Below are 56,807 nucleotides of genomic sequence, written 5' to 3'. Positions count from 1 at the left end.
AGCGGGGGTTGAGCGCGAAGCCGCCGGGCACGTGATCCATCATCTCGGCCTGACGGGCGTAATCCAGGAACGTGCGCCAGTGACGGAGCAGGGCTCTGCGGTGGCTGGTGGAGTAGTCGTGACCGTCCTCGGGCCGCTTGGTGATCCGGAACAGGTCCACTACGGCGTTCATGTCAGTCATGGCGAGGCGCTCCGGCTCATCCCCGTGGGGGCGGCCTGCCAGCGCAGAGGACGCGATGGTCGCGGCGTAGACGGTCTGCCGCAGGTTCATGACGTTGGGGCGTGCCGTGCGGCCGTACTCCTTGACCAGTTCCCGCAGCCAACGCTGCCGTACCGGACGGAAGTCGATCTTGCCGTGGACGGCGGCGTACTTGCGACCGCGTCCGGCCGTCAGCCCGATGAGAGCGCACTCCCAGATGTCGCCCGAGGTCGGATCGGTGCCCTCGAACTCGACGCGTGCGCGTCGGAGGTGCAGGAGAACACCGTTCAGGACGCCGGAGGCCGCAGCCGGAAGCCCGGAGGAGAAGGAGGCGTCCAGGTCAAGGAGCGAGCCGAGTTCGGAGGGGAGTCCGGCCACAATGCGGCGCACTCGCTGGGGGACCAGGCTGATCCCGGCGTCGTCGCGCTGCTGGAGCCCGTAGAGGAGCTCCTGGCGGACCGCTGGGCTCACATCGGCGAGCGAGAACTGGGAGACGCCGGGCATCGCCCCGTTCGCGGAGGTGTTGGGCCTACGGCGGGACGGATCCGGAATGTGCGTGGTGTCGAAGTCCGTGGGGTTCCCCAGGAGGTATCGGGCTTTCCGGCAGGCGTCGCACCGGGAACCGTTGCTCGCCACATGGGTGGTACAGGAGGCCACGGAGCAGACGAACACGCTGGTCATCGGGTTACCGGGATCGGCAGTGAACAGTGCCTGAACGGGGTCCCACTCATCTGCCCGCCAACTCGACGGAATGCGCGCCGCGAGCCATGACGGCCAATCCGGTTCAGCGGAGACGGAGGCGACGCCAGCCGAGCGGAGAGGTGCAACGGTCATCGCAGCAGCTCCGAGGCGAGACTGTCGACGGCCGCGACGGCTGCGCGGAGATCCTCGTCCTGGGCGTGCAGGTACACGGCGGTGCTAGCCGAGGAGGCGTGGCCCAGGAGCGTCTGTACGACGTCCGGAGCGACCCCTTTACGGATCCAGCGGGTGGCGGCAGTGTGCCGCATCATGTGCGGCCGGGCGGTCAGACCGCAGCGCCTCCCGATCCGTTCGACCACTTGCTTGGCGTTGGAATACGACAGGGGGCGTCCCGCGTGGACGCCGACGAGGTTGACGAAGACGTAGTCACAGTCGGCGGAGCCGACTGCCTGTTCACGCTCGGCGAGGTGATCGCGATACCGATGCACCACCTCTGGCGTCAGCGGAACCATGCGAGGGCGCCCGGCTTTGGCCCGTGCCCCGTTGACGTTGTCCTGTCGTGGCCTGACGTGCAGGTGCGCGCCACCGGTCCGGCAGCCGAGGTGGGTGGAGTCCGGGAGCAGGTGCATGTCCTCACGCCGCAGCCCGAGGGCTTCGCCGATGCGGAGGCCCGCCTCCACCAGGACGGTCAGCAGCAGCCGGTCACGCGCGGTGCGAGCGGCGTCGAGGACCTGATCCATCTGGGCGCTGGTGAGGGTCTGCGGCGTCCGCTCGATCTCCGGCGCCTTCAGGACGCGGGCTTTGATCATCAGGTGCTGGCCGCCCTCGCCGGGATCGAAGCCGGCCGGGGCGTGGGCGAGGAAGCGCGGCTCGCTGAGACGCGCGGCGACTTCGTGGGTCACGTGTCCCTGGACGGCGCAGAAGCGGAGGAACTCGCAGACCGCGGTGAGCGTGGCGTTGACCGTTTTGGCGGACGGAGGCCGCCCGTACCGGGTCGGTGTCCGCTCGACGTGGAACTTGAACAGACTCATGTCCCCGAGCCGGAGGGTCCTCCAGTCGGTACCCCGCTCTACGCACCAATTGAGGAAGCGGCCGATTCTGGGGATGTACGCGCGCTGTGTCTGCGGTGACCGCCCGGCTCCGCGCAGGTACAGGGAGAACGCACGGGCTTCGGGGTGGGGCGCGTACGTCTCCCCGTCGACCAGGAGCCAGGTGGTCTCGCCGGTGGTGGGCGAGACGGCCTTCTCCGTGCGTAACGTCATGGATCTGCTTCCTGTCTCCGTCGTCACTCATGTGCCTCACGGCATGACTGATAACGGTGAGGGACAGGAGTGGGTTACGGCTGTGCCTCATGTGCATCGCGATCGGGAGAGGGATAGAGATAACCCGCGACGACATACTCCGCCGCGACCTCACCGGCACCTCCTTCCGCGCCGACCGGGGCGGGGACTGCGTCGTCGCCTCGGGCACCCTCGACGACCCGTACACCGGCAGGCGGATCGACTTCATACGCGGCCGCAGCACGGTCGACATCGACCACGTCGTGGCGCTCAGCGACGCCTGGCAGAAGGGCGCCAAGTACTGGTCCCGCGACAAGCGCACGCAGCTCGCCAGCGACCCGCTGAACCTCCTCGCCGTCGACGGCCCGACCAACCGCGGCAAGGGCGACGGCGACGCCGCGACCTGGCTGCCGCCGGACAAGGCCTTCCGCTGCCCGTACGTGGCCCGGCAGGTGGCGGTGAAGAAGAAGTACGGGCTGTGGGTCACCGGGGCCGAGAAGGCCGCCATGGTGAACGTGCTGGACACCTGCCCCGACGAGCCCCTGCCCGACGCCGGCAGGCCGGTGACGTCCGGCGGCGGCGGCTCCGGTTCCGGCGAGGGGAAGGAGGGCACCGCCCCCTTGCCGGATGCCTCGTACGCGAACTGCGCCGCCGCCCGCGAGGCCGGCGCCGCCCCGCTGCACCGCGGCGACCCCGGCTACTCCCGGTCGCTGGACCGGGACGGCGACGGGACCGCCTGCGACACCTGAGGTGTCGCGGATCGTTTGTGCAGTGTGTTGTGCAGAGTGCTGGATATCCCGGCGCCCCGCTCAATATCCTCGATCACTGCATCACTGCCAGGTCGTGCACCGTCGCTCGATCCCTTGCCGGGAGGCAAAAATGCTCCGCCGCAGGACTGCTCTCTCCGCCACCGCCGCCGCAGCCGTGCTGCTCGCGGCACCACTGCTGACCTCCTGCGGCACACCGCACGCGGGTGCCGCGGCCGTCGTGGGCGGCGAGCAGATCACCGTGGAGGCGGTGCAGGCGAAGGTCGCCGCCGTGCGCGCCGCGCAGGAGAGGACCCCGCAGGCCGCCCAGCTCATCGAGGCCAGCAGCGATCTCCAGCGCAACGTCGTGCACCGGCTCGTGCAGAACGAGGTCATCGAGCAGGCGGCCGACGACATCGGCGTGTCCGTCACCCGGCGCGAAGTCCAGGCCGCCCGGACGGCCAGCGAGCAGCAGGCCGGCGGCAAGGCGGCCCTGGAGGCCCAGCTGCTGCAGACCTACGCGATGGTGCCCGCCGACATCGAGGAGAGCATCCGCACCGACCTGCTGATGCAGAAGGTCGCCGCCCACTACGGCGCCGACGTGCAGACCCCCGAGGGCCAGACGGCGCTGATCAAGGTGCTGCGCGACACGTCGAGGAAGCTGAGGATCGACGTCAACCCGCGCTACGGGATGTGGAACTCCGACAAGCTCGACCTGGACGCCACCAAGGACCCCTGGCTGTCCGAGGTGACCCGCCGCAGCGCCCAGGCCTGACGCACCGCGGAGGTGGGGCGGGGGCCGAACGCGGGTCCGGCCCCCGCCCCGGCGCCGTGGCGCGGCGAGGTAGTTTCGTCGGGTGGACCACTCCGATGACTCCGCCCGCCCGGGCCGCCTGGTACTGCTGACCACCACCCACCGGGTCGCCCCCGGCCTGCTCTCCTGGCCCGCCTGGGAGCTGCTGCGCGCCGCCGACCTGGTCGTCTGCCCCGACCCGGGGCACCCGCAGCTGCCGTACCTGCGCGAGGCCGGGGTCGCCGTCGAGACGTCCGCGCCGACCGGGCGGGAGCTGACCGACCTCACCGGGGGCGGCCGCACCGTGGTCTACCTGGCCGGCGGCGAGGGCGACCGCGCCGTCACCGACGAGCTCGCCCGGCTCGGGGGTTCCGGCCGGGTCCGTATGCCGGATCTGGAACTGCTGCCCGGCTCCTACGACCTGCCGGGCGCGCGGCTGCTCGACCTGGTGCAGGTGATGGACCGGATCCGCCGCGAGTGCCCCTGGAGCAGCGTCCGTACCACCGAGGAGCTGGTGAAGTACGGCATCGAGGAGATCTACGAGCTCGCCGAGGCCGCCGAGGAAGGCGACCGGGACGCCCTGCGCGAGGAGCTCGGCGACGTGCTGCTGCAGGTCGTCTTCCACGCGCGGATCGCGCAGGACGACCCGGAGGAGCCGTTCTCGATCGACGACGTCGCCGCCACGATCGTGGACAAGCTGATCCACCGGCACCCGCACGTCTTCGGCGACGAGGTCGCCGAGACGGCGGACGACGTCCGGGAGCACTGGCTGCGCACCAAGGCGGAGGAGAAGCGGCGCGGCTCGGTCACCGAGGGCATCCCGCTCGGCCAGCCCGCACTCGCCCTCGCCGCCAAGCTCGGCTCGCGGGCCCGCCAGGCGGGCCTGTCGGTGCCGGTCCCGGACCAGGACGCCGCCGAGACCGGGGACCGCCTGCTGGCGCTCGCGCTCGCCGCCCAGGCGGCCGGCATCGACCCTGAGTCCGCCCTGCGTGCCGCCGCGCGCCGCTACCGGGACGCGATTCTGGAGGCCGAGAAGACCGGCTGACCCGCCGCGGAGGATCTCCTTCCGCTGGTGTGCGTCAGCATGGGGCAAAGCGGGTAAAAGGGATATATGCGAGCACTGGAACAGATCCAGCTGGCCGTGCCGCACGACTACATCGTCGGCATCGCGCCGTTGATAGTGGGCATCTTCCTGGTCGGGATCCTGGTCGGCGCCGTGTCGATCGGGATGTGGGCCCGGAGCAAGGAACCGCCTCCCGAGCAGAAACCGCAGCCCCGTGGCGGGGCGTGGCACACCCGCGAGGAGTACGGGCGGGAGACCGCGGCCGACCACGGGCCCGGCCACCAGGACGGCGAGCGGCACACGCTCACCGAATGGCGGGAGCCGGACGAATGGCCGCAGGATGGCATCCGGCGCCTCCCGCACTCCCTGAAGGGCTTCGGCAACTGGGGCTCCCACGGTGTGAGCGGCCCCGAGGGCACCCGCAGCCCGGCGGGCACCCGCAGTGCCGAGGGCACCCCCGGCCCCGGGGGCACCCGCGGCTTCGAGGGCGGCACCCGCAGCCCCGCGGGGACCGCGGGCGGGTTCCAGGGCGGCGTCCCCAGAGGCGCGCCGACCCGCTCCGGGCCGGGACAGGAGGAGAGCGGCAAGGAAGAGCACTGAGCCGCGGCCGCCGGGCCCGGCCGCGAGCGGCCCCGGGCGCCGTGTCGTCAACCGCCCTCCCCCGGCCTTCGGCCGGGGGATCACTCACCCGGCGACGTCCGGCGCGGCACCCCCAGCCCTCGGCCGGGGGTGCCGCGCTACGTCGTCGAATCATCCGAGTAGCCCACGACGAGGCCGGCTCTCCGCCTTGCGATGCACCGCACCTGGGGGCACCTCCCAGCGGCGGCCTAGGCTGGCGGCCATGCGCATCGACGTACCGCACGCGTGGCCGCGCGGCGAGGCGGAGGCCCTGGCCCTGCAGGACCGGCTCCGCCCCCTGGCGGACCACCACGGCCCCGGCCCGCAGCGGCCGCGGTACGTGGCGGGGCTGGACGTGGCCTACGGCGGCGGTCACGGTGTCGAGGGCGACACCGTCGCCGCCGCCGTGGTCGTGCTCGACACCGCGACGCTGGCCCCGGTCGAGCAGGTCACCGCGACCGCCCGGGCGGGTTTCCCGTACGTTCCCGGGCTTTTCGCCTTCCGTGAGCTGCCCGTGCTGATCGACGCGCTGGAGAAGCTCTCCGTCACGCCCGACCTGCTGCTCTGCGACGGCCAGGGGCTGGCGCACCCGCGCCGCTTCGGGCTCGCCTGCCACCTGGGGGTCGTCACGGGCCTGCCGGCCGCCGGGGTGGCGAAGACGCCTTTCGTCGGCACCTGGGACCCGGCCTCGCTCGGCGACGCCCGGGGATCGGGTACGCCGCTGGTGGACGCGGGGGAGACGGTGGGCCGGGTGCTGCGGACGCAGACCGGGGTGAAGCCGGTCTACGTCTCCACCGGCCACGGCGTCGACCTGGACACCGCCTGCCGTCACGTGCTGGCCCTGGCCCCCTCCTACCGCCTCCCGGAGACGACCAGGCTCGCCGACCGGCTCAGCCGCGACCGGCTAACGTCATGGGATGCATGACAGCGTGACCCCCGACCCCGGTATCCCGGCCGCCCCCGAGCTGTTCACCTGGCAGTTCGCGAGCGATCCGTACCCCGCGTACGCCTGGCTGCGCGAGCACTCCCCGGTGCACCGCACGACCCTGCCCAGCGGGGTGGAGGCCTGGCTGGTCACCCGGTACGCGGACGCCAAGCGGGCGCTCGCCGACGCACGGCTGAGCAAGAACCCCGTCCACCACTCCGAACGCGCCCACGCCAAGGGCAAGGTGGGCATCCCGGGTGAGCGCAGCGCCGACCTGATGACGCACCTGCTCAACATCGACCCGCCCGACCACACCCGACTGCGGAGGCTGGTCTCCAAGGCTTTCACCCCGCGCCGGGTGGCCGCGTTCGCGCCGCGGGTACAGGAGCTCACCGAACGCCTGATCGACGGTTTCGCGGCCAAGGGCGAGGCGGATCTCATCCATGAGTTCGCCTTCCCGCTGCCGATCTACGCCATCTGCGACCTGCTGGGCGTCCCCGCCGAGGACCAGGACGACTTCCGCGACTGGGCCGGCATGATGATCCGGCACGGCGGCGGGCCGCGCGGGGGAGTGGCGCGCTCGGTGAAGAAGATGCGCGCCTACCTGCTGGAACTGATCCACCGCAAGCGCTCGGAACTCGGCGACGACCTGATATCCGGGCTGATCCGGGCCAGTGACCACGGTGAGCACCTCACCGAGAACGAGGCCGCCGCGATGGCCTTCATCCTGCTCTTCGCCGGCTTCGAGACGACCGTCAACCTCATCGGCAACGGCACCTGGACACTGCTGCGCCACCCGGAGCAGCGGCGGCTGCTCCAGGACTCCCTCGCCCGCGGCGAGCGCGGACTGCTGGCCACCGCCGTCGAGGAACTACTGCGCTACGACGGCCCGGTGGAACTGGCGACCTGGCGCTTCGCCACCGAACCGCTCACCGTGGGCGGGCAGTCCGTCGCCGCCGGAGACCCGGTGCTCGTCGTCCTGGCGGCGGCCGACCGCGATCCTGCGCGCTTCGCCGACCCGGACGCCCTGGACCTGTCGCGCCGTGACAACCAGCACCTCGGGTACGGTCACGGCATCCACTACTGCCTCGGCGCGCCGCTCGCCCGGCTCGAGGCGCAGTCCGCGCTGGCGACGCTGCTGACCCGGTTGCCGGACCTGCGACTGGCCGCCGATCCGGCCGACCTGAGGTGGCGAGGCGGCCTGATCATGCGCGGTCTGCGGACACTGCCGGTCTCCTTCACACCGGAAAGTGACTGACATGGCGTCAGAACGTGATCTTGGCGTGATCCTTGAGACATCGACTTGTGATGCATGGGCCAAGACCACTACGGTCTGGCGCCATCGCAGTATTCGAATGTGAAAGGCGATGGCGCATGCTGAAGTCCGGGAACGGCCGACACCGCAAGCCGCGTCAGGCCCCGACCGCAGTGGTCGCGGTCGCGGCGACCGGGGCGGGCCTCACGCTCCCCCTCTTCGCAGCGAGCGGCGCCAGCGCCGCCGACGCCAACAGCACCTGGAACGCGGTCGCCATGTGCGAGAGCGGCGGTCTGTGGAGCTCGAACACCGGCAACGGGTTCTTCGGCGGCCTGCAGATCACCGAGGAGACCTGGCAGCAGTACGGCGGCGGCCAGTACGCCGAGCGCCCTGACCTCGCCAGCCGCAACGAGCAGATATCCGTGGCCGAGAAGATCCTCGCGGAGCTCGGCCCGGACGCGTGGTCCGGCTGCGCCGACTCCTCCGGCCTCACCGACGCCCTCGACAGCCTGCTGCACGGCGGCCACGGCCCCGACGGGCAGGGCTCCGGCGACACCACCGGTTCCGGCGGCGACACCACCGGCACCACCTCCCCGGGCGCCGGCGACGACACCGCCGGCACGACGTCCCCGGGCACCGGTGACGACACGACCGCCACCCCGGACGCCGACGCGACCGAGAGTCCCGACGCCTCCGCGACCTCCTCCGCGGACGGCGAGGGTCAGGGCAAGCACCGCAAGCCGGACGGCGGCACCGCCACCGACGGCACGGCCACCGGGGACTCCAGGGGATCCACCGGGACCCAGGGGCACGGCCCCAGCGGCCTGCCGGCCCACTTCGTCGAGGGGGAGGCCGCCTGGGGCGTCATCCCGCTCACCCCCGACACGCGCGCCGAGACCAAGAAGGCCGACACCGGCCGGGACAGCGGCACGAGCGCCAAGAACACCACCGCCGGCCGTTACCTGGTGCAGGAGGGCGACTCGCTCTGCGAGATCGCGATGGAGCAGCACGTGCCGGGCGGCTGGCGCGGCCTGTACGACGCGAACCGCGACGTCATCGGCGAGGACCCGAACGTGATCACCGCAGGCTCGTACCTGAACCTCGGCCGCTGAGCCCCGCGCGCCGCCGGGCCGGGAGTCCACCTCCGCCCGGCGGACGCCGGCCGACATCGGGCTGAACTTTCTCCTCCGTTCCGAGCACGGGCATGTCCATCCCCTGAGCGTGCCCGGCCGGGGCTTTTCGGGTCGGTTAGGCTCATGCCGAAACGAAGAGACATCCAGAAGGAGACTCACGTGCCGTCCATCGACGTCGTCGTAGCCCGGGAAATCCTCGACTCGCGAGGCAACCCCACCGTCGAGGTCGAGGTCGGCCTCGACGACGGCAGCACGGGCCGTGCAGCCGTCCCCTCCGGTGCGTCCACCGGTGCGTTCGAGGCCCTCGAGCTCCGCGACGGCGACAAGAGCCGTTACCTGGGCAAGGGCGTGGAGAAGGCCGTCCTGGCCGTCATCGAGCAGATCGGCCCGGAGCTGGTCGGCTACGACGCGACGGAGCAGCGCCTGATCGACCAGGCGATGTTCGACCTGGACGCCACCCCGGACAAGTCCTCGCTCGGCGCCAACGCCATCCTCGGTGTCTCGCTGGCCGTGGCCCACGCCGCCTCCGAGGCCTCCGACCTGCCGCTCTTCCGCTACCTGGGCGGCCCGAACGCCCACGTGCTGCCGGTCCCGATGATGAACATCCTGAACGGCGGCTCGCACGCCGACTCCAACGTGGACATCCAGGAGTTCATGATCGCACCCGTAGGCGCGGAGTCCTTCTCCGAGGCCCTGCGCTGGGGCGCCGAGGTGTACCACACCCTCAAGGCGGTCCTGAAGGAGCGCGGCCTGTCCACGGGCCTCGGCGACGAGGGCGGCTTCGCCCCGAACCTGCCGAGCAACCGCGACGCCCTCGACCTGATCGTCGAGGCCATCAAGAAGGCCGGCTACCAGCCCGGCCAGGACATCGCGCTCGCGCTCGACGTGGCCGCCTCCGAGTTCTACAAGGACGGCGGCTACTCCTTCGAGGGCAAGTCCCTGTCGGCGGCCGAGATGACCGCGTACTACGCCGAGCTGGTCGAGGCGTACCCGCTGGTCTCCATCGAGGACCCGCTGAACGAGGAGGACTGGGACGGCTGGAAGACCATCACCGAGCAGCTCGGTGACAAGGTCCAGCTGGTCGGCGACGACCTGTTCGTCACCAACCCCGAGCGTCTGCAGCGCGGCATCGACAGCGGCACCGCCAACGCGCTCCTGGTCAAGGTCAACCAGATCGGCTCGCTGACCGAGACCCTCGACGCGGTCGAGCTCGCCCAGCGCAACGGCTACAAGTGCATGATGTCGCACCGCTCCGGCGAGACCGAGGACGTCACCATCGCCGACCTCGCCGTCGCCACCAACTGCGGCCAGATCAAGACCGGCGCCCCCGCGCGCAGCGAGCGCGTCGCCAAGTACAACCAGCTGCTGCGCATCGAGGAGATCCTCGATGACGCGGCGGTGTACGCCGGCCGCTCCGCGTTCCCCCGCTTCAAGGGCTGACGTCGTCCGGTGCCGCCCGCCGCGCCCGCGGCGGGCGGCACCGTGCGCCAGCAAGGGCCACCCGAACCCCCACCGGAGGTGCACGTGCCGGATCGCTTCTCCACCGCGACGCGCATCCGTGCCCTCGGGGCACAGGCGCAGGCCCGCGTCTACCGCGCGGCCGGCCGCCCGCGGCCCTCGCTGCCCCGCGGCCGCAACCGGCTGACCGGACGGGCCGCGCTGCTGGCGCTGGTCGTCTGCGCCCTGGTCGTGGCCCTGGCCTACCCCATGCGCCAGTACGTGGCGCAGCGCTCGCAGATCGCCGACCAGCGCAAGCAGGCCGAGCAGGCGCGCAAGCGGGTGGACGAGCTGCGCGAGGAGAAGGCCCGCTGGCAGGACCCGGAGTACGTCAAGGCGCAGGCCCGGGCCCGGCTTCACTACGTACTGCCGGGCGAGACGGCGTATACGGTGGTCAAGCCCAGTGGGGCCGCGGCCTCCGAGGACGCAGGCGCCCGCCACAGCGACAGCGCGGCCCGCCGCCCCTGGTACGCCAACCTGTGGGACGGCGTCGACCACGCGGACGCCGCCACCGCAGCACACCGTTGACGCACGCCCCGAAAGAGACACGCCCAGGCATGGAAAAGCCCCCGCCGCAGACCGAGCACGCCCCGCCCACCGAGGCGGACATCGCCGCCTTCAAGGAGCAGCTCGGCCGCCCGCCGCGCGGCCTGCGGGCCATCGCGCACCGCTGCCCCTGCGGCAACCCCGACGTGGTGGAGACGGCGCCGCGCCTGGAGGACGGGACGCCGTTCCCGACGCTGTACTACCTGACCTGTCCGCGCGCGGCCTCGGCGATCGGCACCCTGGAGGCCGAGGGCGTCATGAAGGAGATGACGGCCCGCCTCGCCGAGGACGAGGAACTGGCCGCCGCCTACCGCGCCGCGCACGAGGACTACATCGCCCGCCGGGACGCCATCGAGGTCCTGGAGGGCTTCCCCAGCGCCGGCGGCATGCCGGACCGGGTGAAGTGCCTGCACGTCCTGGTGGGCCACTCCCTCGCGGCCGGCCCCGGGGTGAACCCGCTGGGCGACGAGACGATCGCGATGCTGCCCGAGTGGTGGCGCAAGGGCCCGTGCGTGAGCCCGTGCGGCGGCGCCGGGCAGGACGAGGGGGAGAGCCGGTGACCCGGGTCGCCGCCATCGACTGCGGTACGAACTCCATCCGCCTGCTCGTCGCGGACGCGGATCCCGCGACCGGCGAGATCAAGGACCTGGACCGCCGGATGACCATCGTCCGGCTCGGGCAGGACGTGGACCGCACCGGCCGGCTCGCTCCCGAGGCGCTGGAGCGCACCTTCGCGGCCTGCCGCGAGTACGCGGGCGTGATAGCGGAACTGGGGGCCCGGACGGTCCGTTTCGTGGCCACCTCCGCCTCCCGTGACGCCTCCAACCGGGACGACTTCGTGCGCGGGGTGGTGGACATCCTCGGCGTCGAGCCGGAGGTGATCACCGGCGACCAGGAGGCGGAGTTCTCCTTCACCGGCGCCACCAAGGAGCTGGCCGGACGGGCGGACCTGGAGCGTCCCTTTCTGGTCGTGGACATCGGCGGCGGCTCCACCGAGTTCGTCGTCGGCGACCGCCATGTGACGGCCGCGCGCTCAGTCGACGTCGGCTGCGTGCGGATGACCGAGCGCCACCTGGTCCGCGACGGCGTGGTCACCGACCCGCCCACCGCCGGGCAGGTCGCCGCCATGACGCGGGACATCGACGCCGCCCTCGACCTCGCCGAGCGGACCGTCCCGCTGCGCGAGGCACGCACGCTCGTCGGGCTGGCCGGGTCCGTCACCACGGTCGCCGCGATCGCGCTGGACCTGCCCGAGTACGACTGGGCCGCCATCCACCACTCCCGCATCCCGGTCGGGACGGTGCGTGAGATCAGCGCGCGCCTGCTGGCCGCCACGCACGCCGAGCGCGCCGCGATCCCGGTGATGCACCCGGGGCGGGTCGACGTGATCGGCGCCGGGGCCCTGGTGCTGCTGCGGATCATGGAGCGCACGGGCGCCCGCGAGGTCGTGGTCTCGGAGCACGACATCCTCGACGGCATCGCGTGGAGCATCGCCTGAGCAGGGACTTTGCCATCTGAGCGGGTCTGGGGGGCGGGTGTGACACGCCCGCCGGGAAAACTTCGTGAATTTCTTCACATGAAAGTTCCCGCCGGACGGCCCAACTTTTCGAGGCCGGGGTCTCCCTTGACCCCCAAAGCCCTTGGTGCACACGTGGTTCGCCTGCCCTGCCGGAAGGTGGCGGGGTGTCCCCGGATGCCGATCACCGCTGGTCGGAGGGGGCGCTCAACGCCCGCGCGACCTTCCGGGTTCCCCCTGGGCGCTGTGGCCCTGGTCACGAAGCGGCGCAGTGTAGCAGAGGGCAGCAGAAACCTTGTGAAGGGGCTCACGAGGTACCCCCTGGGGCGTGGTGAATACTCGAAGCATGAGCACCACGGAGCGTCCCAGGATCCTCGTAGTAGGCGGAGGGTACGTCGGCCTGTACGCGGCGCGGCGCATCCTCAAGAAGATGCGTTACGCGGAAGCGACGGTCACCGTCGTAGACCCGCGCTCGTACATGACGTACCAGCCCTTCCTGCCGGAAGCCGCCGCCGGCAGCATCTCCCCCCGCCACGTCGTGGTGCCGCTGCGCCGCGTGCTCCCCAAGGCGGAGGTCCTCACCGGCCGGGTCACCACCATCGACCAGGACCGCAAGGTCGCGGTCGTCGAGCCGCTCGTGGGCGAGACCTACGAGCTGCCCTTCGACTACCTGGTGATCGCGCTCGGCGCCGTCTCCCGCACCTTCCCGATCCCCGGCCTCGCCGAGCACGGCATCGGCATGAAGGGCGTCGAGGAGGCCATCGGCCTGCGCAACCACGTGCTGGAGCAGCTCGACAAGGCCGACTCCACCACCGACGAGGACGTCCGACGCAAGGCGCTCACCTTCGTCTTCGTCGGCGGCGGCTTCGCCGGCGCCGAGACGGTCGGCGAGGTCGAGGACATGGCCCGTGACGCGGCCAAGTACTACACCAACGTCAAGCGCGAGGACATGCGCTTCATCCTCGTCGACGCCGCCGACAAGATCCTCCCCGAGGTCGGCCCGGAGCTGGGCACCTGGGGTCTTGAGCACCTGCGCGAGCGCGGCATCGAGGTCTACCTCGGCACCTCCATGACCTCCTGCGTCGACAAGCACGTGGTGCTCGCCAACGGCCTGGAGGTCGACGCCTCCACCATCGTGTGGACCGCGGGCGTCAAGCCCAACCCCACGCTGGCCAAGTACGGCCTGCCGCTCGGCCCGCGCGGCCACGTGGACACCGCCGCCACGCTCCAGGTCCAGGGCACCGACTACATCTGGTCCGCCGGCGACAACGCCCAGGTCCCCGACCTGGCTTCCGGTCCCGGTGCCTGGTGCCCGCCGAACGCCCAGCACGCGCTGCGCCAGGCCAAGGTGCTCGGCGACAACGTGGTGTCCGGCATGCGCGGCTTCCCGCAGAAGGAGTACAAGCACGCCAACCTGGGTGCTGTGGCCGGCCTCGGCCTGCACAAGGGTGTGGCCCTGATCCGCTTCGGCAAGCTCAAGCTGAAGTTCAAGGGCCGCCTGGCCTGGTACTTCCACCGCGGTTACCACGGCATGGCGGTGCCGACCTTCAACCGCAAGATCCGGGTCATCGCCGACTGGACGCTGGCGATGTTCCTCAAGCGCGAGGTCGTCTCGCTCGGTGCCATCGAGAACCCGCGCGAGGAGTTCTACGAGGCCGCCAAGCCGGTCCCGGCCGCGGCGGTCACCGCCGAGGCCGCCAAGGTCAAGGCCTGAGCAGGCACCTGCGCAGGTAACAGTCCGGCCGAAGGGCGTCCGCCATCCGTGGGGCGGGCGCCCTTCGTCGTGCCCGTGTCCCTGGCCCCGCGGCACAGGACATGAGATGGGTAGAGGTAAAGAAGCGGTAGTGCGGGAATGTCGGTGTATCCCGCATCCGTTTCTCAGCCCAGTGGACCCGTCTTCATGGAGGCACGGAGGTACGCGCCATGGCCGATGCGGCCGGACGACTGACCGCCCTCGCCGAGCAGGCGCTCGGCGTCCCGCTCCCACTGCGCATCCGCGCGTGGGACGGCAGCGAGACCGGACCGCCCGATGCCCCGGCCCTGGTCGTACGGCACCGCCGGGCGTTGCGCCGGCTGCTGTTCAAGCCCGGCGAACTCGGCCTGGCCCGTGCCTGGGTGTCCGGTGAACTCGACGTCGACGGCGACCTGTACGAGGCACTGGACCGGCTCTCCGGGCTCGTCTGGGAGCGCCCCGCCGAGGGGGGCGGGGCGTCACCGCGCCGCCTGCTCGGCCTCGCGCGCGACCCCGGGACCTACCGGCTGGCCCGCGAGGCCCTCGCCCTCGCCGGCCCCGGCCTGCCGCCGCCCCCGCCGCCGGAGGAGGTCCGCAGGCGCTCCGGGATGCTGCACAGCCCCATCCGGGACCGGCAGGCGATCAGTCACCACTACAACGTCGGCAACGACTTCTACGAGCTGGTGCTCGGCCCGTCCATGGTCTACTCGTGCGCCTACTGGGAGGGGCCCGACGCGACCCTGGAGGACGCCCAGCGGGCCAAGCTGGACCTCATCTGCCGCAAGCTGGAACTGCGGCCGGGGCAGCGGCTGCTGGACGTCGGCTGCGGCTGGGGCTCGATGGTGATGCACGCCGCCGAGCACTACGGCGTCCACGCCACCGGTGTCACGCTCTCCACCGAGCAGGCCTCCTACGCGCGCAAGCGGGTCGCCGACGCCGGGCTCGCCGACCGGATCGAGATCCGCGTGCAGGACTACCGGGCGGTCGCCGACGGGCCGTACGACGCCATCTCCTCGATCGGCATGGCCGAGCACGTGGGCCGTGAGCGCTACCGGCAGTACGCCGGGGTGCTGTACGGACTGCTGCGGCCCGGCGGGCGGCTGCTCAACCACCAGATCGGCCGCCGCCCCTGGGAGGACGAGGAGGCCTACCACGTCGACGAGTTCATCGACCGGTACGTCTTCCCCGACGGCGAGCTGGCCCCGCTCGGCTCCACCGTCTCCCGGCTGGAGGAGGCCGGGCTCGAGGTACGGGACGTGGAGGCGATCCGCGAGCACTACGCGCTGACGCTGCGGCAGTGGGTCGCCAACCTGGAGGCCCACTGGGCCGACGCCGTGCGTCTCGCCGGGGCCGGCCGCGCCCGTGTCTGGCGGCTCTACATGGCGGCGTCCGCGCTCTCCTTCGAGCAGAACCGCATCGGTGTCAACCAGGTCCTCGCCGTCCGCCCGGCCAAGGACGGCGGCTCCGGGATGCCCCGGACCCGGGCCGACTGGCTGGGCCGGGACCGGCAGGCCTGACCCGCCGCGGGGCGGGGGCCGTCGAGGACCCCCGCCCCGCGGGCGCTCGCCGCCGTCGTGCTACTCGGCCTTGATGGCCTCCAGCATGTTCAGCCGGGCCGCCCGGCGGGCCGGCCACAACGCGGCCAGGACGCCCACCAGGGCGGCCATCGCCAGGAACACCCCGATCCGGTCCCAGGGCAGGGCCAACGCGTAGCTCGGCAGGTCCCGCCGGATCAGCCCCCCGACGGCCCAGGCGAGGAACACCCCGAGGCCGAGGCCCAGCACCGCGCCGAACAGCGAGATCACCAGGGACTCCAGCCGGATCATCCGCTTGACCGCGGCACGGTCCAGACCGATCGCCCGCAGCATGCCGATCTCGTGCTTGCGCTCGAAGACCGACATCGCCAGCGTGTTGATCACACCCAGCACCGCGACCAGCACGGCCATCGCGAGCAGCCCGTAGAGGATGTTCAGGATCAGGTCGATCGTGGAGCTGATATCGCGGGAGATGTCAGCCTTGTCCTGCACCTTGATGACGGGGTTCTCGCCGAGCGCCCTCACCAGCGCGTCCTGGTTGGCCTCGTCGGCGCCGCCGGCCATCCGCACCAGCACCCGCATGTCCCCGGCCTTGGGGGTGTGCGGGGTGACCGTGGCGTTGTCCATGATCACGCCGTTGATGAGGTCGCCGCCCTCGAAGACGCCGCCGATCGTCAACCGCCCCTTGGTGCCGTCGTCGTAGCGCACCGGCAGGCTCTGCCCGGCGTGCCAGCCGCGCCGCTTCGCGGTGTCGGAGTCCACGACCATGGAGTCGCCGTGCACCGCGGCCAGGGAGCCCTGTCTGAAGTCCAGGGCGAGCAGGCGCCCGATCTGCGGGGCGTCGACGCCGGTGACCCACTCGTCCTCGCCGTCCAGCTCGGTGTGCGCGTCGCGCACCGCGCTGGAGTCGCTGACGCCTTCGGTGCCGGCGACCCGCTCGGCCACCTCGGGGGAGAGGTTCTGGCCGGTGGCCATGGTGATCTGGTAGTCGGCCTTCAGATGGGCGGCCGCCAGCTCGTCCACCGTCGTCCTCACCGAGATGGCCACCACCGTGAGGGCGGTGATCAGGGTGAGACCGATCATCAGGGCGGAGGCGGTGGCGGCGGTGCGCCGCGGGTTGCGCACCGAGTTCTGCCGGGCGAGCTTGCCCGTGACCCCGAAGGGCCGCAGCAGGGGCGCGGCCGCGGCGACCACCGGCCGGGACAGCAGCGGGGTGAGGACGAAGACGCCGACCAGCAGCAGTCCTGCGCCGCCGCCCAGGACCATGTTGCCGTTGTCCTTCATCCCCGAGCCGGCCACCACCAGGACGGCACCCGCCGCCGACAGCAGCGCGCCGAGCGTGTTGCGCAGGACCAGGCCCTTGACCGTGGCCGGGGCGTGCACGCTGCTCATCGCTGCGACCGGCGGGATCTTGGCGGCCCGGCGGGCCGGCAGCCATGCGGCGAGCACGGTGACGCCGACGCCCACCGCGAGCGCCGCCCCCGCCGTGCCGGGCTGCACGGTCAGGGTGCCGTCGGGCAGCAGCGCGCCGGCCGAGGCGAGCACCGCCCGCATCACGGCCGCGATGCCGATGCCGAGCAGGAACCCGGTGGCACCGGCCACCATGCCCACGACGAGGGCCTCGACCAGCACCGACCGGGTCACCTGCCGGCGGCTGGCGCCCACCGCGCGCAGCAGCGCCAGCTCCTTGGTGCGCTGTGCGACCAGCATCGTGAAGGTGTTGGCGATGATGAAGATCCCCACGAAGAGCGCGATGCCGGCGAAGCTGAGCAGGGTGGTGTTGAAGCTGCTGAGGTCCGAGGCGATCTGCCGCGCCTCCTCGTCCGCCAGCTTCTGGCCGGTGGAGGCGGAGGCGTCCTTGGCGTAGCGCGGCAGCAGCTTCTCGATCTCGGCCCTCAGCGCGGCCTGCGTGGTGCCGGCGGCGGCCTTGACGTCGATCTCCTCGTAGGTGCCCGGCTTGCCGAAGAGCTTCTGGGCCGTGGCGGTGTCGAAGAGCACCAGGCTGCCGCCCGCGGCGACGTTGCCGTCGTCGGTGCCGAAGACGCCGGTCACCTTCTGCCGCATCACCGGGCCGTCGATGGACATCCGGAGGATGTCGCCGACGGCGTAGCCGGTCCGTTCGGCGGTCCTGGAGTCCAGCGCGACCTCGGAGGGGCCGTGCGGGGCGCGGCCCTCGCGCATCGGGTAACGGCCCGCTCCCGTGTAGTTGCCGCCGCGGGTGGACCAGCCGTCGCCGACCAGCCGGCCCTGCTTGTCGGCGATCGCGGTGAAGCCGTTCACGGTCGCGGTGGTGGACTCGGCGCCGGGCAGCCGGCCGATCTCGTCCACCAGCCGCTGGGGGAGCGGATGGTCGGCGTCCCCGTAGGTGACGGCGACCGAGACGTCGGCGTAGCTCCTGGCGGAGGCCTTGCGGAGGGCACTGCCGATGGTGTCGGTGAACACCAGGGTGCCGGAGACGAAGGAGACGCCGAGCATCACGGCGAGCACGGTCATCAGCAGTCTGGCCTTGTGCGCGAGGACATTGCGCAGGGCGGTACGGAACATGTCAGGGCTTGTCTCTCGGTCGTGGCTCGTGGCCGGCGGCGGGGATCAGCTGGTACGGCCCTTGGCGTCGAAGCGCTTCATGCGCTCCAGCACCGTGTCCGCGGTCGGGCCGCGCAGCTCGTCGACGATCCGTCCGTCGGCGAGGAAGACCACGCGGTCCGCGTAGGAGGCGGCGACCGGGTCGTGGGTGACCATGACGACCGTCTGGCCGAGCTCCTTCACGGAGTTGCGGAGGAAGCCGAGGATCTCCGCGCCGGAACGCGAGTCGAGGTTGCCGGTGGGCTCGTCGGCGAAGATGATCTCGGGCCGGCTCGCCAGCGCCCGCGCGACGGCGACCCGCTGCTGCTGACCGCCGGACAGCTGGGACGGCCGGTGCGACAGCCGCTCGGACAGCCCGACGGTCTCGACGACCCGGTCCAGCCATTGCTGGTCGGCCCTGCGGCCGGCGATGTCCATCGGGAGCGTGATGTTCTCCGCGGCGGTGAGCGTCGGCAGCAGGTTGAACGCCTGGAAGACGAAGCCGATCTTGTCCCTGCGCAGCTTGGTGAGCTGCTTGTCCTTCAGCTCGGACAGCTCGGTGTCCCCGATCCGTGCGGAGCCGGACGAGACCGTGTCCAGGCCGGCCATGCAGTGCATCAGGGTGGACTTGCCCGAGCCCGAGGGCCCCATGATCGCGGTGAACTCGCCGGCGCGGAACTCGACCGTCACCGCGTCGAGCGCGACGACCCGGGTCTCGCCCTCCCCGTAGACCTTGCCCAGTTCGATGGCGCGGGCGGCCGTGGCCGTGGCGGTGGGGTGTGCGGTGGTGGTCACGGCACGCTGCTCCTGTCGGGACGGGGGGAGTCGATCGGACCCCTCCATCGTCCCGACGCGAGGCGTCGTCGGGATCCGTCCACATTCCGGTTCTGCAGGCCGTCCCGAGAGGTACGCGCGGACCCCCGCGTACTACTTGGGGATGACGGGAGCCCTGAGTCTTCGTCCCCGGGTGGAAGCGATTTCACGTCATATGCAGCGGGCCCGGTCCACCGCCCGCACCGCCTCGGGCCTGTGCTTTCCTTCGAGCGGTACATATCTGACTGGACGTCAGGCACCCTTAAAATCAGACAACATGACGAATCCTGGGCCCTGTTCCACCCGCCCCGCCGGATAGGCTCGTACCGCGCTCTCGCGCCGCCCAGCCCGGATGGTGGAACGCAGACACGGCGAGCTTAAACCTCGCTGCCCCTTGCGGGCGTACCGGTTCGAGTCCGGTTCCGGGCACCACGTCTGCCTGCGGCGCCGACCGGCGAAGGCGGCTGGAAAGCGCCGTACGTCCTCCATGGAGGCACGTGCACGCGGGCGCAGCAGGGAACGGATGGCGGAGCGCGAAGCGCCCGCCTCCACCGCTGGGGCGGGCGCTCCGGGGCAGCCGAACCCGTGCCGAACCGGGTCGTCGGCCACCGCGCGGCACGGCCGATCACCGTGCCGCCGCGGACTGCCCTGTCATGCAGTCCGCACACACTGAGACCGGACAGCCGGCCGAAGTGTGACGACGAACCATGCACGCGGGTGATCTGACGGATCTCTCGTCACCCGGGCACCTGCCCGACCGCCGGCCGCTGCGGGATTCATGTGGCCGTACACCCGGCCCAACCGCCGCCCGCGCCCGAGCGGCGAGCGCGCCCACCACCGCGTCGCGCGAACACGTGCGCGCCTGCCCTCGTGCCATCACCCGGTGCGCGGCACGCGGTCAGGAAGACCTCCGGGTCCGTCCTCGCGGTGAGGGCGTTCGGGTCCTCTGCGCGGATCACGGAGGCGCCGGGGCCCGCATGTGCGCCGTGGCCTTCGTCCGGCGCCGCGCCCGAGTCGCAGACCTGGAGCCGCTGAGCCCCGGTCCGAATCCCAGGCTCTCGGACCGTCCGCGCCCCGCCCGGCAGAGAGCCCGGTGGCCCTCGCCACCGGGGCCCCGAGGCCGCCCGCCGTACCCCGCGAGCGGGGAGCTTTCGAGGACTCACGGTGGGCCCGCGAGGTGACTGCTGGGCCCACCGCCTGTCGCCGGAGTCGGCGGCCACACAGTTTCGGCCAACTCGCGAAAGGTCGCGTGGCCCGACAACTGATCCGCCCCAGACGGTGGTTTGGGGCTGTGGAGGGGCGCGACGCGCCTCCCGTACCTCTTGAACGACAGTCGGTAAGGAGCCTCGTCCATGACCCGGATGAAGAAGTACGTGGCGGCCACCGTGGCAGCGGCGGCACTGCTGGGGGTGCCGACCGTGGCACACGCGCTGACCCCCGCCCAGACCGCCGGCGCGGCGACCCAGGTCGGCGCTTCGGCCGATGCTCACGCCGCCAAGGCCGGGTCCGCGAGGATCGTGCGGCCCGGTGAGCGCGTCCACGCAGCTCCCGGTGTCGATCTGTGGCTCACCAGGGACGGCAAGCACTGGACCACCCCCGACATGCCCGAAGGCCAGTTCCGCAGCGTGGTGGACGGCAACATCGACCGCGACGAGCCCAACGTGAGTCTGCAGACCGAGACGGTGGGTGACCAGTTCTTCCTGTCCGGCGTGTACGTCGCCCCGGAGACCGCCGCCAAGGTAGAGGTCGTCACCGATGACGGAACGGTCACCGGCACCGTCGTACGGCTGCCGGGACACCCGGGCTGGGGTGCCTGGTATGCCACCACGCCCACTCCCGGGCCGCTCCGGGCGCCGGTCACCCGCTACTTCCACAGCGTCACCGTCCTCGACGCCGCCAACCACCCCCTCGCCACGCTGACCATGCCGTAGCGGTGCGGACCGGCGGGGACCCGGCACCACCGGTCTTCCCGCGTGAGGGTCGATCTGCGGCTGGGCCGGCAGGCGACTGCCGGCCCAGCGCGGTCAGGGACGTGTTCCCGAAGCGTGACACCACCGCCCCGCTCAGCCCTGTTCCCGGTCCACCGGGAGCCACAGTTCGAATCGCGCTCAGCGATCGCACGGCGATCACGCCTTGATCGCGGCGGGCCCCCGAGTGGATCGTGGAGGGCGTGCACCGCACACCACCTCTGGAGGAGACATGACCGTGTTGCGCGTGAAGGCTTTCGACCACCTGGTCCTCAACGTCGCCGACGTCGAACGTTCCCTGGCCTTCTACACCGGGCCGCTCGGCCTCGAACCGGTGCGCGTCGGCGAATGGCGCGCCGGGAAGGCCCCGTTCCCGTCGGTGCGGGTCACCCCGGAGACCATCATCGACCTGGTGGCCGGGCCCCGCGGCGAGTCCAACGTCGACCACATCTGCCTCACGGTGGAGCCGCTGGACTGGGAAGAGGTCGTCGCCTCCGGGGTGTTCACGGTCCTGGAGGCCGATGTGCGGCGGTTCGGGGCGCGTGGCGAGGCGCAGTCGACCTACGTGCAGGACCCGGACGGCAACACGGTGGAACTGCGCTGGTACCCGCAGGACGCCGACGCCTGAGCGGAGTTGCGGGCGCCGCAGCTCGCGCCCGGCCCGGTTGCTAAAGTGCGCCGGTGTCCGACTCCTCGCGTGAATCCCTGGCCGGCGCCGGCTGGGAGAGCCAGCAGCCCGGCACCTACCGGGAGCTGATGCCGGCCCGGGTGGTCAACCTGTCGTGGCTGGACCCGGTGACCCTGTGGAAGGCCCGCAACGGCCCGCTCGCCTCGCTGTTCGGCGACCCGACCGGCCGGGACCGGCAGCGCTGGGTGAGCGGCCAGCGGGAGCGCGGGGCGGCCGGCGCCGATCTGGTGATCGAGCGGGACGACCCCGACACGTACTCCTTCCTCCTCCTCGGGGACACCGGCGAGGGCGACGACCCGCAGTACGCGGTCGTCCCCGGGATGCTCAAGGCGGGCGCCGGCACGCGCTACGCCGTGATCTGCAGCGATGTCCTCTACCCCGTCGGCAGCGCCAACGAGTACGACACGAAGTTCTTCCGGCCCTACCGGGACTACGACGCCCCCGTCTACGCCATCCCCGGCAACCACGACTGGTACGACGGGCTCACCGGCTTCATGCGGGTGTTCTGCCGGGCCCCTGCCCTGCCGCCCGCCCCGCGCCCGCGCGCACTGACGCGGGCCTGGTGGCGCACCCTGCTGTGGGCGAAGCCCGACGTGCCGGACGACGCCCGCGTCGACGAGGCCCGGCGGATGCGCTCCGCGCCCTCGCAGACGGCGTCCCAGCCCGGCCCGTACTGGGCGATCGACTCGGGGCCGATACGGATCATAGGCATCGACACCGGGCTGCTCGGCGACATCGACGGGGAGCAGGGGGAGTGGCTGCGCCGGGTCTCGCGCGGGCCCCGGCCCAAGATCCTCGTCACCGGTTCGCCGATCTACGTGGACGGTGAGCACCACCCCTGCGCCATCGAGGGCGGCGGCACGGTCGACGAGATCGTCCGCGACCCGGAGCGCAACTTCGTCGCCGTGATCGGCGGCGACATCCACAACTACCAGCGCTACCCGGTCGACGTGGACGGCCGCAGGATCCAGTACGTCGTCTCCGGCGGCGGGGGCGCCTTCATGCACGCCACCCACACGATCCCGCGCGTGACGGTCGGCGGCGTCACCGAGGACCGGTTCCGCTGCTACCCGATGCGCGGCGACTCCCTGACCTTCTACAGCCGGCTCTACGGCCGCCGGCTCCACCTGCGCCGGCTGTTCGACCTCACCCCGGACGAGGCGTCCGCGGTCCTCGCTCAGCGGCTCGGCGTGCCGGCCACCCGGGGCACCGGCGCCCGTGTGACCCTGCGGACCCGCTTCGTCGCGAGCGTCCTGGGCGCTCCGCCCCGTCCGGACCGCAGGCGGCGGCTGCGGTTGCCCGTCCGCCGGGTGCTCACCCGTCTGCTCTCCCCGGGCTCGGCGACGTACAGTCCGCCGTTCTTCAAGAGCTTTCTGAGGCTGGACGTCAGCCCGGCCGTCGTGCGTGTGCGGTGCTTCGCCGCCACCGGCCTGCTCGCACACGAACTCGACCCGCCGGTCGAGGACGACTTCACCATCCCTTTGCCGGCCAACGCGAAATGAGCCGGCAGGGCCTTTCCCAGGCCTGTGGGCTGCGCGCAACGCGAGGCCCGTCGCCGACGGTGATCTGCCCGAACGTGCCGGAAGCGGCGGTGCGGGGCGGCCCGCGCGCGGTGGTGCCGCGGCTACCTGTACGGACAAGTCCGGGCCTAGGCTTTTACCGTCACCTGAAGGTTCCGTCGCGTTCTGGACATCTGCGCTTCGTCAACCTTCCCCCTAAGGCTCCTAAGTTCACGGCCAAGCAATGGCAAGCAGTGAGCAACGGAGGTCGTTGTGTCCGAGGGTGTTCGCAGGGCCCGGCGGTTCGCCGCGCCGGTGGCGGCCGCAGCCGCCGCCGCGGTGGTGACCATGGTGATCAACCCGACGCTGGGTGCGTCGGCCACGGCCCCGCAGGCCGCAAGCAAGGGCAAGGCCCCGGCTGCGAAGAACGTCATCTTCATCAACGGCGACGGCATGGGTGCCGCCGCTCGGCAGGCCGCGCGCCTGCACCTGACCGGTCTGAACGGTCAGCTCGCGATGGACAAGCTCCCCTACTCGGGTCAGCTGACCACCGAGCCCGACGACCCGAAGTCCGTCGTCACCGACTCCGCCGCGGCCGCGACCGCGTGGGCGACCGGTGAGAAGACCTACAACGGCGCGATCAGCGTCGACGTGGATGGCAACCCGCTGGCCACCCTGGGCCAGCAGGCCAAGGCGGCCGGCAAGGCCACCGGTCTGGTGACGACCGCGCAGGTCACCGACGCGTCCCCGGCCGCCTTCTTCTCCAGCACAGCCAACCGGTCGGCGCAGGACGAGATCGCGCGTCAGTACATCGAGGTCAGCAAGCCCGACGTCATCCTCGGCGGCGGCGAGGACTGGTGGCTGCCCGCGGGGAGCCCCGGCGCCTTCCAGGACAAGCCCGCCGAGGACACGTCCGAGGCGAGCAAGGGCACCAAGGGTGACCTGATCAAGAAGGCCCAGAAGGCCGGCTACACCTACGTCTCCAGCGCGGACCAGCTGGACCGCGCCAAGGGCGGCAAGCTCCTCGGTCTCTTCGCCAACGAGGAGATGTTCCAGCAGCACCCCGAGGGTCAGGGCGACGTGTACAACCCGGTGGTCGGCCTGTCCACCATGACCAGCAAGGCCCTCGGCACGCTGGACAAGAACAAGAAGGGCTTCTTCCTCATGGTCGAGGAGGAGGGCGTGGACGAGTTCGCGCACAACAACAACGGCGCCCGGGTCCTGCAGTCCATGCAGGAGCTGGAGAAGACCGTCGCGGTGGCGCGCGCCTACGTGGCCACCCACCCCGACACCCTGCTGGTCGTCACCGGTGACCACGAGACCGGCGGCCTGGCCGTGGAGGAGGCCGACTCCGCCGACGAGTCCGGCGACGGCATCTCCGCCGAGGACGGTCCGTTCAGTATCCGCGGCAGCGACAAGTCGTTCTCCATCGACTGGACCACCTCCGGTCACACCGGTGTGGACGTACCCGTCACCGCGGCCGGCCCGCTCGCGAGCCGCTTCTCGGGCAAGCACGCCAACACCTACGTGCACGACGTGCTGAGCGAGATCCTTGCGACGCGTCGCTGAGCGGGGATCCACTTCCGGCGGGTGCCGGGAAGGGGCGCGGCCTCTTCCCGGCACCCGCCGTTCGTCGCCGGGCGGTGTGGCGTGCCGGGGACGGGGAAAGGCGTGGTGGCAGGCAAGGCGGGCGCCGGCAAAAGATCCTCCTTGAGGCGTAGGCGACCCGCTTTGCCATACCATTACTCTTGGTGCGGAGCCGTATCGCGCGGCCATGGAGGAGTGACAGATGAGGAGCAGCAACCCGGTCTTCTCGCGGCGTGGGTTCTCCCGCGGGGAGGGCTACGCGGGCTTCGGCGGTCAGCCGCAGGCGCAGGGTGCCCCCCAGGCGGGCGGCAACCCGTACGCGGGCACGAACCCGTACGCGGGCACGAACCCGTACGCGGGTACGACCAACCCCTACGACACCACGTACCAGGCCCCGCCGGCCGCCGCCGTGCAGACCGGCCGGATGACGATGGACGACGTCGTCATGCGCACCGCCATGACCCTGGGCACCGTGGTGCTCGGCGCGCTCGTGGCGTGGTTCGTGCTGCCGGTCTCGGAGAAGAGCTACGGCCTGGCGATCGGCGCCTCGCTCGTCGCCCTGGTCCTGGGCCTGATCCAGTCATTCAAGCGCGAGGCCTCGCCCGCGCTGATCCTCGGCTACGCGGTCTTCGAGGGCGTCTTCCTCGGCGTCTGGAGCAAGATCCTCAACTTCATGTGGCCGGGCATCCCGCTGCAGGCCGTGCTGGGGACCATGGCGGTCTTCGTCGGCATGCTGGTGGCGTACCGCACGCGCCTCATCCGGGTCACCGCCCGCTACACCCGCATCGGCATGGCGATCGCCATCGGCTTCGTCATCCTGATGTTCGTCAACCTGATCGCCGCGCTGATCGGCGGCGGTGACGGCCTTGGCCTGCGCAGCGGTGCGCTGGGCATCGTGGTCGGCGTCATCGGGATCGCGCTGGGCGCGTTCTTCCTGTCGCTGGACTTCAAGCAGATCGAGGACGGCATCCAGTACGGCGCTCCGCGCCAGGAGTCCTGGCTGGCGGCCTTCGGCCTCACGCTCTCCCTGGTCTGGATCTACCTGGAGATGCTGCGGCTGATCGCGATCCTGCGCGGCGACGACTGAGTGCGCTGACCCGTCAGGGACATTCAACGGGCCCCGGAGGCAGTGCCTTTCGGGGCCCGTTCGCATGCGCGGCAGGGGAGGCGCGTCAGCCGAACCTCCGCGCGGCCCGCCTCAGATCGTATTCGTGGACGATGGCCTTGGCGTGTCCGTAGGACAGGTCGTGCTCGCTTCGGAGCCAGCTGACTTTCTCCTCGAAGCGGAGGAATGCGGGCCCGTCGTCGACCGTGCGAAGCCATTCGCCGATCTCGCGGCCGGTGCAGTGCGGGATGTGGGAGAGCAGGTTCCGGTGGGTCTCTTCCGAGAAGGTCTGTGACATCGGCGCCTCCGGTATGCGTTCCGGTCACCCCACCGTGCCTGAGCCGTCGACCGTTGGCAACAGTGCAACGCGCTCGGTTGTGTGTACGCACCGGTAGGCTCGCGGCGTGCTGGACTGTACGACGCTCCGCGACGCCGCCGGACTCCTGGCGGCGCGATACCGTTCCCTGCCGCAGAGCCGGCTCCGTGGCGAGGTGGCCCGGGCGGGCCTGGAGCTCGCCCGTGAACTGGCCGCCCGGGCACAGCAGATCGAGTTCCCCGGACGGGAACCGCTGCTGATGCCGGACGAGGGGGTGTTCGTGATCGGCGACCAGATCTCGGTGGCCGCGAACGACCTGGCCGCCGCCCTGGAACCGCACCCGGAACTGGCGCAGGTACGCGACGCGGCCGTGTCCCGGATCAGGGACACGGCCGCGCGCTGCGGTCTGTAGGACGCGCCGGCTACAGCGAGGCGACCACCCGGTCGGCGAGCACGTAGACGGACTCCTCGCCGTAGGTGAAGGTCAGCGCGTAGCCCCCGGCGACGGCGGAGCCGCCCAGCAGGACCGGGGACTCGCCGCGGTCCAGGGCCTCGCAGAGGCGGTCGGCGGTGTCCCGGTCGCCCGGGGTCATGCACAGCGTGGTGCCGTCGGCGAAGACGTACACGTCGAGCGTGCCGAGCGGGCCGGGACGGACGTCGGCGAGCGGCATCCGCAGGTCCGCGAGTTCACAGAGGCGCTCGGCGGTCTGCTCCTGGTTCGCCACGACCGGGGCGGGGACGCCGAAGTCGGCGTCGGAGGGGTGCCGGAAGGGTGCCGGGCCGCCGGGCTCCAGGCCCGCGAGGTCGGCCTGGCGGGGCAGGAACGGGCCGTACGGCAGCACCTCGTAGTCGGTGCCCGCGGCGCCGGGAACGGGGCCGGTACCCTGGCCGCCGAAGAGCTGGGCGTCGAGCTGCGGGTCGACGAGGGACTCGCCGGACTCGCCCGTCGCATAGCCGAGAGGGGCCTCCTGGGCAGCCCAGAAGGCGCGGGCCTCGGCCAGTTCGCGCTCCCGCTCGTCGGCGAGCGCGTCGGCGACGGCCGTGCGGATGGCCTCGGCGTCCGGAGTGGTGCGCGCGGCGGGAACCGTGGCCGCCCGCTGGGCACGGGCCTCGGCCAGGTCCGCGCGCAGGGCCGCGACATCACGACGTACGCCGCGGGTGGCGAACAGCGTGGCGGAGCCGGCGGCCACGGCTGTTGCCGCACCCGTCAGCAGGACGAGGAACATGGCGCTCACTGGCGTACTCCCGACTGTGCTTTCCCGAGCCTGGCCCCCTGTACACCACCACTCTGCACCGGAATCCATGGCCTCTGCAGTGCGGAACGTCACGAAATGGGAGGGTCCAAAGTCTTGGTCCGTATGGGTGACGCACCCCTGACCTGCATAAACAACCGCCCCCGGGATTAGGTCACATCCCGGGGGCGGTTCGATTGCGACTTGTGCCTCGAACGAATGTCCGAGGGGTGGGAGAGGCGGAAGAGGCCGGAGGGGCCAGAGAAGCCGGAGGGGCCCGTTACGACAGGCGCTCGATGACCATGGCCATGCCCTGGCCGCCGCCGACGCACATGGTCTCCAGGCCGAACTGCTTGTCGTGCCACTGGAGCGAGTTGATCAGCGTGGTGGTGATGCGGGCGCCCGTCATGCCGAAGGGGTGGCCGACCGCGATCGCGCCGCCGTTGACGTTGAGCTTGTCGATGTCGACGCCCAGGTCCCGGTAGGAGGGGATGACCTGCGCCGCGAAGGCCTCGTTGATCTCGACCAGGTCGATGTCGTCGAGGGTCAGCCCGGCCCGCTTGAGGGCCTGGCGGGACGCCTCGACCGGGCCGTATCCCATGATCTCGGGGGAGAGGCCCGAGACGCCGGTGGAGACCACGCGGGCGAGCGGGGTGATACCGAGCTCGCGCGCCCTGGTGTCGCTCATGATCACCAGTGCCGCCGCGCCGTCGTTGAGCGGGCAGCAGTTGCCGGCGGTCACGGTGCCGTCGGGGCGGAAGACCGGCTTCAGGCCCTGCACGGCCTCCAGGGTGACCCCGGCGCGCGGGCCGTCGTCCTTCGCGACGACCGTGCCGTCGGGCAGCGTCACCGGGGTGATCTCGCGCTCCCAGAAGCCCTTCCTGATGGCCTCCTCGGTCAGGTTCTGCGAGCGGACGCCGAACTCGTCCTGGTCGGCGCGGGTGATCCCCTTGAGGGCCGCCAGGTTCTCCGCGGTCTGGCCCATCGCGATGTACGCGTCCGGCACCAGCCCGTCCGCGCGCGGGTCGTGCCACACTCCTCCGCCCTGCGCGGCGCGGGCCGCGGTACGGGCCTCGGCCTCGGCGAAGACCGGGTTGTGGGTGCCGGGCATGCCGTCGGAGCTGCCGCTTGCGAACCGGGAGACGGTCTCGACGCCGGCCGAGATGAAGACGTCGCCCTCGCCCGCCTTGATGGCGTGCAGCGCCATCCGGGTCGTCTGCAGCGAGGAGGAGCAGTAACGCGTGATCGTGCAGCCCGGGAGGTGGTCCATGCCCATCTGTACGGCCACGATCCGGCCCAGGTTGTGGCCCTGCTCGCCGCCGGGCAGACCGCAGCCGAGCATCAGGTCGTCGATCTCGCGCGGGTCCAGCTGCGGCACCTTGGAGAGGGCCGCCTGGATGATCGTGGCGGTCAGGTCGTCGGGACGAAGGTCCTTCAGGGACCCCTTGACGGCCCGGCCGATGGGGGAACGGGCGGCAGAGACGATCACGGCTTCGGGCATCGCGACTCCTCGACGAGGCGGCGGGGCAGGCTGGGACTCTCTGGGAAGTTACCTGTACGTAGCGGAGGGAGTCACGGCTTGGAGGCTGTGACGCGGACCTCTTTCTGAGCGCTTGCTTAGTCCATGATGGCGCATCCTCGTGGCGAACGCGCCCCCCGTGCGATGCTGGGCCGGTGAATCCGGACGACCTGGTACGGCTGCGCCGCGCCCGCGACGCGATGGACCGCGACTACGCGGACCCCCTCGACGTCACCGCGCTGGCCCGCGCGGCGCTGATGTCCCCCGGCCACTTCTCGCGCAGCTTCCGGGCCGCGTTCGGCGAGACCCCGTACAGCTACCTCATGACGCGCCGGATCGAACGCGCCAAGGCCCTGCTGCGGCGCGGCGACCTCACGGTCACCGAGGTCTGCTTCGCGGTGGGCTGCACCTCGCTCGGCTCCTTCAGCTCGCGCTTCACCGAACTCGTGGGGGAGACCCCGAGTGCGTACCGCGCCCGCGACCACGAGCCGGGCGCGGCGATCCCGGCGTGCGTCGCGAAGCGGTACACCAGACCGGTCAGGAACAAGGAAGCGAGGACCGCGGCGCGGGCCTAGCGTGGTCCGCATGGACATCACGCTGTCACAGTGCTTCATCGCCGTCGACGACCACGACAAGGCGCTTCCCTTCTACCGCGACGTCCTCGGCCTGGAGGTCCGCAACGACGTCGGGTTCGAGGGCATGCGCTGGGTGACGGTCGGCTCGCCCGACCAGCCCGGCGTGGAGATCGTCCTCGAACCGCCCCTCGCGGACCCGGGCGCGTCCGACGCGGACAGGCGGGCCATGAGCGAGCTGCTGGCCAAGGGCATGCTGCGCGGGGTCATCTTCGCCACCGGTGACGTCGACGCCACGTTCGAACGGATCCGCGACGCGGGCGGCGAGGTGCTGCAGGAGCCCATGGACCAGCCCTACGGCGTCCGGGACTGCGCCTTCCGGGACCCCTCGGGCAACCTGCTCCGCTTCACCCAGCGCAAGGCCGGCTGAAGCCGGCGGCTTCCGGGTTCCCGGCCGTCCCCGGCGTGGTGCGGGGTTCTTCGGGTGGTCGCCGCGGGGCACCCGCCGTTGCCGTCCGTGGGTTCGCTGCGCCTCCCGGCGGGCCGTCTCCCGCCGACCGCCCGCGGCAGCCGGGGGATATCACACCGTCCAGCGCAAGGCCGGGTGACACCGGCGGCCTCCGCGCCCGGGAGGGGGCGCCGCGGGGCAACCCGCCGTTGCCCTCTCCCACCCACGTGCAGGAACCCCGGACCGGCAGCCATCGGCCCAGCGCCGGGCCGCGGTGGGCGAGACCTGGGAGCGTTCGGCGGCCCGGCGCGGCGGCCGGCCGTCGTCCACGACGCAGCGGGCCAGGCGCGGTTGCCCAGTCCCGGTCAGGGTGCGTCGCGATGGGACTCAGGGGTTCTTCTGCCGGCGTGGATGTCGCCATCCACACCGAACCGGAAGGCCCTCACCCGTTCGGAATCCCTCGGCCGAGAGCTGCCTCACCCGTCCACAACCTCCCGGACGGAACACCTACTAGTTCTGGGCGGCCTCGGCCGCCGCCGTGGTGTCCGGTTCCGTCGTGTCGGGGAGGCGGCGACGGCGGCGGCGCTTGAGCAGGGCCCAGCGGCCGCGGGGGCCGGAGACCGTGCCGGCGGCCGCGGTGACCTCGGTGCCGGCCTCGCCCGCGGCTTCCGCGGCGGCCTGGGCCACCGGGAGGAAGCCCTCGCCGCGCCGGGCGTCGGGGCGCTCGTCCTCCTCGGGCCACAGCCCGACCGCGGAACACAGCGTGGGCAGCATCGCCATGGCCGCGGTCGCGTAACCCTCGGCCGAGGGGTGGTAGTTGTCCGGGCCGAACATCTCGCGGGGGCGGGACTCGAACTCGGGCCCGAGCAGGTCGCCCAGCGACACGGTGCGGCCGCCGAGGCTGACCACCGCGATGGTCTGCGCGGCCGCGAGCTGGCGGCTCAGCCGGCGGGCGATCCAGCGCAGCGGCTGGTAGACCGGCTCGATCGTGCCGAGGTCCGGGCAGGTGCCGACGATCACCTCGCAGCCGGCCTCGCGCAGTCGTCGCACCGCGTCGGACAGCAGCCGCACGGAGACGGCCAGCGGCATCCGCCGGGTCACGTCGTTCGCCCCGATCATGATCACGCACAGATCGGGTGCGGTACCGGGGACGGGCCCCAGCAGAAGATCGACCTGGCGAGCCAGGTCGTCGGACTGTGCGCCGGGGTTGGCCACGTTGACCATCCGCACCGGCCGTTCCGCCACCGCCGCCACCCCGGACGCCAGCAGCGCGCCCGGGGTCTGGCTCGCCCGGTGCACCCCCTGGCCCGCCGCCGTGGAGTCGCCCACGAGCGCCAGCACGATCGGCCGCTCGTCGGTGCTCAGCGCGAAGGCGGCGCCGTAGACGCCGTCCGCGCGGGGCGGGACGGCGTCGGAGCCGCCCACGGCCCTGCGGGCGAGCGCGCCCTCGGTCAGCAGCAGGCCGACCGCGGCGCCGCCCAGCAGGCCGATGCCGCCTCCTCCGTACGCGGCGGCCGTAGCGATCCGCCGCGCCACCCTTGCCCTGGACAACGTCCACCTCCCGCGCCGGGTCCACGGGCCCCCGCGGCCCGACCCGTACAACGATTTGTTGCCCCGTCCGATGCCCGCCGCAACCGCTGGGCGGCCCGGACTCAGGTCAGCCGCTGCTGCGCGACGAACCAGGCGAGCTGGGTGCGGTTGGCGGTTCCGGTGGACTCCATCAGGGACCGGATCCTGCGCTGCAGCGTGCGCAGGGATATCCCGAGCTGGGAGGCGATCGCCTTGTCCGGCAGCCCGGACATCAGCAGCGAGAGCAGCTGCTCGTCGAGCTCGGGGGAGCCGGGGAACTCCGGGTCCTCATCGGTCTCGCCGAGTGAGGGCATGCGCAGCGGCGTGCCGCGCAGCCAGCGGTCCTCGAAGAGCTCCAGCAGCGCGTCCACCAGCACCGAGGGGTGGAGCAGCAGCAGCCCGGCGGAGGACACCACGGACCGGTCGCGGCCGCCGGACAGCGGCAGCAGCGCCCGCTCGGCGTCGACGATCATCAGCTTCATCGGCACGCTCGGCGCCGCCCGGGCCAGCTCGCCCGGCTCGACGAAGCCCGGCATGTCGGCCGCCCCGGGGTACACCAGGGCCGTCGTCTCGTACAGCGAGCGGTACTCGACCCCGGCGGCCAGCCGCTCCTTCTGGACGACGTTGCCCGCCGCCGCGACGTACGGCGGTCGCACGAAGGTCAGCACCTCCTTGCGGGCCTCGCGTTGCAGCTGCTCGATCACGTGCTGCTGCTCCGCCTCGCCGTGGATCACCTCGGCGATCCCGCCCGGCATCACCGGCTCGGCCGGCCGTGACGGGCGCACGGCGGCGAGCGCCGTGAGCCGTTCGCGTACGGAGGCGAGGCCGGACTCCACGGCCGCCAGGCCGCTGAGCGCGGCGACGTAGTCGGCGTTGCCCGTACCCGCGTCGACGGAGTCCGGGTGTTTCTGGTCAGGCATCGCCCACCCCCCGGTTGTATAAGGCCGGTGTCGTAACTGCGACGTGTCGTGATCGCGCCACGGTGTGACTCTACAACCGGACCTTCCGGGGCGTAGGTAACGCCGATGTGAAGCGTGCGACGCCCGGTGCCGGTGGAGGCCGCCCCCCACCGGAAAACCGCTTACCCTGGCCTCACAATCACGGAGAACCCGGAGACAATGGTGCAGTTCCACGACTCGATGATCAGCCTCGTCGGCAACACCCCGCTGGTGAGGCTCAACAGCGTGACGGCAGGAATCCAGGCGACCGTCCTGGCCAAGGTCGAGTACTTCAACCCCGGCGGTTCGGTCAAGGACCGCATCGCGCTGCGGATGATCGAGGCCGCGGAGAAGAGCGGCGAACTCAAGCCCGGCGGCACGATCGTGGAGCCCACCTCGGGCAACACGGGCGTCGGCCTGGCGATCGTGGCCCAGCAGAAGGGCTACAAGTGCATCTTCGTCTGCCCGGACAAGGTCTCCACCGACAAGATCAACGTGCTGCGCGCCTACGGCGCCGAGGTCGTGGTCTGCCCCACCGCCGTGGACCCCGAGCACCCGGACTCCTACTACAACGTCTCGGACCGGCTGGTGCGCGAGACCCCGAACGCCTGGAAGCCGGACCAGTACAGCAACCCCAACAACCCGGCCTCGCACTACCACTCCACCGGTCCGGAGCTGTGGGAGCAGACCGAGGGGAAGATCACGCACTTCGTGGCGGGCGTCGGCACCGGCGGCACCATCTCCGGCACCGGCCGCTACCTGAAGGACGCCTCGGAGGGCCGGGTCAAGGTCATCGGCGCCGACCCGGAGGGCTCCGTGTACAGCGGCGGCTCCGGCCGCCCGTACCTGGTCGAGGGCGTCGGTGAGGACTTCTGGCCCACCGCCTACGACCGCACCGTCGCGGACGAGATCGTTGCGGTCTCGGACAAGGACTCCTTCCAGATGACCCGCCGCCTCGCCAAGGAGGAGGGCCTGCTCGTCGGCGGCTCCTGCGGCATGGCGGTCGTCGCGGCGCTCCGCGTGGCCGAGCGCCTCGGCCCGGACGACGTCGTGGTCGTCCTGCTGCCGGACTCCGGCCGCGGCTACCTGTCGAAGATCTTCAACGACGAGTGGATGGCCGACTACGGCTTCCTGGAGGAGGGCACCGGCCAGGCCCGCGTCTCCGACGTGCTGGACCGCAAGGACGGCGGTATCCCGCAGCTGGTGCACATGCACCCCGAGGAGACCGTCGGCCAGGCCATCGAGGTGCTGCGCGAGTACGGCGTCTCGCAGATGCCGATCGTGAAGCCGGGCGCCGGCCACCCCGACGTCATGGCCGCCGAGGTCGTAGGCTCCGTCGTGGAGCGGGAGCTGCTCGACGCGCTGTTCACCAAGCGCGCCACCCTGGACGACCCGCTGGAGCGGCACATGAGCGCGCCGCTGCCGCAGGTGGGCTCCGGCGAGCCGGTCGGCGACCTGATGGCCGTGCTGGGCTCGGCCGACGCGGCGATCGTGCTGGTCGAGGGCAAGCCGACGGGTGTGGTCAGCCGGCAGGACCTGCTCGCCTTCCTCGCCGAGGAGGCCAGGTAGCGCCGGGCCACAAGGGTTGGTGGAACTGGTACACCCACGTCACGTACGCGCAGCACGCGCTTAACACGGCTCCGGCACATTGGTGGATGTCGGCGGACGGCGCACCGGTCGCCCGGCCGACACCACGGATGTGGCGCCAAGGACCTCCGGAGCGGCTCCCGGACCTCCATGGTGACCCCAGGACGTGTGGCCCGGCCCTGATCCGGCCCGCGTCCCTCGCGGGGACCGCCGTCGTCCCGCCCCCCGGGTGACCGGGGGTGCGGCGGTTCCCGCGCAATCTGTGGAAGAGCGGCCCGCGTCCCCGCGCGGGCCGCTCTTCTGGTTGAGTGGCCGCCGTGATCAGCGCACAGACGTTCGCAGCCGTCGAGGAGTCCATACGCGCCGTGGCCGACGAAGAGGCGCTCGCCCGCTTCGGCCGCCTCGCCGAGGGCGACGTCGACGAGAAGAAGGGGCCGCTGGACCTCGTCACGGTCGCCGACCGCCGCGTCGAGGAACGCCTCACCCGTACGCTCACCGCCCTGTTGCCGGGTTCCGCCGTCATCGGCGAGGAGGCCGTGCACGCCGACCCCGCGCTGCTCGGGGCGCTGCTCGGCGACGATCCCGTCTGGATCGTCGACCCGGTCGACGGAACCTCCAACTTCGTACGCGGCGACGCCTCGTTCGTCACCCAGGTCGCCCTCGCCGCGCGCGGTGAGCTGCTCGCCTCGTGGACGTACCGGCCCGTCGACGGGATCCTCGCCACCGCCCGGCGCGGCGAGGGCGCGCACGCCGGCGGTCGGCCGCTGCGGCTGGGCACCGGCGGCGCGCAGGAGGCGGACGACGTGCTGCTGGTGGCCGGTGCCCGGCCCGTGCACCTCACCGCCGACCAGCACCGGCGGCTGTACGAACTGGGGTCCGCGCACGGCGTCAAGCCCTGGGCGAGCGGCTCCGCCGGCTGTGACTACCTCGACGTCGCGCTCGGGCGGCTCGACGCGGCCACCTACGCCTACGACAACCCCTGGGACCACTCCGCGGGCATCCTGCTGGTCGCCGAGTCGGGCGGCACGGTGCTCGGCGCGGACGGACTGCCGTTCCGCATGGCGGGCGGGCCGCTGCCCTTCGCCGCGGCACGCGACGAGACCGCGGCCCGCCGTGTGGTGGCGCTGCTGAACGCCTGACCCCGCCGGCCTGAAGGACGGCGACTCCCGTCCGTCCGTCGTCGCCGGCCGCGGTGTCGGTTGCGTTCCGGCTCGGGCCGGCTTCGAAGCAGGGTGCCGGAGCGGTCACGGTCCCGCGCCGCGGTCGGCGGGTCGCACCGCCGGTCCGGCCGCCTTGGCGAGCGTGAACGGAGCCGGCGGCACGGGAAGGTGTCCGGCGCGTCACGACCGGCCGCGCGCCCGGGGCGGGCGCCCGTCCCCGCACCCATGTGGATCGCGGTGGTGCGGCCGGCCCGGCGCCGGGGGACGCGGCCTCGGCATCGGGCGGGCCGGCCGGGTCATGCGTCGCCGACCCGTGACGCCCTTTCAGGGGCGTGTCCCGTCACCAGCGGGGACCGCTGACCGCCCGTCGCCGGGGCGGTCAGTCCTCCCAGGCGTCCGGGTCCTTGGCGCGACGAGGGGCATCGCCCCGCTCGTGGAACAGCCACCCCAGTGAATGCGCGGCGTTGACGGCGACGATGCCGACCCAGGCGACGAGGAGCCCGGGCAGATCGCCCTTTTCGGCCGCGATGGCGGACAACGGGATGGCCATGATCAGGGAGAAGGCGCCGAAGCCGTAGCGGGCGCCGAAACGGCCGCCCCCCTGGCCGCGCGCCTCCGGGCCGACCCGGCGCCCGGCGCGGGCGAACGCCGTCTGCTGCTCGGCCAGTTCGCGGCGTACCCGCCGCTCGACCTGGGAGTCGATGCGCCGGTCCATCTTCTCCAGGAAGGAGTCGATGAGGGCCGACTCGTACTCCTCCCCCAGGTCCTTGCGCGCCTGGATGGTGGCGGCGAATTCCTTCTTGAGCTCTGGGTCACGGGCGTCCATGACGCCACCGTACGGACCGATCGGCGCCGTGGCACTGGGGGAAACCCCCGAACCTTCCCGGGGTCGCCATTAGGGTCGTGCCGTGACCGGACACGCGCCACGCCTGCTGACCGCCCTCCACCACGCCCCCTCCGACCGCCCCGACGCGGTCACCGTCGACGGACGCCCCTGCTCGCGGGAGGTACTGCTCGGCGCCGCGGGCGCCTTCGCGGCCCGTGTCGTGGGTGCCCCGGCGGTCGCCGTGCACGCGGCGGCGTCCCTGGAGACGGTCGCGGCGGTCGTCGGGGGCCTGCTCGCGGGCGTCCCCGTCGTCCCGGTGCCACCCGACGCGGGACCGGCCGAGCGCGACCACATCCTGCGCGACTCCGGGGCCGTGCAGGCGCCCCCGGCCGTTCTCACCGAGCGCCGCCCCTGGGACGGCCCCGAGCCGGACCCGGACACGACGGCCCTCGTCCTGTACACCTCGGGCACCACCGGAGCGCCCAAGGGCGTGCTGGTCCCGCGCCGCGCGATCGCCGCCGACCTCGACGCCCTCGCCGGGGCCTGGGAGTGGACGCCGGAGGACACCCTCGTCCACGGCCTGCCGCTGTTCCACGTGCACGGTCTCGTGCTCGGCGTGCTCGGCGCGCTGCGCACCGGGAGTCGTCTGGTCCACACCGGTCGCCCGACACCGCAGGCGTACGCGGCGGCCGGCGGCAGTCTGTACTTCGGCGTGCCGACCGTCTGGGGCCGGGTCGCGGGGGACCCGGAGTCCGCCAGGGCGCTGAGCGGCGCCCGGCTGCTGGTCTCCGGCAGCGCGCCGCTGCCCGCGCCCGTCTTCCGCGACCTGGAGGCGCTGACCGGGCAGCGGCCGGTCGAGCGCTACGGCATGACGGAGACCCTGATCACGGTCAGCACCCGGGCGGCCGGGGAGCGGCGCCCCGGCTCCGTCGGGCTGCCGCTGCCGGGGATCCGCACCCGGATCGCCGCCGAGCCGGGCGCGGAGATCGGCGAGCTCCAGCTCACCGGGCCCACCCTCTTCGACGGCTACCTGGGGCGGCCGGAGGCGACCGCGGCCTCGTACACCGAGGACGGCTGGTTCCGCACCGGTGACATCGCGGCGATCGCGCCGGACGGCATGCACCGGATCGTCGGCCGGGCCTCCACCGACCTGATCAAGTCGGGCGGCTACCGGATCGGCGCGGGCGAGGTGGAGAACGCCCTGCTGGACCACCCCGCGGTGCGCGAGGCGGCCGTGGTGGGCGCCCCGCACGCCGACCTCGGCCAGGAGATCGTGGCCTATGTGGTGGCGGACGGGGTCGGCGAACGCGAGCTGATCGACTTCGTGGCCGGGCACCTTTCGGTGCACAAGCGCCCGCGCAAGGTCCGCTTCCTGACGGAGCTGCCGCGCAACGCGATGGGCAAGCCGCAGAAGAAGCTGCTGCCGCCCGCGTGAACCGGCGCCTTGCCCTCCTGCATGGAATCATGCAGAGTCATCGGCACATGAATGGCCGAGCGGAGAGGGCGCCATGGCCACCGAGAACGCCACCGGAGCCGACGGGACCGACACCGCGTCGGCGCGCCTGGTGAAGCTGTTCGAAGCGCACCGGCTCACGCCCACCCAGCGCCGCATCGCCCACTGCCTCGTCCGGCGGGCCGCCGACGCGCCCTTCCTGTCCAGTGTCGAGGTCGCCGAACTGGCCGGGGTCAGCCAGCCCTCCGTGACCCGCTTCGCCGTCGCGCTCGGCTTCGACGGCTACCCCGCGCTCCGCCGCCACCTGCGCGAGGTCGCCCCCGCCGCGGTGCCCCCCGGGCAGCCGGCCGGCGACACGTACAACGAGTACCAGGAAGCCGTGCAGGCGGAGATCGAGAACCTGCGGCACCTCGCCGCGCTGCTCGCCGACCCCGCCCCCGTCGCCCGCGCGGGCGCCCTGCTCGCCGCGTCACGGCCGCTGCCCGTGCTCGGGCTGCGGGCAGCGGCCGCCCAGGCCCGCGGCTTCGGCTACTTCGCGGCCAAGGTGCACCCCGACGTCCGCCTCCTCGACGAGGGCGGCAGCATGCTCGCCGACCGCGTCGACGCGGCCGTGCGGGCCGGGGCGAGCGCCCTGCTGTGCTTCGCGCTGCCCCGGCATCCGCGCGAGGTGGTCGAGGCGCTGGAGTACGCCCGCTCCGTGGGGCTGACCGTCGTCACCGTCGCCGACAGCGCCTTCGCGCCGGTCGCCGCCCACTCCGACGTCCTCCTCCCGGCGGCCGTCGGCACCGGGCTCGCCTTCGACACCGCGTGCGCGCCGATGCTGCTCGGCCGGGTGCTGCTGGAGGCGATGTGCGACGGGCTGCCGGACGCGCAGGCGCGGCTGGAGGAGTTCGACGCCAAGGCCGCGGCGCAGGGCCTGTTCGTGGAGTGATCCGGGGCCGGGCCGGGCCCGGCCGCCGGGTCAGGCGCGCGCCCCATCGGCCTGGGCGACCCCGAGCACGACGATGATGGCCTGCACCGGGCACGCCACCGCGGCCCGCCGGACGCGCTCGTGCTGGTCCTCCGGGACGGCCGGGACGTACCGCAGGGCCTCCTCCGCGTGCGGCACGAAGACCTCGGGAGCGAGGTGCGCACTGCGCGCGGGCCCGGCAGCGATCGAGGCCGACCACGATGTTCCTACGCACCACTCCAGCCCCGAAGGCCCACGCCCTCAGCGGTGGCACCGCCTCCGGGGCCCCGCATGCGCCGCGGTTCTCACGGAATTTTGATGTGCCGTGAGTAACCTCCCTCCCCAGCACTCTCGGAACGAGCCGTGAAGGAGGAGACAGCGGTGGTGCGCGGAGCGTATGTGCTGGCACGGGTGGCGGTCCTGGTGCGGGTGCCGGCGCGGTGGCTGTGGTGGCTGGGGGTCGTGGCGGCGGGCGTCGGGGTCTTCGTGCCCGGACTGACCGGCCGCCGGATCGGAGTGCTGGGCGGGGCGGCGCTCTTCGTGGTCGCCGCGGTGGTGGCCTTCCTGGCGCGTCGGCGGCGGTACACCGCGCTCGCGGAGACGGCCGTGCGCGCGCCCCGCGGCGTCTTCCTGCAGGACCGCCGGGTCACGGCGCGCGCCTGGGTCCGGGCCCGGCGGTGGTGGCTGCTCGGGGCGTTCGTGGCGGCCCTCGCGTCCGGCATGGCCGCGCCCGCGGCGGCGGGGATGCTGCTCGCCGGTGCCGGGGCGGGGCTGTGGGCCAAGGCGGTGAGCCTGGGGCGCTGGGAGCGGGCGCACGAGACGCTGCTGTGGGTCCGGCCCGAGCACGCGGGACGCGGCCCCGCCGCCCCGTCCGTCCCCGGGTACGAGGCCACCGGGCCCGTGGCCGGCGACGCGGGCCCCGGCGGGTCCCCGCGCCGTCGCGCCGTGACGGCCCGCTGACCCGTCCGGGCGACCGGCCGGGGTGACCGTCCCGCGGTCGCGTCGCCCAGCGGCCGCTCAGCCGCCGCTCTCCCGGACGAGGTCCTCGACGGTCTGGGCGCGACGCAGGGTGCGGAAGGCCGGGCCGGGCCCGGAGTAGCCGTGGACGGCGGGGCGGGGCAGGGAGTTGTACGCGAAGTGCGTCGAGAAGTAGTACGCCCCCGTGTCGGGCAGTGCCACGAGGTCGCCCTCCGCGAGCAGCGGCAGTTCGCGCGCCGCGGCGACGAGGTCGCCCGCGAAGCAGCACGGCCCGGCGACGTCCTGGACCACCGGGGCGCCCCCCTTGGGGCGCCCCTTCGGGTCGAGCGCCAGCACCCGCAGCGGCCAGGCGCCGGGCGCGAAGACGGTGCGGGTGGCGACCTGGGCGCCGGCGTGCGTCACGGCGATCGCGCGACCGCCGGCGGTCTTGGCGTACTCCACGCGCGCCAGGATCGTGCCCTGCTTGGCCACCAGTGACCGCCCGAACTCCGTGACCAGCGCGTACCGCCCGGCGAAGAGCCCGGGCACGGCGGCGCGGAGCGCGTCGGCGTAGGCGCGGAAGCCCGGCCGGACCTCGTCGGAGGCGAAGTTGACCGGCAGACCGCCGCCGATGTCGAGGGTGGTGACCTGCCGGCGCCCGGCCGCCGCGTTGATCCGCTCGGCGAGCTCGTACACGGCGCGGACACCGGCCGCCATCAACTCCAGGGGCACGCCCTGCGACCCGGTGTGGGTGTGCAGCCGGGTGAGCCAGGGCCGGTCGAGGTAGGCGCGGACCACCCAGTCCGCCGCGCCCTCGTCGCGCAGGGCGACGCCGAACTTCGACGTGGCGGTGGCCGTGCTCATCGCGCCGATGCGGCCCGCGCCGACCTGGGGGTTGACCCGCAGGCCCAGCGGGGCGTCGGTGGTGCCGGGCGGCACGAGCCGGTCCAGCCGCGCCAGTTCCTGCGGGTTGTCGGCGTTGAGGGCGATGCCGAGGGCGAGTGCCTTCCGCAGCTCGTCCGGGGTCTTGGCGGGAGAGTCCAGCACGATCCTCCCGGCGGGTACGCCCGCGGCCTGTGCTAGGGCCAGCTCGCCGGGGCTGGCGACCTCCGCGCCGACGCCCTCCTCGGACAGCAGCCGCAGCACCGGCACCAGGGAGGCCGCCTTGACCGCGAAGGTGTGCGTGACCTCCACCCCGGGCGTCGCGAAGGCCGCCCGCAGATCGGCGGCGGCCGCCCGGACCCCGTCCAGGTCCAGCAGCCCGACCACGGGTTCGTCCGGGCCGACCAGCCCCTGTTCGACCGCCGCGCGCAGTGCCCGTCCCCGTCGTGCCGCCGGTTCCTCCGTCATACGGCCATCGTGTCAGCCCGGGCCCGCGAGCGGCTGGGTCCCAGCGAGTGCGCGTGACGCCCGCGCCGGGGCGCCGGAGGGTTCCTGCGGGCGGGTGCCCCGGGCAGTCGCTCCGCGGCAGGCGCCGGGGTACCGGGGGCCGCCGTGCGGGTGGGCGGGCGCCCGGGCCGGTCATGTTTCGCCCGCACGCCGTTCAGTGCGCGTTGCCTCCGGTGCGGCGGCCGTCCTGCGCCGCTGTCCGCCCGGCTCGCTCCGGTCGGTTCGGGGCGCCCAGTCCCTCCGGGTCAGGTGTGCGCCCCGGTGGCGGGCAGTGCGGGGCGTCGGCGTCGACCCCGGGGTCCGGCCCCGGCGGGTCCGTTGCCGGCTCGTCCGAGGCGGTGACCCTGCCGTGTGCGACGTCCGCGCCGCAGGTGTCGGGGGCCGCCCGGGCCCGGTCCTGCGGTCCGCTCACGCCGTTCAGTGCGTTGCCCGCGGCGGGGCGGCCGTCCTCGTCGCGCTTCGCCCCCGTCGGTTCGCGACATCGGCCATCCGGGCCGGACCGTCGCGGGGTGGGGCTGTGCGAGGGGCCCGGCGGGCAGGCTGTCTCAGTGGCCGGTGTCCGAGGGGCGTCCCGCGGCGGACGCCGCGTGCGGGTTCGTGAGGGGCGGGTTCGCGGCGGGGCCGGGCGCAGTTCCGGTGATAGATGAGCCCAGGAGGCGCGGCGGCCCGGTTGACTAGTGGTATTCAGCAGACCAGGATGTGAATGACTCAATCCAGTCGCGAGGAGGCAGGGGCATGACCGGAACCGGTGCCGGACCGAGGACCGTACGCGCACCGCGCGGCAGCGCGCTCACCACGCAGGGCTGGCAGCAGGAAGCCGCGCTGCGCATGCTGCAGAACAACCTCGACCCCGAGGTCGCCGAGCACCCCGAGAAGCTCGTCGTCTACGGCGGCACCGGCAGGGCCGCCCGCGACTGGCGGTCCTTCGACGCCATGGTGCGCACCCTCCAGGGCCTCAAGCAGGACGAGACGATGCTCGTCCAGTCCGGCCGCCCGGTCGGCGTGATGCAGACCCACGAGTGGGCGCCGCGGGTGCTCATCGCCAACTCCAACCTCGTCGGCGACTGGGCCACCTGGGAGGAGTTCCGCCGTCTGGAGGCCCTCGGCCTGACCATGTACGGCCAGATGACGGCCGGTTCGTGGATCTACATCGGCACCCAGGGCATCCTGCAGGGCACCTACGAGACCTTCGCCGCCGTCGCCGCGAAGAAGTTCGGCGGCAGCCTGGCCGGCACCATCACCCTCACCGCCGGTCTCGGCGGCATGGGCGGCGCCCAGCCGCTCGCCGTCACCATGAACGGCGGCGTCGCCATCTGCGTCGACTGCGACCCGCGCGCCATCGAGCGCCGCATCGAGCACCGCTACCTGGACGTGCGCGCCGACTCCCTGGAGCACGCGCTCGCCCTCGCCACCGAGGCCCGCGACCAGCGCAAGCCGCTGAGCATCGGCGTCCTCGGCAACGCCGCCGAACTGGTCCCGCAGCTGCTCGCCATGGGCGCGCCCATCGACATCGTCACCGACCAGACCTCCGCCCACGACCCGCTGGCGTACCTGCCGATCGGCGTCGCCTTCGAGGACATGGCCTCCTACGCGGCCGAGAAGCCCGCCGACTTCACCCAGCGGGCCCGCGAGGCGATGGCCAAGCACGTCGAGGCGATGGTCGGCTTCATGGACGCCGGCGCCGAGGTCTTCGACTACGGCAACTCCATCCGCGGCGAGGCCCAGCTCGCGGGCTACGAGCGGGCGTTCGCCTTCCCGGGCTTCGTCCCGGCCTACATCCGCCCGCTGTTCTGCGAGGGCAAGGGCCCCTTCCGCTGGGCGGCGCTGTCCGGCGACCCGGCCGACATCGCCAAGACCGACAAGGCGATCCTGGAGCTCTTCCCGGAGAACGAGTCGCTGGCCCGCTGGATCCGCATGGCCGGCGAGCGCGTCCACTTCCAGGGCCTGCCCGCGCGCATCTGCTGGCTCGGCTACGGCGAGCGCGACAAGGCCGGCGAGCGCTTCAACGAGATGGTCGCCGACGGCACCCTGGCCGCGCCCGTCGTCATCGGCCGCGACCACCTCGACGCGGGCTCCGTCGCCTCCCCGTACCGCGAGACCGAGGCCATGCTCGACGGCTCCGACGCCATCGCCGACTGGCCGCTGCTCAACGCCATGGTCAACATCGCCTCCGGCGCCTCCTGGGTCTCCATCCACCACGGCGGCGGCGTCGGCATCGGCCGCTCCATCCACGCCGGCCAGGTCACCGTCGCCGACGGCACGAAGCTGGCGGGCGAGAAGATCCGCCGCGTGCTCACCAACGACCCCGGCATGGGCGTCATCCGGCACGTCGACGCGGGGTACGAGCGCGCCGAGGAGGTCGCCGCCGAGCGCGGTGTGCGCGTGCCCATGCGCGAGGACGCCGAGGGTGTCGAAGGCGGGGAGGCGTGACCTCCTCGTTCCACGAGATGTGGACGGAGTTGCGGCCGATCGGCCGCGACTCCGGCTCCGGCGGCTACCGCCGCTACGCCTGGACCGGCGCGGACACCGACTGCCGCGCCTGGTTCCGGGCGCAGGCCGAGGGCCGGGGCCTGAGCTACGAGCTGGACCGCAACGGCAACCAGTGGGCCTGGCTCGGCGACCCTGCCGCCGGGGACGCCGTCGTCACCGGTTCGCACCTGGACTCGGTGCCCGACGGCGGCGCCTTCGACGGGCCGCTGGGCGTCGTGTCGTCCTTCGCGGCGCTGGACGAGCTGCGGGCCCGCGGCGCCGCCCCCGGCAAGCCGCTGGCGATCGTCAACTTCGGCGACGAGGAGGGCGCCCGCTTCGGGCTCGCCTGCGTCGGCTCCCGGTTGACGGCGGGACAGCTCACCGCCGACAAGGCCCGCGCGTTGCGCGACGGCGACGGCGTCACCCTCGCGCAGGCCATGGAGCGCGCCGGCCACGACCCCGGGGCGATCGGCCCGGACCCCGAACGCCTCGCCCGTATCGGCGCCTTCGTCGAGCTCCACGTCGAGCAGGGCCGCCACCTGGCCGACACCCCGCACGCGGTCGGTGTCGCCTCCGCCATCTGGCCGCACGGCCGCTGGCGGTTCGACTTCCACGGCGAGGCCAACCACGCGGGCACCACCCGGCTGGAGGACCGCCGCGACCCGATGCTGACCTACGCCAACACGGTGCTCGCCGCCCGCAAGAAGGCCCGGCTCGCCGGGGCGCTGGCCACCTTCGGCAAGGTCGGCGTCGAGCCCAACGGCGTCAACGCCATCGCCTCCCTCGTCCGCGGCTGGCTGGACTCGCGCGCCGCCGACGAGGCCACCTTGGCCGAGGTGGTCGGCGAGATCGAGCGCGCCGCGGTCGAGCGGGGCGCGCGCGACGGCGTCCGGGTCGAGGTCACCCGGGAGTCCTTCACCCCGGTCGTGGAGTTCGCGCACGGCCTGCGCGACGAGCTCGTCACCCTGCTCGGGGAAGCGCCCGTGCTGCCGACCGGGGCGGGACACGACGCCGGCATCCTCTCCGAGGCGGTCCCGACCGCCATGCTGTTCGTGCGGAACCCCACCGGGGTCTCGCACTCCCCGGCCGAGTCGGCCACCGAGGACGACTGCGTGGCCGGGGTGACCGCACTCGCCGACGTACTGGAGGGCCTGGCGTGTCGCTGACGCCGCAGAGCTACTGGGCCGAGTACGCGTGGACCGGCGGCCGCGTCGAACGGGGCGTGGTCGTCGACACCACCCCCGACGGCCGGATCGCCGCCGTGCGCACCGGGGCCGCCGCGCCGCCCGTCGGGGCCGTGACGCTGCGCGGACTGACCCTGCCGGGCCTGGCCAACGCCCACAGCCACGCCTTCCACCGGGCCCTGCGCGGCTCCGTCCAGCAGGGCAGCGGCACCTTCTGGACCTGGCGCGAGGTGATGTACCGGGTCGCGGCCGCGCTCACCCCCGACACCTACTTCGACCTCGCCCGCGCCGCGTACGCCGAGATGGCGCTGGCCGGCATCACCTGTGTCGGCGAGTTCCACTACGTGCACCACCGGCCCGGCGGCGGCCCCTACGACGAGCCCAACGCCATGGGCGAGGCGCTGATCGCCGCCGCCGCCGAGGCGGGCATCCGCATCACCCTCCTCGACACCGTGTACCTCTCCTCCGGCTTCGGCGCCGCCCCCGAACCGCACCAGCTGCGCTTCAGCGACGGCGACGCCGAGGCCTGGGCCGAGCGCGCCGCCGCCCTCGCCGACCGCCCCCACGCGCGGATCGGCGCGGCCGTCCACTCGGTGCGCGCGGTGCCCGCCGCCCAGCTCGCCACCGTCGTGCGCTGGGGCGAGGACCGCCAGGCGCCGCTGCACGCCCACCTGTCGGAGCAGCCCGCCGAGAACGAGGCCTGCCTCGCGGCGCACGGCGTCACCCCCACCCGGCTCCTTGCCGACCACGGAGTGCTGGGCCCGCGTACCTCGGCCGTGCACGCCACGCACCTCACCGACGAGGACATCGCGCTGCTCGGGGGCTCCGGCACCACCGTGTGCATGTGCCCCACCACCGAACGGGACCTCGCCGACGGGATCGGTCCCGCCAAGCGGCTGCAGGAGGCGGGCAGCCCGCTCAGCCTCGGGAGCGACAGCCACGCGGTGATCGACCTGTTCGAGGAGGCGCGGGCCATGGAGCTGGACGAGCGGCTGCGCACCCGCACCCGCGGCCACTGGACCGCCACCCAGCTGCTGCGCGCCGCCACCGCCGACGGCCACGCATCGCTGGGCTGGGCCGACGCCGGGCGGCTGGAGGCGGGGGCGCTGGCCGACTTCACCACGATCGCGCTGGACAGCGCGCGCACCGCCGGACCCCCGGCCCGGCTCGGCGCCGAGACCGCCGTCTTCGCGGCCACCGGCGCCGACGTCCGCCACACGGTGGTCGGCGGCCGCCACGTGGTCCGCGACGGCGCGCACCAGCTCGTCCACGACGTGGGCGCTTCCCTGGCCGCCGCGATCTCCGCCGTCCCCGCCGCCGAAGGAAGCCCGTCATGAGCAGCAGCGTCATCACCAACATCGGCAGCCTGGTCACCAACGACCCGGCGCTCGGGGAGGGCCCGCTCGGGCTGCTGGAGGACGCGGCGCTCGTCATCGACGGCGAGCACGTGGCCTGGGTGGGCCCCGGCGCGGGGGCGCCCGCCGCGGACGAGTCCTACGACGCGGCCGGACGGGCCGTCCTCCCCGGCTTCGTCGACTCCCACTCGCACCTGGTGTTCGCCGGCGACCGCACCCGCGAGTTCAACGCCCGCATGTCGGGCCGGGCCTATACGGCGGGCGGCATCCGCACCACCGTCGCCGCCACCCGCGCGGCGAGCGACGAGGAGCTGCACGCCAACGTCGCCCGCTACGTCGCCGAGGCCCTGCGCCAGGGCACCACGACCATCGAGACCAAGTCCGGCTACGGCCTCACCCCGCACGACGAGGCCCGCGCGCTGCGCATCGCCGGCGCCCACGCCGACGAGGTCACCTTCCTCGGCGCGCACATCGTGGCCCCCGAGTACGCCGACGACCCGGCCGGCTACGTCGACCTGGTGACCGGCCCCATGCTCGACGCCTGCGTCCCGTACGCCCGCTGGGTCGACGTCTTCTGCGAGCGCGGCGCCTTCGACGGCGACCAGGCCCGTGCCGTCCTCACCGCCGGCGCCGCCCGCGGCCTGGTCCCGCGCGTGCACGCCAACCAGCTCGGCCACGGCCCGGGCGTGCAGCTGGCCGTGGAGCTGGACGCGGCCTCCGCCGACCACTGCACCCACCTCACCGACGCCGACGTCGACGCGCTCGCGAACAGCCGAACGGTCGCGACGCTGCTGCCCGGCGCCGAGTTCTCCACCCGCGCGGTCTACCCCGACGCGCGGCGGCTGATCGACGCGGGCGCCACGGTCGCGCTGTCCACGGACTGCAACCCCGGCTCCTCCTTCACCAGCTCCATGCCCTTTTGCGTGGCCGTCGCCGTGCGGGACATGCGGATGACACCGGACGAGGCGGTGCGGGCCGCGACCCTGGGCGGGGCGCTGGCACTGCGCCGGGACGACGTGGGGCGGCTCGCGCCCGGCGCGCGGGCCGACGCGGTGGTGCTGGACGCCCCCTCGCACGTCCATCTCGCCTACCGGCCCGGAGTGCCGCTGGTGTCCGCAGTGTGGCGGCGCGGGGTGCGCGCGTCGATCTGACCCCCGCCAGATGCGGGCGGTACGGCCGCCGCGCTGTGGCCGGCGGCTCACCGGCCCGTCCTGAGAACGCGGTGGGCCCGGTGAGGGAACTCTCACCGGGCCCACCGTGTCGTACAGGGGAAGGGGAGCGGGTCAGTCCTCCACGAGCAGCCCCCGCCGCAGCCGCGCGAGGGTGCGGCTGAGCAGCCGCGACACGTGCATCTGGGAGATGCCCAGCTCGTTGCCGATCTCGGACTGTGTCATGTTGCCCACGAAGCGCAACGAGAGGATCTGCCGGTCGCGGGCCGGCAGCTCCGCGATCAGCGGCTTGAGGGACTCCATGTACTCGATCCCCTCCAGACCGTGGTCCTCGTAGCCGATGCGGTCGGCCAGCGCGCCCTCGGAGTCGTCCTCCTCGGGCTGGGCGTCCAGCGAGCTCGCGGTGTACGCGTTGCTGGCGCTCATGCCCTCGACGACCTCGGCCTCGGTGATCTGCAGCCGGCCGGCCAGCTCGGCGACGGTCGGCGCGCGGTCCAGCTGCTGAGCGAGCTCGTCACCGGCCTTGGCCAGGTCCAGCCGCAGTTCCTGCAGCCGCCGGGGGACCCGCACGGACCAGGAGGTGTCACGGAAGAAGCGCTTGATCTCGCCGATGATGGTCGGCATCGCGAACGTGGGGAACTCGACCCCGCGGCTCAGCTCGAAGCGGTCGATGGCCTTGATCAGGCCGATCGTGCCCACCTGGATGATGTCCTCGACGGGCTCGCTGCGGGAGCGGAACCGGGAGGCGGCGAACTTCACCAGGGCGAGGTTGAGCTCCACCAGGGTGTTGCGTACGTAGCTGTACTCGTGCGTGCCCTCCTCCAGCGTCTCCAGCCGCTGGAAGAGCGTCTTGGACAGGGCCCGTGCGTCGACCGGACCCACCTCGTCGAAGGGCGGGATCTCCGGGAGGTCCTCCAGGCCCAACGGTGTTCCGTGTTCCTCGTGGACGCTGGCCTCGGTGGTCACCGACGCGTCAAGCGCGTCGAGCCGGGGTGCCATGCTCTCCTCCCTCGGGGTGCGGCGGCAGGGCAAAGCGGAGCGTGAAATTCAGCCCACACTCCACGCCTACCCCGTTCGGCGCGGATATTGCAACCTCGCGGTCATCGATCTCCGGACCGCCGTGGGAGCGACTACCGCCCTGATCAGGAAGCGCGTAGGGTGCGAGTTGCGGATCGCCGATTCGTCCGGGAGGAGTGTGCATGGACCGCGAGATGGTCGACACGGCCGGGCGTGACCGGCTGCACGTCTCTGTGCAGCGGAACGGCGAGAAGGCGGTCGTGGCACCCGCGGGTGAGCTCGACCACCACACCGCCGACCTGCTGCGCGAGCCGCTCGACAAGCTGATCGAGGACGGCTACGGCATCCTCGTGGTGGACTGCACGCATCTGGAGTTCTGCGACTCCACCGGGCTCAACGTCCTGCTCGGCACCCGGCTCAAGGCCGAGGCCGCGGGCGGCGCGGTCCATCTGGCCGGAATGAGGCCAGCCGTGGCCAAGGTCTTCGCCATCACCGGAGCCGAGGCCGTTTTCACCGTCCACGACACCCTGGACGACGCACTCAAGGAGTGACCCTCCGCGGCGGCTCCCCACGGGGGCGCCGAGGCGTGCCCTGTTTCGTCCGCATCCGGAGGTGTTCGCCGGAGCGGCCCGGGCAGGAGAGCCTCGGGATCACTTCGGACACTGGCGGACCATCGGTGAGTGGAGGCGCTGATGAGCACCACCCGGCCCCCTGCGGCCGACGACCGCGGCCCGGACCCGGGCGGTGCGGCCGTGCCGTCGCGCGGTCAGGGCGGCCAGGAAGGCGAGGCACGGCGGCTGTCGCTCGCCGACGTGGCCGGCGTGGTGCCCACCGCCCGTGACTTCACCCGCCAGGCGCTCTACGACTGGGGCTGGCTGCCCGCCGCGACCGCGGACCGCCGCGCGGCGGCCGAGGACGTCCTGCTGGTGGTGTCGGAGCTGGTCACCAACGCCTGCCTGCACGCGGGCGGTCCCGAGGAGCTGCGGCTGTTCCGGAACGCGAAGGCGCTGCGCCTGGAGGTCGTCGACGGCGGCGTCGGCAGCCCGGCCCCGCGGAACCCGCACCGCGCCGGACGGCCGGGCGGGCACGGGATGTTCATAGTGCAGCGGCTCTGCCTGGACTGGGGGGTCGTACGCCACGCCGGCGGCGGGCCGGGCAAGACGGTCTGGGCCGAGGTCGCCGCCCCCGCCTGAGCCGGCTGATGGCCCGTCAGTGACTTCCGGGGAAGGGGACGTCCGGCATCGCCCCCAAGCGCAAGGCGGCGGCCGTTCCCAGTGGAGAACGGACTTCCGTCTCGACCACCGCACCCCGGACTCCCGGCGCCTGAACGCGGCGGCGCGCGGGGACATCGACGACGCCCCCTGCCCGCCCCTGACCCCGGCCGAGCGCGGTGAACCGCTGAGCCACCGCTGCGTCCTGCGCGAGCCGGCCGCCGCGGCCGGGCCCGCCCGGGCACCAGGGTCCGCCGGCGGCTTCCCGCGTCCGACGAGCGGCGGGCCGGCGGTCCCGGCTCCTAGGCCTTGCCGTCCAGGTCCTCGATCGAGGCGGTGGAGGGGCCGCGCTTGCCCGCGAGCCCCGCCGCCACCGACCCGGCGTCGCGCAGCACCCGGACGGCGTTGCGCCACGCCAGTTTGGCGAGGTCGTCGTCGGACCAGCCGCGGCGCAGGAGTTCGGCGAACAGCCGCGGGTAGCCGGAGACGTCGCCGAGGCCCTCGGGGAGGTGGGCGACGCCGTCGTAGTCGCCGCCGAGACCGAGGTGGTCGACGCCGGCGACCTCACGCATGTGGTCGAGGTGGTCGGCGACCGTGCCGATGCCGGCGAGCGGCCGGGGGTGCTCGGCCGCGTAGGCCTCCTGGACGGCCCGGGCCTTCGGGGACTGGTCGAGCGGGTGCAGGCCGTTCGCCTTCATGTTCTCGTTCGCGCCGACGATCCACTCGGCGGCCGCCGGCAGGATGAACTGCGGCACGAAGGTGGCCATCGCGACGCCCCCGTTGCGGGGCAGCTGCTCCAGGACGTCGTCGGGGATGTTGCGGACGTGGTCGCAGACGGCACGCGAGGAGGAGTGCGAGAAGAGTACGGGGGCCTCGCTGACCCGCAAGGCCGCGCGCATGGTGTCGGGCGCGACATGGGAGAGGTCGACGAGCATGCCGAGCCGGTTCATCTCCCGCACGACCTCCTCGCCGAAGGCGGTCAGGCCGCCGTGCCGCGCCTCGTCCGTGGCCGAGTCCGCCCAGTCGATGGTGTCGTTGTGGGTGAGCGTCATGTAGCGCACGCCCAGCGTGTACAGCATCCGCAGCACACCCAGGGAGTTGGCGATGCTGTGGCCGCCCTCGGCGCCCATGAGGGAGGCGATGCGGCCCTCGGCGCGGGCGGCCTCCATGTCGTCCGCCGTCACCGCGAGCCGCAGGGCCGCCGGGTGACGTTCGGTCAGCCTGAGTACGCAGTCGATCTGCTCCAGGACGGCGACGACCGCGTCTCCACCGGTGAGGTCGGTGCGGACGTACACCGACCAGAACTGCGCCCCGACGCCGCCCGCCCGCAGCCGGGGGATGTCGGTGTGCAGGTGGGCGGACTGGTCGGTGGCGATGTCACGCCGCTCGAGGTCGTAGCGGACCTGCTCGCGCAGCCGCCAGGGGAGGTCGTTATGGCCGTCCACCACAGGGTGGGCGGTGAGCAGCTCCTGTGCGCGTGCGAGCAGGTCCATGGATTACTTCCCTCCGAAACCGAAGCCGGCCGACCCCTCCACCTTGGCACGCAGGCGCTTACCCTTCTCGGTGGCCTGCTGGTTCAGCTCGTCCTGGAAGTGCCGCATGCGCTCGAGCAGTTCGGTGTCGTGGGCGGCGAGCATGCGCACCGTCAGCAGGCCCGCGTTGCGCGCGCCGGCCACCGAGACGGTGGCGACCGGGACTCCGGCGGGCATCTGCACGATGGACAGCAGCGAGTCCATGCCGTCCAGGTACTTCAGCGGCACGGGTACCCCGATCACCGGCAGCGGCGTCACCGACGCCAGCATCCCGGGCAGGTGCGCGGCCCCGCCGGCGCCGGCGATGATCGCCTTGAGGCCGCGTTCGGCGGCCCGCTCGCCGTACGCGACCATCTCGCGCGGCATGCGGTGCGCGGAGACGACGTCGACCTCGTACGGCACCTCGAACTCGTCCAGCGCCTGGGCGGCGGCCTCCATGACCGGCCAGTCGGAGTCGGAACCCATCACGATGCCGACCAGCGGCCCAGCGGGATTGCTCACTCTTGGATCGTCCCTCGCAGGTAGTCGGCGGCGTGCCGGGCGCGTTCGCGCACCTCGGGCAGGTCGTCGCCGAAGGTGTTGACATGGCCCACCTTGCGGCCGGGCTTCACGTCCTTGCCGTACATGTGGATCTTCAGCTGCGGGTCCCGGGCCATGCAGTGCAGGTACGCCGCGTACATGTCGGGGTAGTCGCCGCCGAGCACGTTGGCCATCACGGTCCACGGCTGGCGCGGGCGCGGATCGCCCAGCGGCAGGTCCAGGACCGCGCGCAGGTGGTTGGCGAACTGCGAGGTTATGGCGCCGTCCTGGGTCCAGTGACCGCTGTTGTGCGGGCGCATGGCCAGCTCGTTGACGAGGATCCGGCCGTCCCGGGTCTCGAAGAGCTCCACCGCGAGGTGACCCACCACGCCCAGCTCCTTGGCGATGGTCAGCGCGAGCCGCTGGGCCTGCGTCGACAGAGCCTCCGGCAGGTCCGGCGCCGGCGCGATCACCGTGTCGCACACGCCGTCGACCTGGATGGACTCCACCACCGGGTAGGCGACCGCCTGCCCGTGCGGGGAGCGCACGACGTTGGCCGCCAGCTCCCGCACGAAGTCGACCTTCTCCTCGGCCAGCACCGGCACGCCCGCGCGGAACGGCTCGGCGGCGCCGGCCTCGTCGCGCACGACCCACACGCCCTTGCCGTCGTAACCACCGCGCACCGTCTTCAGCACGACGGGGAACCCTCCCCCGGAGTCTTGCCCGGGAGGTGTCCCCACCTCCTCGGCGAAGCGCGTCACGTCGGCCGGGTCGGAGACGATGCGGTGCCGCGGGCAGGGCACGCCGATGGAGTCGAGCTTCGCCCGCATGACGCCCTTGTCCTGGGCGTGCACCAGCGCGTCGGGCCCGGGGCGGACGGCGATGCCGTCGGCCTCCAGCGCCCGTAGGTGCTCGGTGGGGACGTGCTCGTGGTCGAAGGTGATGACGTCGCAGCCGGCGGCGAACGCCCGCAGCGTGTCGAGGTCGCGGTAGTCGCCCACCACGACCTGCCCGGCGACCAAGGCCGCGGAGTCCACGGGCGTGTCGCTGAGGAGCTTGAATCTGATGCCGAGGGGAATACCCGCCTCGTGGGTCATACGGGCGAGCTGGCCGCCGCCGATCATGCCGACTACCGGGAATGTCACAGTCACCAGGATATCGGGGCGCGAATGACGCACCGACCGCCGTCCCGCGGGACCCCCGGATAGCATGAAGGTCACTGACCAGTCACAGACGGGGCCGAACGATCACATGGACGGTGCGACCGGGTCCACCACCCGGGCAGGGCTGCGGAACCGGCTGACGGTGATGACCCGCGAGATCGCCAAGTTCGGCGCGGTCGGCGGGGCGGGGGTCCTGGTCAACATCGGGGCGTTCAATCTCGTCCGGCACGTCACCGACCTCCAGGTCGTGCGGGCCGGCATCATCGCGACCGTCGTGGCGATCGCCTTCAACTACGTGGGCTTCCGCTACTTCACCTACCGTGAACGCGACAAGACGGGCCGTACCCGCGAGCTGACGCTGTTCCTGGTGTTCAGCGCGGTGGGCCTGGTGATCGAGAACGGGGTGCTCTACACGGCGACCTACGCCTTCGGCTGGGACAGCCCGCTGCAGAGCAACGTCTTCAAGTTCATCGGCATCGGCGTGGCGACCCTGTTCCGCTTCTGGTCCTACCGCAGCTGGGTGTTCAAGGCGCTGCCCGTCCGCGAGGCCGTGCAGCAAGCAGAATCGATCCTGGTCGCGAAGGGGAACGAGACCTCCGGCGCCCCCCGGACCGGCACCCGCGGCGCCCGGTCCTCCGCGCGGCTGCGCTGACGCCTCTCAGCGCTTGACGGCGCCCTTCCCGCGGACGGCCTGGTCCTCCCGTGCCAGGAAGAGCGCGAAGACCGGAGGACGCTGCTGCAGTAGCTCCAGCCGGCCGCCGTCGGCCTCGGCCAGGTCGCGGGCCACCGCGAGGCCGATACCGGTGGAGTTGCGGCCGCTGACCGTGCGCTCGAAGACCCGCGCCCCCAGCTCCGGCGGCACGCCCTGGCCCTCGTCCGTGACCTCGACCACGACCTGCGTACCGGTGACCCGGGTGGAGATCGCGACCGTGCCGGAGCCGTGCATCAGCCCGTTCTCGATCAGCGTCGCCAGCACCTGGGCCACCGCTCCGGGGGTGCCGACCGCCCGCAGCCGCTTCATACCCGCGGAGGAGATGGCCCGGCCCGCGCTGCGGTACGCCGGGCGCCACTCCTCCACCTGCTGCTTGATCACGTCGTCGATGTCGAAGACGACCGCGGAGCCGGTCCGCGGGTCCCGCGCGTTGGTGAGCAGCCGCTGCACGACGTCCGTGAGCCGTTCCACCTGACCGAGTGCGATGGTCGCCTCCTCCTTGACGGCCTCCTCGTCCTCGGCGGTGGCGATGATCTCCTCCAGCCGCATCGACAGCGCCGTCAGCGGCGTCCGCAGCTGGTGCGAGGCGTCCGCCGCCAGCCGCCGCTCGGCGGTCAGCATCCGGGCGATCCGTTCGGCGCTGCGGTCCAGCACGTCGGCGACCCGGTCCAGCTCCGGCACCCCGTAGCGCCGGTGGCGCGGCCTGGGGTCACCGGAGCCCAGGCGCTCCGCGGTCTCCGCGAGGTCGGTCAGCGGGCTGCCGAGCCGGCGTGCCTGGCGCACCGCGAGGACCACGGCGGCCAGCACCGCCAGCAGCGCCACCGCCAGGATGATCAGCAGGGTGCGGCCGATCTCCCGGCTGACCTTGCTGCGGGACTCCTCGACGGTGACGGTCTCGCCCTGCTCGCCGGTCTGCCGGGAGGAGATCACCTGGCCCGTGGGCTTGGTGCCGATGGCGATCGGTTCCGCCCCCGGGATCTGCACCAGCGCGTACCGCCCGGGGGCGATCTGCTGGGCCAGCACCTCGCGGCTGATCCGCTCCTCGCCGATCATCCTGCTCTCGACGATGCCGACCAGCCGCACCGCCTCGGAGTCCACGCTCTCCTTGGCGCTGCTCTCGATCGTCCGCGCCTCCACCAGGACGAGGGAGACACCGAAGACGGCGATCACGACGAGCACCACGGCGAGCGTGGACTGGATGAGACGGCGGCGCATGAGTGAAGCGTCTCAGACCACGAGCGCCCCTGGCGTGCCGGTTCTTCCTAGTTCTTCTCGAACCGGAAGCCGACTCCACGCACCGTGGAGATGTACCTCGGCGCCGCCGCGTCGTCGCCGAGCTTCTTGCGCAGCCACGAGATGTGCATGTCCAAGGTCTTGGTGGAGGACCACCAGGTGGTGTCCCAGACCTCGCGCATCAGCTGCTCCCGGGTGACCACCCGGCCCGCGTCGCGCACCAGCACGCGCAGGAGGTCGAATTCCTTCGCGGTGAGCTGCAGTTCCTCGTCGCCCATCCACGCGCGGTGCGACTCGACGTCGATCCGCACGCCCTGGGTGGAGGGATGCTGGGCCTCGGCGGTGCCGCGCCGCAGCAGTGCCCGCACCCGGGCCAGCAGCTCGGCCAGCCGGAAGGGCTTGGTCACGTAGTCGTCGGCGCCGGCGTCCAGGCCGACCACCGTGTCCACTTCGTCGGCGCGGGCGGTGAGCACCAGCACCGGGAAGCCATGGCCCTCGGTGCGCAGCCTTCTGCACACCTCGAGCCCGTCCATTCCGGGCAGCCCCAGGTCGAGCACCAGAAGGTCGAAGGAGCCGAGCAGGGCGGCTTCGAGCGCCGCGGGTCCGTCCTCGCGCACCTCGACCTCGTACCCTTCGCGGCGCAGCGCGCGTGCGAGCGGTTCCGAGATGGATGCGTCGTCCTCGGCGAGCAGTACGCGGGTCATGGGCTGATGGTAGTCCGCCCGGGGAAACCGCACGCCGGGCGGGCCGCGACCGTTGTGAGGTACCTCTCAAGTCGGCCCATATAGCACATCTCGTGCTGCCATAAGGTAACCAAAAGCCCGAATCGGTCCAGGGGACCTTTGGCGCGCGCCACGCGTCGAAGGGCCCTTCTGTGACGGGGCTGGTCCCCACCAGCATTTCAGTCAACGACCTGTGGACCGGGACCGCGCCTGTGAAGGCGTCGGTCGTGGATCCCGGTGCGCCCTCGCGCGCCCCGGTGCCGGTCACCCCCCACCCGGGCGCGCACCGCTCTCGCAGCGCGTCCCGAGCAGCAAGGAAAAGTCCATGGCGTCCAGCCTGACGAAGGGCGCCGCTCCGCAGGACACCCCTGCACACGGCGGCAAGACCTTCCTCGGCCACCCCCGCGGCCTGGCCACTCTTTTCATGACCGAGACGTGGGAGCGTTTCAGCTACTACGGCATGAGGGCCTTGCTCGTCCTCTACCTGACGGCCTCGGTCGCGGACGGCGGCCTCGGCATGAAGGCCGCCACCGCCGGCGCCATCTACAGCGTCTACACCGCCACGGTGTACCTGCTGGCGATGCCGGGCGGCTGGTTCGCCGACCGCCTGTGGGGCCCGCGCCGTACGGTCGCCATCGGCGGCACGATCATCATGATCGGCCACTTCCTGCTGGCCGTGCCGGTGAAGGCGTCGTTCTTCGTCGGCCTGGTCTTCATCGCCGTGGGCTCCGGCCTGCTGAAGTCGAACATCTCCACGATGGTCGGCCAGCTCTACCCGGACCGCAACGACCCGCGCCGGGACGGCGGCTTCACGATCTTCTACATCGGCATCAACCTCGGTGCCTTCCTCGCGCCGCTCGCCATCGGCACCGTCGGCCAGCAGGTCGACTGGCACCTTGGCTTCGCCATGGCCGGTGTCGGCATGGGGCTCGGCCTGGCCCAGTTCCTCATCGGCACCAAGCACCTCGCACCGGTCTCCAGCATGGTTCCCACGCCGCTCGATGCCGCCGAGCGCGCCGGCCTGATGAAGAGGGCGCTGATCTGGCTGGCCGTCGCGGTGGTCTTCTACGGCGTGGTCACCTTCACCGGCCACTTCACGATCAACTGGGTGCTCTGGCCGCTCTCCCTGCTGGGCCTGGCGCTGCCGGCGTACTACTTCACCCGCATCCGCCGGGACCAGGAGCTCACCTCGGACGAGAAGTCCAAGGTCAGCGGCTACATCTGGTTCTTCGTCGTGGCCGCCGTCTTCTGGATGATCTACGACCAGTCCGGTTCGACCCTGACGGTCTTCGCCTCCGAGCACACCGCGTCCACCCTGTGGGGCTTCAACTTCCCCGAGAGCTGGTTCCAGTCGCTGAACCCGCTCTTCGTGATGGCGCTCGCCCCGGTCTTCGCCGCCCTGTGGATGACGCTGGGCCGCAGGAACCCCAGCACGACCGTGAAGTTCGCCCTCGGCGTCGCCGGCATCGGCGTCTCCTTCGTGGTGATGATGCTCGCCCAGGCCGCCGCCTCCGGCGACGTCAAGGTCACTCCGCTGTGGCTGGCCGTGGTCTACCTGATCCAGACCGCCGCCGAGCTGTGCCTGTCCCCGGTGGGTCTGTCGGTCACCACCAAGCTGGCCCCGGTCAAGTACGCCAGCCAGATGATGGGCCTGTGGTTCCTCGCCGTCACGGCGGGCGACTGTGTGGCCGCCATCCTGCAGCTGGTCATCGGCGACGCCTTCCTGTCGGAGACCTCCTTCGCGGTCCAGGGCTTCGTGGCGCTCGCCGCGGGCGCGGCCTTCGTGCTGTACCGCAAGCGCGTCATCCGGCTCATGGGCGACGTCCACTGACGTCTGCCGACGGCTAC

General features: G+C 72.6%; 51 protein-coding genes, 1 tRNA gene and 2 pseudogenes (1 of these 54 running past the window's edge). 35 read left to right on the top strand and 19 right to left on the bottom strand.

The features are described from left to right. Positions 1-880 carry the beginning of a tyrosine-type recombinase/integrase gene (locus ACRWNP_RS18995; protein WP_431962820.1) on the bottom strand. The gene continues 1,172 nt to the left of window position 1, outside the view, so the window shows 880 of its 2,052 coding nt (coding positions 1-880); its start codon is at positions 878-880; the stop codon falls past the left edge of the window. A gap of 149 nt (positions 881-1,029) precedes the next feature. Next, a complete protein-coding gene (locus tag ACRWNP_RS18990; protein WP_431962818.1) occupies positions 1,030-2,160 on the bottom strand; it encodes a tyrosine-type recombinase/integrase in 1,131 nt (376 codons plus the stop codon). 122 nt (positions 2,161-2,282) lie between these two features. Here ACRWNP_RS18990 and ACRWNP_RS18985 point away from each other — a divergent pair. The 13 genes and pseudogenes from ACRWNP_RS18985 to ACRWNP_RS18925 form a co-directional block, all read left to right on the top strand. Beyond that, positions 2,283-2,927: pseudogene (locus ACRWNP_RS18985) on the top strand (GmrSD restriction endonuclease domain-containing protein); the annotation flags it as partial. Between the two features lie 130 nt (positions 2,928-3,057). After that, entirely contained in the window at positions 3,058-3,699 is a 642-nt protein-coding gene (locus tag ACRWNP_RS18980; RefSeq protein WP_431962816.1) for a SurA N-terminal domain-containing protein, read from the top strand. A gap of 82 nt (positions 3,700-3,781) precedes the next feature. Then, the gene (locus ACRWNP_RS18975; protein ID WP_431962814.1) at positions 3,782-4,762 is read left to right on the top strand and encodes a nucleoside triphosphate pyrophosphohydrolase; all 981 of its coding nucleotides are present in this window, start codon (positions 3,782-3,784) and stop codon (positions 4,760-4,762) included. 66 nt (positions 4,763-4,828) lie between these two features. Continuing rightward, on the top strand, positions 4,829-5,380 hold the full coding sequence (locus ACRWNP_RS18970) for a DUF6479 family protein (RefSeq protein WP_431962812.1): 552 nt from the start codon (positions 4,829-4,831) through the stop codon (positions 5,378-5,380). Between the two features lie 241 nt (positions 5,381-5,621). Beyond that, positions 5,622-6,323: an endonuclease V gene (locus ACRWNP_RS18965; RefSeq protein WP_431962810.1), complete on the top strand. Its 702-nt coding sequence runs from the start codon at positions 5,622-5,624 to the stop codon at positions 6,321-6,323. Beyond that, a complete protein-coding gene (locus ACRWNP_RS18960; protein WP_431962808.1) occupies positions 6,316-7,581 on the top strand; it encodes a cytochrome P450 family protein in 1,266 nt (421 codons plus the stop codon). Before ACRWNP_RS18965 ends, ACRWNP_RS18960 begins: the two co-directional genes overlap by 8 nt. A 116-nt stretch (positions 7,582-7,697) precedes the next feature. Next, on the top strand, positions 7,698-8,690 hold the full coding sequence (locus tag ACRWNP_RS18955; protein WP_431962806.1) for a transglycosylase family protein: 993 nt from the start codon (positions 7,698-7,700) through the stop codon (positions 8,688-8,690). Positions 8,691-8,870: 180 nt separating this feature from the next. After that, positions 8,871-10,151 (top strand): phosphopyruvate hydratase, encoded by a 1,281-nt coding sequence (eno, locus tag ACRWNP_RS18950; protein WP_326581391.1) that lies wholly within the window; start codon positions 8,871-8,873, stop codon positions 10,149-10,151. Positions 10,152-10,235: 84 nt separating this feature from the next. Further along, positions 10,236-10,736: an FtsB family cell division protein gene (locus ACRWNP_RS18945; protein ID WP_431962803.1), complete on the top strand. Its 501-nt coding sequence runs from the start codon at positions 10,236-10,238 to the stop codon at positions 10,734-10,736. Between the two features lie 29 nt (positions 10,737-10,765). Then, complete coding sequence (locus ACRWNP_RS18940) at positions 10,766-11,314, top strand: DUF501 domain-containing protein (RefSeq protein ID WP_431962801.1); 549 nt, start codon at positions 10,766-10,768, stop codon at positions 11,312-11,314. Further along, positions 11,311-12,252 (top strand): exopolyphosphatase, encoded by a 942-nt coding sequence (locus ACRWNP_RS18935; protein WP_431962799.1) that lies wholly within the window; start codon positions 11,311-11,313, stop codon positions 12,250-12,252. Before ACRWNP_RS18940 ends, ACRWNP_RS18935 begins: the two co-directional genes overlap by 4 nt. 364 nt (positions 12,253-12,616) lie before the next feature. Beyond that, positions 12,617-13,984, top strand: coding sequence for an NAD(P)/FAD-dependent oxidoreductase (locus tag ACRWNP_RS18930; RefSeq protein ID WP_431962797.1), 1,368 nt, complete (start codon positions 12,617-12,619; stop codon positions 13,982-13,984). Positions 13,985-14,193: 209 nt separating this feature from the next. Next, positions 14,194-15,519, top strand: coding sequence for a class I SAM-dependent methyltransferase (locus tag ACRWNP_RS18925; RefSeq protein WP_431962795.1), 1,326 nt, complete (start codon positions 14,194-14,196; stop codon positions 15,517-15,519). Positions 15,520-15,579: 60 nt separating this feature from the next. Here the strand turns inward: ACRWNP_RS18925 and ACRWNP_RS18920 are convergent, their stop codons facing one another. Together ACRWNP_RS18920 and ACRWNP_RS18915 are read right to left on the bottom strand one after the other, a co-directional pair. After that, positions 15,580-18,081 (bottom strand): ABC transporter permease, encoded by a 2,502-nt coding sequence (locus ACRWNP_RS18920; protein WP_431962793.1) that lies wholly within the window; start codon positions 18,079-18,081, stop codon positions 15,580-15,582. A gap of 45 nt (positions 18,082-18,126) precedes the next feature. Further along, the gene (locus tag ACRWNP_RS18915) at positions 18,127-18,942 is read right to left on the bottom strand and encodes an ABC transporter ATP-binding protein (protein ID WP_431962791.1); all 816 of its coding nucleotides are present in this window, start codon (positions 18,940-18,942) and stop codon (positions 18,127-18,129) included. A gap of 316 nt (positions 18,943-19,258) precedes the next feature. Between ACRWNP_RS18915 and ACRWNP_RS18910 the strand changes: the two genes are divergently transcribed. From ACRWNP_RS18910 to ACRWNP_RS18885, 6 genes are all read left to right on the top strand, one after another. Then, a tRNA-Leu gene (locus ACRWNP_RS18910) sits at positions 19,259-19,344 on the top strand. A 920-nt stretch (positions 19,345-20,264) separates the two neighbouring features. Further along, on the top strand, positions 20,265-20,843 hold the full coding sequence (locus tag ACRWNP_RS18905) for a hypothetical protein (protein WP_431962789.1): 579 nt from the start codon (positions 20,265-20,267) through the stop codon (positions 20,841-20,843). Between the two features lie 268 nt (positions 20,844-21,111). Further along, a complete protein-coding gene (locus tag ACRWNP_RS18900) occupies positions 21,112-21,507 on the top strand; it encodes a VOC family protein (protein ID WP_431962787.1) in 396 nt (131 codons plus the stop codon). A 53-nt stretch (positions 21,508-21,560) separates the two neighbouring features. Then, positions 21,561-23,069 (top strand): metallophosphoesterase family protein, encoded by a 1,509-nt coding sequence (locus tag ACRWNP_RS18895; protein WP_431962785.1) that lies wholly within the window; start codon positions 21,561-21,563, stop codon positions 23,067-23,069. Positions 23,070-23,339: 270 nt separating this feature from the next. Beyond that, the gene (locus tag ACRWNP_RS18890; protein ID WP_431962783.1) at positions 23,340-24,635 is read left to right on the top strand and encodes an alkaline phosphatase; all 1,296 of its coding nucleotides are present in this window, start codon (positions 23,340-23,342) and stop codon (positions 24,633-24,635) included. Between the two features lie 220 nt (positions 24,636-24,855). Then, positions 24,856-25,740 carry a Bax inhibitor-1/YccA family protein gene (locus ACRWNP_RS18885; protein WP_431962781.1) on the top strand — a complete coding sequence of 295 codons (885 nt, stop codon included), beginning with the start codon at positions 24,856-24,858 and terminating at the stop codon, positions 25,738-25,740. 85 nt (positions 25,741-25,825) lie between these two features. Here ACRWNP_RS18885 and ACRWNP_RS18880 read toward each other — a convergent pair whose 3' ends face one another. Next, entirely contained in the window at positions 25,826-26,056 is a 231-nt protein-coding gene (locus ACRWNP_RS18880; protein WP_319161564.1) for a DUF4287 domain-containing protein, read from the bottom strand. 106 nt (positions 26,057-26,162) lie between these two features. On the opposite strand from ACRWNP_RS18880, the gene ACRWNP_RS18875 reads away from it, so the two are divergent. Beyond that, the gene (locus ACRWNP_RS18875; protein WP_431962779.1) at positions 26,163-26,486 is read left to right on the top strand and encodes a hypothetical protein; all 324 of its coding nucleotides are present in this window, start codon (positions 26,163-26,165) and stop codon (positions 26,484-26,486) included. A 10-nt stretch (positions 26,487-26,496) separates the two neighbouring features. Here the strand turns inward: ACRWNP_RS18875 and ACRWNP_RS18870 are convergent, their stop codons facing one another. After that, complete coding sequence (locus tag ACRWNP_RS18870; protein ID WP_431962777.1) at positions 26,497-27,309, bottom strand: hypothetical protein; 813 nt, start codon at positions 27,307-27,309, stop codon at positions 26,497-26,499. A 277-nt stretch (positions 27,310-27,586) separates the two neighbouring features. Then, the gene (locus tag ACRWNP_RS18865; protein ID WP_431962775.1) at positions 27,587-28,807 is read right to left on the bottom strand and encodes an acetyl-CoA C-acetyltransferase; all 1,221 of its coding nucleotides are present in this window, start codon (positions 28,805-28,807) and stop codon (positions 27,587-27,589) included. 173 nt (positions 28,808-28,980) lie between these two features. Between ACRWNP_RS18865 and ACRWNP_RS18860 the strand changes: the two genes are divergently transcribed. Continuing rightward, positions 28,981-29,400: a helix-turn-helix transcriptional regulator gene (locus ACRWNP_RS18860; protein ID WP_431962773.1), complete on the top strand. Its 420-nt coding sequence runs from the start codon at positions 28,981-28,983 to the stop codon at positions 29,398-29,400. Positions 29,401-29,410: 10 nt separating this feature from the next. Beyond that, on the top strand, positions 29,411-29,827 hold the full coding sequence (locus tag ACRWNP_RS18855) for a VOC family protein (protein ID WP_431962771.1): 417 nt from the start codon (positions 29,411-29,413) through the stop codon (positions 29,825-29,827). Positions 29,828-30,076: 249 nt separating this feature from the next. Here ACRWNP_RS18855 and ACRWNP_RS18850 read toward each other — a convergent pair. The 3 genes and pseudogenes from ACRWNP_RS18850 to ACRWNP_RS18840 form a co-directional block, all read right to left on the bottom strand. Then, a pseudogene (locus tag ACRWNP_RS18850) lies at positions 30,077-30,214 on the bottom strand (IS481 family transposase); the annotation flags it as partial. Between the two features lie 141 nt (positions 30,215-30,355). Continuing rightward, positions 30,356-31,381 carry an SGNH/GDSL hydrolase family protein gene (locus ACRWNP_RS18845; protein WP_431962904.1) on the bottom strand — a complete coding sequence of 342 codons (1,026 nt, stop codon included), beginning with the start codon at positions 31,379-31,381 and terminating at the stop codon, positions 30,356-30,358. A 116-nt stretch (positions 31,382-31,497) separates the two neighbouring features. Beyond that, positions 31,498-32,334 carry a helix-turn-helix transcriptional regulator gene (locus ACRWNP_RS18840; protein WP_431962770.1) on the bottom strand — a complete coding sequence of 279 codons (837 nt, stop codon included), beginning with the start codon at positions 32,332-32,334 and terminating at the stop codon, positions 31,498-31,500. A 201-nt stretch (positions 32,335-32,535) separates the two neighbouring features. Here ACRWNP_RS18840 and ACRWNP_RS18835 point away from each other — a divergent pair, with 201 nt between their 5' ends. Next, positions 32,536-33,921 carry a cystathionine beta-synthase gene (locus ACRWNP_RS18835; RefSeq protein ID WP_431962902.1) on the top strand — a complete coding sequence of 462 codons (1,386 nt, stop codon included), beginning with the start codon at positions 32,536-32,538 and terminating at the stop codon, positions 33,919-33,921. Between the two features lie 335 nt (positions 33,922-34,256). Further along, entirely contained in the window at positions 34,257-35,078 is an 822-nt protein-coding gene (locus ACRWNP_RS18830) for an inositol monophosphatase family protein (protein ID WP_431962768.1), read from the top strand. A 400-nt stretch (positions 35,079-35,478) separates the two neighbouring features. On the opposite strand, the gene ACRWNP_RS18825 is transcribed toward ACRWNP_RS18830, so the two are convergent. Then, entirely contained in the window at positions 35,479-35,925 is a 447-nt protein-coding gene (locus ACRWNP_RS18825; protein ID WP_431962766.1) for a hypothetical protein, read from the bottom strand. A gap of 82 nt (positions 35,926-36,007) precedes the next feature. Between ACRWNP_RS18825 and ACRWNP_RS18820 the strand changes: the two genes are divergently transcribed. After that, a complete protein-coding gene (locus tag ACRWNP_RS18820; RefSeq protein ID WP_431962764.1) occupies positions 36,008-37,360 on the top strand; it encodes an AMP-binding protein in 1,353 nt (450 codons plus the stop codon). Between the two features lie 73 nt (positions 37,361-37,433). Beyond that, entirely contained in the window at positions 37,434-38,309 is an 876-nt protein-coding gene (locus ACRWNP_RS18815) for a MurR/RpiR family transcriptional regulator (protein WP_431962762.1), read from the top strand. 30 nt (positions 38,310-38,339) lie between these two features. Here ACRWNP_RS18815 and ACRWNP_RS18810 read toward each other — a convergent pair whose 3' ends face one another. Further along, complete coding sequence (locus tag ACRWNP_RS18810; RefSeq protein WP_431962760.1) at positions 38,340-38,486, bottom strand: ferredoxin; 147 nt, start codon at positions 38,484-38,486, stop codon at positions 38,340-38,342. 222 nt (positions 38,487-38,708) lie between these two features. Between ACRWNP_RS18810 and ACRWNP_RS18805 the strand changes: the two genes are divergently transcribed. Next, positions 38,709-39,287, top strand: a complete 579-nt coding sequence (locus ACRWNP_RS18805) for a hypothetical protein (RefSeq protein WP_431962758.1) — start codon at positions 38,709-38,711, stop codon at positions 39,285-39,287. 57 nt (positions 39,288-39,344) lie between these two features. On the opposite strand, the gene ACRWNP_RS18800 is transcribed toward ACRWNP_RS18805, so the two are convergent. Further along, on the bottom strand, positions 39,345-40,634 hold the full coding sequence (locus ACRWNP_RS18800; RefSeq protein ID WP_431962756.1) for a diaminopimelate decarboxylase: 1,290 nt from the start codon (positions 40,632-40,634) through the stop codon (positions 39,345-39,347). A gap of 774 nt (positions 40,635-41,408) precedes the next feature. On the opposite strand from ACRWNP_RS18800, the gene hutU reads away from it, so the two are divergent. Genes hutU through hutI form a run of 4 tightly spaced genes read left to right on the top strand, consistent with a single transcriptional unit; the run spans position 41,409 to position 46,832 of the window. Further along, the gene (gene hutU / locus ACRWNP_RS18795; RefSeq protein ID WP_431962754.1) at positions 41,409-43,103 is read left to right on the top strand and encodes a urocanate hydratase; all 1,695 of its coding nucleotides are present in this window, start codon (positions 41,409-41,411) and stop codon (positions 43,101-43,103) included. After that, complete coding sequence (locus tag ACRWNP_RS18790) at positions 43,100-44,308, top strand: allantoate amidohydrolase (protein WP_431962752.1); 1,209 nt, start codon at positions 43,100-43,102, stop codon at positions 44,306-44,308. The genes hutU and ACRWNP_RS18790 overlap by 4 nt, the downstream gene beginning before the upstream one ends. Continuing rightward, a complete protein-coding gene (locus ACRWNP_RS18785; RefSeq protein WP_431962900.1) occupies positions 44,305-45,663 on the top strand; it encodes a formimidoylglutamate deiminase in 1,359 nt (452 codons plus the stop codon). The genes ACRWNP_RS18790 and ACRWNP_RS18785 overlap by 4 nt, the downstream gene beginning before the upstream one ends. Continuing rightward, a complete protein-coding gene (gene hutI, locus ACRWNP_RS18780; protein ID WP_431962750.1) occupies positions 45,660-46,832 on the top strand; it encodes an imidazolonepropionase in 1,173 nt (390 codons plus the stop codon). The genes ACRWNP_RS18785 and hutI overlap by 4 nt, the downstream gene beginning before the upstream one ends. Positions 46,833-46,964: 132 nt before the next feature. On the opposite strand, the gene ACRWNP_RS18775 is transcribed toward hutI, so the two are convergent. Further along, complete coding sequence (locus ACRWNP_RS18775; protein WP_431962748.1) at positions 46,965-47,849, bottom strand: RNA polymerase sigma factor SigF; 885 nt, start codon at positions 47,847-47,849, stop codon at positions 46,965-46,967. A gap of 200 nt (positions 47,850-48,049) precedes the next feature. Here ACRWNP_RS18775 and ACRWNP_RS18770 point away from each other — a divergent pair, with 200 nt between their 5' ends. Both ACRWNP_RS18770 and ACRWNP_RS18765 read left to right on the top strand, forming a co-directional pair. Then, positions 48,050-48,418, top strand: coding sequence for an STAS domain-containing protein (locus tag ACRWNP_RS18770; protein ID WP_431962746.1), 369 nt, complete (start codon positions 48,050-48,052; stop codon positions 48,416-48,418). Between the two features lie 141 nt (positions 48,419-48,559). After that, positions 48,560-49,060 carry an ATP-binding protein gene (locus tag ACRWNP_RS18765; protein ID WP_431962744.1) on the top strand — a complete coding sequence of 167 codons (501 nt, stop codon included), beginning with the start codon at positions 48,560-48,562 and terminating at the stop codon, positions 49,058-49,060. Between the two features lie 320 nt (positions 49,061-49,380). Here ACRWNP_RS18765 and ACRWNP_RS18760 read toward each other — a convergent pair whose 3' ends face one another. Genes ACRWNP_RS18760 through ACRWNP_RS18750 form a run of 3 tightly spaced genes read right to left on the bottom strand, consistent with a single transcriptional unit; the run spans position 49,381 to position 52,274 of the window. Beyond that, positions 49,381-50,571: a dipeptidase gene (locus ACRWNP_RS18760; RefSeq protein ID WP_431962742.1), complete on the bottom strand. Its 1,191-nt coding sequence runs from the start codon at positions 50,569-50,571 to the stop codon at positions 49,381-49,383. 3 nt (positions 50,572-50,574) lie between these two features. Continuing rightward, positions 50,575-51,075, bottom strand: a complete 501-nt coding sequence (gene purE, locus ACRWNP_RS18755; protein ID WP_431962898.1) for a 5-(carboxyamino)imidazole ribonucleotide mutase — start codon at positions 51,073-51,075, stop codon at positions 50,575-50,577. Positions 51,076-51,107: 32 nt separating this feature from the next. Further along, positions 51,108-52,274 (bottom strand): 5-(carboxyamino)imidazole ribonucleotide synthase, encoded by a 1,167-nt coding sequence (locus ACRWNP_RS18750; RefSeq protein WP_431962740.1) that lies wholly within the window; start codon positions 52,272-52,274, stop codon positions 51,108-51,110. 106 nt (positions 52,275-52,380) lie between these two features. Between ACRWNP_RS18750 and ACRWNP_RS18745 the strand changes: the two genes are divergently transcribed. After that, a complete protein-coding gene (locus tag ACRWNP_RS18745) occupies positions 52,381-52,944 on the top strand; it encodes a GtrA family protein (protein WP_431962738.1) in 564 nt (187 codons plus the stop codon). A 6-nt stretch (positions 52,945-52,950) separates the two neighbouring features. Here ACRWNP_RS18745 and ACRWNP_RS18740 read toward each other — a convergent pair whose 3' ends face one another. Then, positions 52,951-54,219 (bottom strand): ATP-binding protein, encoded by a 1,269-nt coding sequence (locus ACRWNP_RS18740; RefSeq protein ID WP_431962736.1) that lies wholly within the window; start codon positions 54,217-54,219, stop codon positions 52,951-52,953. 47 nt (positions 54,220-54,266) lie between these two features. Further along, positions 54,267-54,941 carry a response regulator transcription factor gene (locus tag ACRWNP_RS18735; RefSeq protein ID WP_018559726.1) on the bottom strand — a complete coding sequence of 225 codons (675 nt, stop codon included), beginning with the start codon at positions 54,939-54,941 and terminating at the stop codon, positions 54,267-54,269. Positions 54,942-55,284: 343 nt separating this feature from the next. Here ACRWNP_RS18735 and ACRWNP_RS18730 point away from each other — a divergent pair, with 343 nt between their 5' ends. Next, on the top strand, positions 55,285-56,790 hold the full coding sequence (locus tag ACRWNP_RS18730; RefSeq protein WP_431962733.1) for a peptide MFS transporter: 1,506 nt from the start codon (positions 55,285-55,287) through the stop codon (positions 56,788-56,790). Positions 56,791-56,807 lie beyond the last annotated feature (17 nt).

This window comes from Actinacidiphila sp. bgisy160 (assembly GCF_965342435.1).
In the GTDB taxonomy this organism is placed as follows: domain Bacteria; phylum Actinomycetota; class Actinomycetes; order Streptomycetales; family Streptomycetaceae; genus Actinacidiphila.
This window is presented reverse-complemented; position numbering and strand designations above follow the sequence as displayed.

Bases quoted from the DNA above. Each gene is read 5' to 3' on its own strand.
- ACRWNP_RS18990 (WP_431962818.1), bottom strand. From the start codon at position 2,160: ATGACGTTACGCACGGAGAAGGCCGTCTCGCCCACCACCGGCGAGACC.
- ACRWNP_RS18980 (WP_431962816.1), top strand. From the start codon at position 3,058: ATGCTCCGCCGCAGGACTGCTCTCTCCGCCACCGCCGCCGCAGCCGTG.
- ACRWNP_RS18970 (WP_431962812.1), top strand. From the start codon at position 4,829: ATGCGAGCACTGGAACAGATCCAGCTGGCCGTGCCGCACGACTACATC.
- ACRWNP_RS18965 (WP_431962810.1), top strand. From the start codon at position 5,622: ATGCGCATCGACGTACCGCACGCGTGGCCGCGCGGCGAGGCGGAGGCC.
- ACRWNP_RS18960 (WP_431962808.1), top strand. From the start codon at position 6,316: ATGCATGACAGCGTGACCCCCGACCCCGGTATCCCGGCCGCCCCCGAG.
- ACRWNP_RS18955 (WP_431962806.1), top strand. From the start codon at position 7,698: ATGCTGAAGTCCGGGAACGGCCGACACCGCAAGCCGCGTCAGGCCCCG.
- ACRWNP_RS18940 (WP_431962801.1), top strand. From the start codon at position 10,766: ATGGAAAAGCCCCCGCCGCAGACCGAGCACGCCCCGCCCACCGAGGCG.
- ACRWNP_RS18930 (WP_431962797.1), top strand. From the start codon at position 12,617: ATGAGCACCACGGAGCGTCCCAGGATCCTCGTAGTAGGCGGAGGGTAC.
- ACRWNP_RS18925 (WP_431962795.1), top strand. From the start codon at position 14,194: ATGGCCGATGCGGCCGGACGACTGACCGCCCTCGCCGAGCAGGCGCTC.
- ACRWNP_RS18920 (WP_431962793.1), bottom strand. From the start codon at position 18,081: ATGTTCCGTACCGCCCTGCGCAATGTCCTCGCGCACAAGGCCAGACTG.
- ACRWNP_RS18915 (WP_431962791.1), bottom strand. From the start codon at position 18,942: ATGGAGGGGTCCGATCGACTCCCCCCGTCCCGACAGGAGCAGCGTGCC.
- ACRWNP_RS18905 (WP_431962789.1), top strand. From the start codon at position 20,265: ATGACCCGGATGAAGAAGTACGTGGCGGCCACCGTGGCAGCGGCGGCA.
- ACRWNP_RS18900 (WP_431962787.1), top strand. From the start codon at position 21,112: ATGACCGTGTTGCGCGTGAAGGCTTTCGACCACCTGGTCCTCAACGTC.
- ACRWNP_RS18885 (WP_431962781.1), top strand. From the start codon at position 24,856: ATGAGGAGCAGCAACCCGGTCTTCTCGCGGCGTGGGTTCTCCCGCGGG.
- ACRWNP_RS18880 (WP_319161564.1), bottom strand. From the start codon at position 26,056: ATGTCACAGACCTTCTCGGAAGAGACCCACCGGAACCTGCTCTCCCAC.
- ACRWNP_RS18865 (WP_431962775.1), bottom strand. From the start codon at position 28,807: ATGCCCGAAGCCGTGATCGTCTCTGCCGCCCGTTCCCCCATCGGCCGG.
- ACRWNP_RS18855 (WP_431962771.1), top strand. From the start codon at position 29,411: ATGGACATCACGCTGTCACAGTGCTTCATCGCCGTCGACGACCACGAC.
- ACRWNP_RS18840 (WP_431962770.1), bottom strand. From the start codon at position 32,334: ATGCCTGACCAGAAACACCCGGACTCCGTCGACGCGGGTACGGGCAAC.
- ACRWNP_RS18825 (WP_431962766.1), bottom strand. From the start codon at position 35,925: ATGGACGCCCGTGACCCAGAGCTCAAGAAGGAATTCGCCGCCACCATC.
- ACRWNP_RS18815 (WP_431962762.1), top strand. From the start codon at position 37,434: ATGGCCACCGAGAACGCCACCGGAGCCGACGGGACCGACACCGCGTCG.
- ACRWNP_RS18800 (WP_431962756.1), bottom strand. From the start codon at position 40,634: ATGACGGAGGAACCGGCGGCACGACGGGGACGGGCACTGCGCGCGGCG.
- hutU (WP_431962754.1), top strand. From the start codon at position 41,409: ATGACCGGAACCGGTGCCGGACCGAGGACCGTACGCGCACCGCGCGGC.
- hutI (WP_431962750.1), top strand. From the start codon at position 45,660: ATGAGCAGCAGCGTCATCACCAACATCGGCAGCCTGGTCACCAACGAC.
- ACRWNP_RS18775 (WP_431962748.1), bottom strand. From the start codon at position 47,849: ATGGCACCCCGGCTCGACGCGCTTGACGCGTCGGTGACCACCGAGGCC.
- ACRWNP_RS18770 (WP_431962746.1), top strand. From the start codon at position 48,050: ATGGACCGCGAGATGGTCGACACGGCCGGGCGTGACCGGCTGCACGTC.
- ACRWNP_RS18765 (WP_431962744.1), top strand. From the start codon at position 48,560: ATGAGCACCACCCGGCCCCCTGCGGCCGACGACCGCGGCCCGGACCCG.
- ACRWNP_RS18760 (WP_431962742.1), bottom strand. From the start codon at position 50,571: ATGGACCTGCTCGCACGCGCACAGGAGCTGCTCACCGCCCACCCTGTG.
- purE (WP_431962898.1), bottom strand. From the start codon at position 51,075: ATGGGTTCCGACTCCGACTGGCCGGTCATGGAGGCCGCCGCCCAGGCG.
- ACRWNP_RS18745 (WP_431962738.1), top strand. From the start codon at position 52,381: ATGGACGGTGCGACCGGGTCCACCACCCGGGCAGGGCTGCGGAACCGG.
- ACRWNP_RS18740 (WP_431962736.1), bottom strand. From the start codon at position 54,219: ATGCGCCGCCGTCTCATCCAGTCCACGCTCGCCGTGGTGCTCGTCGTG.
- ACRWNP_RS18735 (WP_018559726.1), bottom strand. From the start codon at position 54,941: ATGACCCGCGTACTGCTCGCCGAGGACGACGCATCCATCTCGGAACCG.
- ACRWNP_RS18730 (WP_431962733.1), top strand. From the start codon at position 55,285: ATGGCGTCCAGCCTGACGAAGGGCGCCGCTCCGCAGGACACCCCTGCA.